General features: G+C 62.5%; 63 protein-coding genes, 4 tRNA genes and 1 riboswitch (1 of these 68 cut by a window edge). Of the genes, 42 read left to right on the top strand and 25 right to left on the bottom strand.

Going from position 1 to position 54,355, the window contains the following annotated elements; translation table 11 throughout:
* Positions 1 to 137, top strand: a 137-nt coding sequence (locus tag F6X40_RS19520) for an IS3 family transposase (RefSeq protein ID WP_187628899.1), incomplete at its 5' end; no start/stop codon positions are given.
* 1,148 nt (positions 138 to 1,285) lie between these two features.
* Here the strand turns inward: F6X40_RS19520 and F6X40_RS19525 are convergent.
* From F6X40_RS19525 to rph, 7 genes are all read right to left on the bottom strand, one after another.
* Positions 1,286 to 2,590, bottom strand: a complete 1,305-nt coding sequence (locus F6X40_RS19525) for a phage/plasmid primase, P4 family (protein ID WP_187628900.1) — start codon at positions 2,588 to 2,590, stop codon at positions 1,286 to 1,288.
* Positions 2,577 to 2,777, bottom strand: a complete 201-nt coding sequence (locus tag F6X40_RS19530) for a hypothetical protein (RefSeq protein WP_187628901.1) — start codon at positions 2,775 to 2,777, stop codon at positions 2,577 to 2,579. The genes F6X40_RS19525 and F6X40_RS19530 overlap by 14 nt, the downstream gene beginning before the upstream one ends.
* 576 nt (positions 2,778 to 3,353) lie before the next feature.
* On the bottom strand, positions 3,354 to 5,219 hold the full coding sequence (locus F6X40_RS19535) for a DUF6538 domain-containing protein (RefSeq protein WP_187628902.1): 1,866 nt from the start codon (positions 5,217 to 5,219) through the stop codon (positions 3,354 to 3,356).
* Between the two features lie 102 nt (positions 5,220 to 5,321).
* Positions 5,322 to 5,411: transfer RNA gene (locus tag F6X40_RS19540), tRNA-Ser, on the bottom strand.
* Between the two features lie 55 nt (positions 5,412 to 5,466).
* On the bottom strand, positions 5,467 to 6,696 hold the full coding sequence (gene hemW, locus F6X40_RS19545) for a radical SAM family heme chaperone HemW (protein WP_187628903.1): 1,230 nt from the start codon (positions 6,694 to 6,696) through the stop codon (positions 5,467 to 5,469).
* Complete coding sequence (gene rdgB / locus F6X40_RS19550) at positions 6,693 to 7,355, bottom strand: RdgB/HAM1 family non-canonical purine NTP pyrophosphatase (RefSeq protein ID WP_409340050.1); 663 nt, start codon at positions 7,353 to 7,355, stop codon at positions 6,693 to 6,695. The genes hemW and rdgB overlap by 4 nt, the downstream gene beginning before the upstream one ends.
* A complete protein-coding gene (gene rph, locus F6X40_RS19555) occupies positions 7,352 to 8,089 on the bottom strand; it encodes a ribonuclease PH (RefSeq protein ID WP_187628904.1) in 738 nt (245 codons plus the stop codon). Before rph ends, rdgB begins: the two co-directional genes overlap by 4 nt.
* Positions 8,090 to 8,289: 200 nt before the next feature.
* Between rph and F6X40_RS19560 the strand changes: the two genes are divergently transcribed.
* The 5 genes from F6X40_RS19560 (at position 8,290) to F6X40_RS19580 (ending at position 13,248) form a co-directional block, all read left to right on the top strand.
* On the top strand, positions 8,290 to 9,213 hold the full coding sequence (locus tag F6X40_RS19560; protein WP_184070839.1) for a YicC/YloC family endoribonuclease: 924 nt from the start codon (positions 8,290 to 8,292) through the stop codon (positions 9,211 to 9,213).
* 19 nt (positions 9,214 to 9,232) lie between these two features.
* Positions 9,233 to 9,916 carry a guanylate kinase gene (gmk, locus tag F6X40_RS19565; RefSeq protein WP_090801453.1) on the top strand — a complete coding sequence of 228 codons (684 nt, stop codon included), beginning with the start codon at positions 9,233 to 9,235 and terminating at the stop codon, positions 9,914 to 9,916.
* A gap of 60 nt (positions 9,917 to 9,976) precedes the next feature.
* Complete coding sequence (gene rpoZ / locus F6X40_RS19570; RefSeq protein ID WP_008921215.1) at positions 9,977 to 10,180, top strand: DNA-directed RNA polymerase subunit omega; 204 nt, start codon at positions 9,977 to 9,979, stop codon at positions 10,178 to 10,180.
* Positions 10,181 to 10,278: 98 nt separating this feature from the next.
* Entirely contained in the window at positions 10,279 to 12,639 is a 2,361-nt protein-coding gene (locus F6X40_RS19575) for a RelA/SpoT family protein (RefSeq protein WP_090801451.1), read from the top strand.
* Between the two features lie 123 nt (positions 12,640 to 12,762).
* Positions 12,763 to 13,248 (top strand): phage protein NinX family protein, encoded by a 486-nt coding sequence (locus F6X40_RS19580; protein WP_184070837.1) that lies wholly within the window; start codon positions 12,763 to 12,765, stop codon positions 13,246 to 13,248.
* Between the two features lie 74 nt (positions 13,249 to 13,322).
* Here F6X40_RS19580 and F6X40_RS19585 read toward each other — a convergent pair.
* Together F6X40_RS19585 and F6X40_RS19590 are read right to left on the bottom strand one after the other, a co-directional pair.
* Positions 13,323 to 13,399: transfer RNA gene (locus tag F6X40_RS19585), tRNA-Arg, on the bottom strand.
* A gap of 74 nt (positions 13,400 to 13,473) precedes the next feature.
* Positions 13,474 to 13,550 (bottom strand) — tRNA-Arg (locus F6X40_RS19590).
* A 123-nt stretch (positions 13,551 to 13,673) separates the two neighbouring features.
* Between F6X40_RS19590 and greB the strand changes: the two genes are divergently transcribed.
* The gene (greB, locus tag F6X40_RS19595; protein WP_184023299.1) at positions 13,674 to 14,243 is read left to right on the top strand and encodes a transcription elongation factor GreB; all 570 of its coding nucleotides are present in this window, start codon (positions 13,674 to 13,676) and stop codon (positions 14,241 to 14,243) included.
* A 134-nt stretch (positions 14,244 to 14,377) separates the two neighbouring features.
* On the opposite strand, the gene F6X40_RS19600 is transcribed toward greB, so the two are convergent.
* Positions 14,378 to 15,547 carry a porin gene (locus F6X40_RS19600; RefSeq protein ID WP_184070835.1) on the bottom strand — a complete coding sequence of 390 codons (1,170 nt, stop codon included), beginning with the start codon at positions 15,545 to 15,547 and terminating at the stop codon, positions 14,378 to 14,380.
* Positions 15,548 to 16,072: 525 nt separating this feature from the next.
* Positions 16,073 to 16,321: a hypothetical protein gene (locus F6X40_RS19605; RefSeq protein ID WP_187628905.1), complete on the bottom strand. Its 249-nt coding sequence runs from the start codon at positions 16,319 to 16,321 to the stop codon at positions 16,073 to 16,075.
* A 391-nt stretch (positions 16,322 to 16,712) separates the two neighbouring features.
* Here F6X40_RS19605 and F6X40_RS19610 point away from each other — a divergent pair, with 391 nt between their 5' ends.
* Positions 16,713 to 16,916: a cold-shock protein gene (locus F6X40_RS19610; RefSeq protein WP_008921209.1), complete on the top strand. Its 204-nt coding sequence runs from the start codon at positions 16,713 to 16,715 to the stop codon at positions 16,914 to 16,916.
* 330 nt (positions 16,917 to 17,246) lie between these two features.
* On the top strand, positions 17,247 to 18,395 hold the full coding sequence (locus F6X40_RS19615) for an exonuclease domain-containing protein (RefSeq protein ID WP_184070831.1): 1,149 nt from the start codon (positions 17,247 to 17,249) through the stop codon (positions 18,393 to 18,395).
* Between the two features lie 38 nt (positions 18,396 to 18,433).
* Here F6X40_RS19615 and F6X40_RS19620 read toward each other — a convergent pair whose 3' ends face one another.
* Both F6X40_RS19620 and F6X40_RS19625 read right to left on the bottom strand, forming a co-directional pair.
* Positions 18,434 to 19,030, bottom strand: coding sequence for a chorismate mutase (locus tag F6X40_RS19620; RefSeq protein WP_187628906.1), 597 nt, complete (start codon positions 19,028 to 19,030; stop codon positions 18,434 to 18,436).
* Between the two features lie 282 nt (positions 19,031 to 19,312).
* Positions 19,313 to 19,462: a hypothetical protein gene (locus F6X40_RS19625; RefSeq protein WP_018421453.1), complete on the bottom strand. Its 150-nt coding sequence runs from the start codon at positions 19,460 to 19,462 to the stop codon at positions 19,313 to 19,315.
* Positions 19,463 to 20,127: 665 nt separating this feature from the next.
* Here F6X40_RS19625 and F6X40_RS19630 point away from each other — a divergent pair.
* Together F6X40_RS19630 and F6X40_RS19635 are read left to right on the top strand one after the other, a co-directional pair.
* Positions 20,128 to 20,379, top strand: a complete 252-nt coding sequence (locus F6X40_RS19630; RefSeq protein WP_187628907.1) for a hypothetical protein — start codon at positions 20,128 to 20,130, stop codon at positions 20,377 to 20,379.
* A 663-nt stretch (positions 20,380 to 21,042) separates the two neighbouring features.
* On the top strand, positions 21,043 to 21,402 hold the full coding sequence (locus F6X40_RS19635) for a hypothetical protein (RefSeq protein ID WP_187628908.1): 360 nt from the start codon (positions 21,043 to 21,045) through the stop codon (positions 21,400 to 21,402).
* A gap of 710 nt (positions 21,403 to 22,112) precedes the next feature.
* Here the strand turns inward: F6X40_RS19635 and F6X40_RS19640 are convergent.
* The 3 genes from F6X40_RS19640 to F6X40_RS43545 form a co-directional block, all read right to left on the bottom strand.
* Positions 22,113 to 22,571, bottom strand: coding sequence for a hypothetical protein (locus tag F6X40_RS19640; RefSeq protein WP_187628909.1), 459 nt, complete (start codon positions 22,569 to 22,571; stop codon positions 22,113 to 22,115).
* A 144-nt stretch (positions 22,572 to 22,715) separates the two neighbouring features.
* Positions 22,716 to 23,057 (bottom strand): hypothetical protein, encoded by a 342-nt coding sequence (locus F6X40_RS19645; protein ID WP_187628910.1) that lies wholly within the window; start codon positions 23,055 to 23,057, stop codon positions 22,716 to 22,718.
* A 3-nt stretch (positions 23,058 to 23,060) separates the two neighbouring features.
* The gene (locus F6X40_RS43545; protein WP_410452421.1) at positions 23,061 to 23,336 is read right to left on the bottom strand and encodes a hypothetical protein; all 276 of its coding nucleotides are present in this window, start codon (positions 23,334 to 23,336) and stop codon (positions 23,061 to 23,063) included.
* 6 nt (positions 23,337 to 23,342) lie between these two features.
* Here F6X40_RS43545 and F6X40_RS19655 point away from each other — a divergent pair, with 6 nt between their 5' ends.
* Both F6X40_RS19655 and F6X40_RS19660 read left to right on the top strand, forming a co-directional pair.
* Positions 23,343 to 23,942, top strand: a complete 600-nt coding sequence (locus F6X40_RS19655; protein WP_262421485.1) for a DedA family protein — start codon at positions 23,343 to 23,345, stop codon at positions 23,940 to 23,942.
* 47 nt (positions 23,943 to 23,989) lie between these two features.
* Positions 23,990 to 25,021, top strand: coding sequence for an AI-2E family transporter (locus tag F6X40_RS19660; protein WP_184070819.1), 1,032 nt, complete (start codon positions 23,990 to 23,992; stop codon positions 25,019 to 25,021).
* Between the two features lie 142 nt (positions 25,022 to 25,163).
* Here F6X40_RS19660 and F6X40_RS19665 read toward each other — a convergent pair whose 3' ends face one another.
* A complete protein-coding gene (locus F6X40_RS19665; RefSeq protein WP_187628911.1) occupies positions 25,164 to 25,847 on the bottom strand; it encodes an ureidoglycolate lyase in 684 nt (227 codons plus the stop codon).
* Complete coding sequence (locus F6X40_RS43550; RefSeq protein ID WP_410452422.1) at positions 25,844 to 26,341, bottom strand: nucleotidyltransferase domain-containing protein; 498 nt, start codon at positions 26,339 to 26,341, stop codon at positions 25,844 to 25,846. Before F6X40_RS43550 ends, F6X40_RS19665 begins: the two co-directional genes overlap by 4 nt.
* 503 nt (positions 26,342 to 26,844) lie before the next feature.
* On the opposite strand from F6X40_RS43550, the gene F6X40_RS19675 reads away from it, so the two are divergent.
* The 20 genes from F6X40_RS19675 to F6X40_RS19765 all read left to right on the top strand — a co-directional run bounded on the left by F6X40_RS19675 (position 26,845) and on the right by F6X40_RS19765 (position 41,139).
* Positions 26,845 to 27,330, top strand: coding sequence for an SgcJ/EcaC family oxidoreductase (locus F6X40_RS19675; protein ID WP_187628913.1), 486 nt, complete (start codon positions 26,845 to 26,847; stop codon positions 27,328 to 27,330).
* A 271-nt stretch (positions 27,331 to 27,601) separates the two neighbouring features.
* A complete protein-coding gene (locus F6X40_RS43555; protein WP_143037115.1) occupies positions 27,602 to 27,727 on the top strand; it encodes a PliI family lysozyme inhibitor of I-type lysozyme in 126 nt (41 codons plus the stop codon).
* A gap of 82 nt (positions 27,728 to 27,809) precedes the next feature.
* Positions 27,810 to 29,069, top strand: a complete 1,260-nt coding sequence (locus tag F6X40_RS19685; RefSeq protein WP_184070919.1) for a putative Na+/H+ antiporter — start codon at positions 27,810 to 27,812, stop codon at positions 29,067 to 29,069.
* A 491-nt stretch (positions 29,070 to 29,560) separates the two neighbouring features.
* Positions 29,561 to 29,866: a DUF4148 domain-containing protein gene (locus F6X40_RS19690; RefSeq protein WP_187628914.1), complete on the top strand. Its 306-nt coding sequence runs from the start codon at positions 29,561 to 29,563 to the stop codon at positions 29,864 to 29,866.
* A gap of 386 nt (positions 29,867 to 30,252) precedes the next feature.
* Positions 30,253 to 30,609 (top strand): HPF/RaiA family ribosome-associated protein, encoded by a 357-nt coding sequence (locus tag F6X40_RS19695; RefSeq protein WP_184027342.1) that lies wholly within the window; start codon positions 30,253 to 30,255, stop codon positions 30,607 to 30,609.
* Between the two features lie 126 nt (positions 30,610 to 30,735).
* A complete protein-coding gene (locus F6X40_RS19700) occupies positions 30,736 to 31,707 on the top strand; it encodes a Tim44 domain-containing protein (RefSeq protein WP_184070809.1) in 972 nt (323 codons plus the stop codon).
* A gap of 104 nt (positions 31,708 to 31,811) precedes the next feature.
* On the top strand, positions 31,812 to 32,075 hold the full coding sequence (locus F6X40_RS42370; RefSeq protein WP_262421486.1) for a hypothetical protein: 264 nt from the start codon (positions 31,812 to 31,814) through the stop codon (positions 32,073 to 32,075).
* A gap of 601 nt (positions 32,076 to 32,676) precedes the next feature.
* Entirely contained in the window at positions 32,677 to 34,026 is a 1,350-nt protein-coding gene (locus F6X40_RS19705; RefSeq protein ID WP_187628973.1) for an integrase family protein, read from the top strand.
* Positions 34,027 to 34,079: 53 nt separating this feature from the next.
* A complete protein-coding gene (locus tag F6X40_RS19710) occupies positions 34,080 to 34,358 on the top strand; it encodes a type II toxin-antitoxin system RelE/ParE family toxin (RefSeq protein ID WP_187628915.1) in 279 nt (92 codons plus the stop codon).
* A 9-nt stretch (positions 34,359 to 34,367) separates the two neighbouring features.
* On the top strand, positions 34,368 to 34,679 hold the full coding sequence (locus F6X40_RS19715; RefSeq protein WP_187628916.1) for a HigA family addiction module antitoxin: 312 nt from the start codon (positions 34,368 to 34,370) through the stop codon (positions 34,677 to 34,679).
* 96 nt (positions 34,680 to 34,775) lie between these two features.
* A complete protein-coding gene (locus F6X40_RS19720) occupies positions 34,776 to 35,471 on the top strand; it encodes a hypothetical protein (protein WP_187628917.1) in 696 nt (231 codons plus the stop codon).
* Between the two features lie 78 nt (positions 35,472 to 35,549).
* Positions 35,550 to 36,263 (top strand): hypothetical protein, encoded by a 714-nt coding sequence (locus tag F6X40_RS19725; RefSeq protein ID WP_187628918.1) that lies wholly within the window; start codon positions 35,550 to 35,552, stop codon positions 36,261 to 36,263.
* 186 nt (positions 36,264 to 36,449) lie between these two features.
* Positions 36,450 to 36,830, top strand: coding sequence for a hypothetical protein (locus F6X40_RS19730; RefSeq protein WP_187628977.1), 381 nt, complete (start codon positions 36,450 to 36,452; stop codon positions 36,828 to 36,830).
* On the top strand, positions 36,779 to 37,195 hold the full coding sequence (locus F6X40_RS19735) for a hypothetical protein (protein WP_316251819.1): 417 nt from the start codon (positions 36,779 to 36,781) through the stop codon (positions 37,193 to 37,195). The genes F6X40_RS19730 and F6X40_RS19735 overlap by 52 nt, the downstream gene beginning before the upstream one ends.
* Entirely contained in the window at positions 37,192 to 37,380 is a 189-nt protein-coding gene (locus tag F6X40_RS19740) for a hypothetical protein (RefSeq protein WP_187628919.1), read from the top strand. Before F6X40_RS19735 ends, F6X40_RS19740 begins: the two co-directional genes overlap by 4 nt.
* Entirely contained in the window at positions 37,377 to 39,371 is a 1,995-nt protein-coding gene (locus F6X40_RS19745; protein WP_187628920.1) for an AAA family ATPase, read from the top strand. Before F6X40_RS19740 ends, F6X40_RS19745 begins: the two co-directional genes overlap by 4 nt.
* Positions 39,372 to 39,537: 166 nt before the next feature.
* A complete protein-coding gene (locus F6X40_RS19750; protein ID WP_187628921.1) occupies positions 39,538 to 39,951 on the top strand; it encodes a hypothetical protein in 414 nt (137 codons plus the stop codon).
* Positions 39,948 to 40,355 (top strand): single-stranded DNA-binding protein, encoded by a 408-nt coding sequence (locus F6X40_RS19755; RefSeq protein ID WP_187628922.1) that lies wholly within the window; start codon positions 39,948 to 39,950, stop codon positions 40,353 to 40,355. Before F6X40_RS19750 ends, F6X40_RS19755 begins: the two co-directional genes overlap by 4 nt.
* Positions 40,336 to 40,713: a hypothetical protein gene (locus F6X40_RS19760; protein WP_187628923.1), complete on the top strand. Its 378-nt coding sequence runs from the start codon at positions 40,336 to 40,338 to the stop codon at positions 40,711 to 40,713. Before F6X40_RS19755 ends, F6X40_RS19760 begins: the two co-directional genes overlap by 20 nt.
* 195 nt (positions 40,714 to 40,908) lie before the next feature.
* The gene (locus F6X40_RS19765) at positions 40,909 to 41,139 is read left to right on the top strand and encodes a hypothetical protein (RefSeq protein WP_187628924.1); all 231 of its coding nucleotides are present in this window, start codon (positions 40,909 to 40,911) and stop codon (positions 41,137 to 41,139) included.
* A 256-nt stretch (positions 41,140 to 41,395) separates the two neighbouring features.
* Here F6X40_RS19765 and F6X40_RS19770 read toward each other — a convergent pair whose 3' ends face one another.
* Complete coding sequence (locus F6X40_RS19770) at positions 41,396 to 42,295, bottom strand: LysR family transcriptional regulator (RefSeq protein ID WP_187628925.1); 900 nt, start codon at positions 42,293 to 42,295, stop codon at positions 41,396 to 41,398.
* 103 nt (positions 42,296 to 42,398) lie between these two features.
* On the opposite strand from F6X40_RS19770, the gene F6X40_RS19775 reads away from it, so the two are divergent.
* Entirely contained in the window at positions 42,399 to 43,379 is a 981-nt protein-coding gene (locus tag F6X40_RS19775; RefSeq protein WP_187628926.1) for an NmrA/HSCARG family protein, read from the top strand.
* 525 nt (positions 43,380 to 43,904) lie between these two features.
* Positions 43,905 to 44,339, top strand: a complete 435-nt coding sequence (locus tag F6X40_RS19780) for a hypothetical protein (protein WP_187628927.1) — start codon at positions 43,905 to 43,907, stop codon at positions 44,337 to 44,339.
* An 82-nt stretch (positions 44,340 to 44,421) separates the two neighbouring features.
* Here F6X40_RS19780 and F6X40_RS19785 read toward each other — a convergent pair.
* The 5 genes from F6X40_RS19785 to pepN form a co-directional block, all read right to left on the bottom strand.
* Positions 44,422 to 44,497, bottom strand: a tRNA-Thr gene (locus tag F6X40_RS19785).
* 74 nt (positions 44,498 to 44,571) lie between these two features.
* Entirely contained in the window at positions 44,572 to 45,588 is a 1,017-nt protein-coding gene (locus F6X40_RS19790; RefSeq protein WP_184027398.1) for a class 1 fructose-bisphosphatase, read from the bottom strand.
* 85 nt (positions 45,589 to 45,673) lie between these two features.
* Complete coding sequence (locus F6X40_RS19795; RefSeq protein WP_090801406.1) at positions 45,674 to 46,126, bottom strand: HigA family addiction module antitoxin; 453 nt, start codon at positions 46,124 to 46,126, stop codon at positions 45,674 to 45,676.
* Positions 46,127 to 46,142: 16 nt separating this feature from the next.
* Complete coding sequence (locus F6X40_RS19800; RefSeq protein ID WP_187628928.1) at positions 46,143 to 46,424, bottom strand: type II toxin-antitoxin system RelE/ParE family toxin; 282 nt, start codon at positions 46,422 to 46,424, stop codon at positions 46,143 to 46,145.
* A 197-nt stretch (positions 46,425 to 46,621) separates the two neighbouring features.
* Positions 46,622 to 49,318 (bottom strand): aminopeptidase N, encoded by a 2,697-nt coding sequence (gene pepN, locus F6X40_RS19805; protein ID WP_187628929.1) that lies wholly within the window; start codon positions 49,316 to 49,318, stop codon positions 46,622 to 46,624.
* Positions 49,319 to 49,641: 323 nt separating this feature from the next.
* Between pepN and F6X40_RS19810 the strand changes: the two genes are divergently transcribed.
* A complete protein-coding gene (locus F6X40_RS19810; RefSeq protein ID WP_187628930.1) occupies positions 49,642 to 50,337 on the top strand; it encodes a DUF4136 domain-containing protein in 696 nt (231 codons plus the stop codon).
* 1 nt (position 50,338) lies between these two features.
* Here F6X40_RS19810 and F6X40_RS19815 read toward each other — a convergent pair whose 3' ends face one another.
* Positions 50,339 to 50,911, bottom strand: coding sequence for a TMEM165/GDT1 family protein (locus F6X40_RS19815; protein ID WP_187628931.1), 573 nt, complete (start codon positions 50,909 to 50,911; stop codon positions 50,339 to 50,341).
* Positions 50,912 to 50,922: 11 nt separating this feature from the next.
* A riboswitch (yybP-ykoY riboswitch) is annotated at positions 50,923 to 51,135 on the bottom strand.
* 494 nt (positions 51,136 to 51,629) lie between these two features.
* Here F6X40_RS19815 and F6X40_RS19820 point away from each other — a divergent pair.
* The 6 genes in view from F6X40_RS19820 to F6X40_RS19845 are tightly spaced (at most 26 nt apart) and all read left to right on the top strand, a layout consistent with a single transcriptional unit that may run on beyond the window.
* A complete protein-coding gene (locus F6X40_RS19820; RefSeq protein WP_187628932.1) occupies positions 51,630 to 52,355 on the top strand; it encodes a beta-ketoacyl synthase chain length factor in 726 nt (241 codons plus the stop codon).
* Positions 52,339 to 53,133: a lysophospholipid acyltransferase family protein gene (locus F6X40_RS19825; RefSeq protein WP_187628933.1), complete on the top strand. Its 795-nt coding sequence runs from the start codon at positions 52,339 to 52,341 to the stop codon at positions 53,131 to 53,133. Before F6X40_RS19820 ends, F6X40_RS19825 begins: the two co-directional genes overlap by 17 nt.
* Positions 53,108 to 53,407, top strand: coding sequence for a phosphopantetheine-binding protein (locus F6X40_RS19830; protein ID WP_090801395.1), 300 nt, complete (start codon positions 53,108 to 53,110; stop codon positions 53,405 to 53,407). The genes F6X40_RS19825 and F6X40_RS19830 overlap by 26 nt, the downstream gene beginning before the upstream one ends.
* Before the next feature lie 2 nt (positions 53,408 to 53,409).
* Complete coding sequence (locus tag F6X40_RS19835) at positions 53,410 to 53,661, top strand: acyl carrier protein (protein ID WP_013090186.1); 252 nt, start codon at positions 53,410 to 53,412, stop codon at positions 53,659 to 53,661.
* Positions 53,662 to 53,687: 26 nt separating this feature from the next.
* Positions 53,688 to 54,329, top strand: coding sequence for a hypothetical protein (locus F6X40_RS19840; RefSeq protein WP_262421487.1), 642 nt, complete (start codon positions 53,688 to 53,690; stop codon positions 54,327 to 54,329).
* On the top strand, positions 54,329 to 54,355 hold the 5' portion of the coding sequence (locus tag F6X40_RS19845; RefSeq protein WP_187628975.1) for an AMP-binding protein. 1,683 nt of this gene lie beyond the right edge of the window; only the first 27 of its 1,710 coding nucleotides appear in the window; the start codon lies at positions 54,329 to 54,331; the stop codon falls past the right edge of the window. The genes F6X40_RS19840 and F6X40_RS19845 overlap by 1 nt, the downstream gene beginning before the upstream one ends.

The following is a 54,355-nucleotide window of genomic DNA, read 5'->3' on the forward strand; positions in this document are numbered from 1 at the left end:
GTCGCGAAGCGATGGACGAGGTAATCGACTGGTTGAGCTTCTACAATCATTCGCGCTTGCACTCGACGTTGGGCTACGTCAGCCCGATGCAATTCGAGCAGGACTGGCACGCCGCCCAGAACCAACGGGTGGCATAATCTCCGCTCAGTTAAGGGATCCGAAATTCGCGGGCAACGTCATTCAGCTTTGCCGACTGGGACATCAGGTACGAGGACTGCCTGCGGACGGACAAGGGGTGAGCCCTGCATGAGACAGCAGCGACCGTTACTGCAGCGTGAGTCGGGCGTTGCCGGGCGACCGACTGCACATGGCTCGTCACCATCGCAGGTTGGACGAGGCGCACGAACGGGCGTGACGGGTGTGCCAGGTGAACGGGGCAACTTTCTGTCGCATCGGTACCTGCATTCGCAAAAGTTTCTGCAGCCTCCTGGCACACCCGGCTCTCCTTTGAATCGCGAATTTTTCCCAGCAATTTTCCGAGCCGGGCCCGTTGGCAAACGCGGTTCGGACCTGGCTCGTTGCGGCGCTTATTGCACATATGGCGATGCTGACGCGGGCGATACGCCGACGCTGGCATGCCAATTCCTGGCTTGATGCCTACGCAGCCGGAGGCGGGGGCACGGCACGTTTCCCCGCCATGTCCAGGTCGGCGACGCATGGCGGTATGGCGCCGGGTTGCCTGGACGGCGGGCGACGCCGCCCGCCGTCCGGTGAATTTGCGATGACGCAGGCCCCCCGCCAGACGTCGCGTGCCCAGGCTACCGGTCGGCCATCGGGCGCGCCTAGGCGGGTTCATGGGGGGGCGGGCGCACAGCGGCGCAGCAGCAGCCCAGACATGGTGGCGGCGGAAGCAAACTCGCCGGACAGCGGCGGTGGTCACTGCGACGACCGGCACCCTTGACGGGCATGTGCCGGCGCGACGCGTGTGGCTCGTCACCGCAATGCCACGCGTGATGCCTCCTGGCGAAGCAGACACAACGGACAGGCTTCGCACCAGCCTTTTGCGGCGGATACTGCGGCGCGTGAGTCGGGTCTTGCCGGGGGCAGGTCGGGTGACGAATCTCGCCCGGCTCAGCGCAACCGAAGACCCGACGGGGCACTCGAACCGGTGTGACGGATGTGCTAGGTTCGTTGGCCAACTTTTTACCGCATGGGCACCAGGAGTAGGGAGGTTTGTGCAACCTCCTGGCACGGCCGGCTCGCCTTCAAATCGCGAGCCTATTCCACAGGTTTTTCAAGTCGGGCTCATTGGCAACCGTGGCTGGGGCCTGACTTGCCACCGCGCTTAGCGCACCAGTCGCGGTGTGGATGCAGGCGACGCACCTGAGCTGATGTCGGCCAGGTCGGGCACATGAAGATTGCACGCGCGCACCTGCCGGCCCGCAATGCGCGGGCGCCCCTCTTCGTAAGGCAACGCGTCCTTCACGCGTGGCCAGAATCGCGGTGAGGCGACGGGCGACAGACCGTTGCGCCCGCACCAGTCGCGGTAATGCTGATAGATGTCGTCCTTTGATGCGACGCTTCCGGTGACGACGGTGACGGCGCAGTCTTCAGTCCAGCCGACCACCGAATTCGTTTCCGCCTTGGCTTCGTGCAGCATGGCCTGCATCGCAAGAGGCTGCACGGGGTCAAACATCCCGCGTCGCATGAGCCGCCCCAGGCCTTCCAGCGCCCAATTCAGCACGGCCGACAGCTCATGCGCCACGATGTCCGCGACAAGCTCCGGATTGCGTCCTTGCTCCGGGATGGTGACGTTGAACGGCACAATGTCCCAGCGGCGCCAGAAGCCGGCTGAATGGTCTGACACGGCCGGCAGCTGATTGCCGCACACAAGCCATTTGCCACGCACGTGAATGCTCAACGGTTCTTTGTACTTCCGGTCAATCTGGACGCGCTCTCCGGCAATCAGCGATTTCAGCAGTTGTTCGTTGATTTTCTGTCGTGGGACCTCATCCGCGTAAATCAGATTGGCGCCCACCAGCACCGACAGCCTGAATCCCTCCAGCGCGTCCAGATTCACTGCCGCCGTGTTGCCGTGTAGGGCCTGCACAATGTTGGCGAGCGCGCCCTTCCCATTCGCGCCGGGTCCCAGCCAAAGTTGCGCGCGTTGATAGCGCGCGTCGCCGGTGAGCGTGTAACCGACGTATTCCTGTACCCGCGCCCGCACGGCTTCGTCGGGTAGTATCTGGCGCAGGAACTGGTCAAAGCGCTGACCCGTACTGTGTTCCGGGCGGAAGGCACAACGCAGCACATGCTGCAAGCCGAGCGCCTTATCCGCCGGCTCCAGCGCCGCGCCGCCCGGCGTCGCTCTCACATAACCGTTCGAACATGGAATGACGACGTCTGTCGTTGGCCGGGGCAGCGCGCGTGCCCATAAAATCGCCGACTGGTGTGCCTTGCGCGCGTTGTCCGGTGACGTGTTCTCCCTGTCATGTTCGACGAGCCAGTGATATGCGGATGTCCATCCGGTTTCGTCGTCCAGCACCGCCCAGTGCGTACCGGTCCACTCGTACAGCAACTGGCGGTCCGATGCGACGGCGTCGCTTTCGACGCGCGCGACGGCGTAGCGGTGCGGGTCAAACTTCGCCATCGTTACCTCCGGTGACGTACCCGGCCAGCCAGTCGCTAACGTCCTGCTCGCGCCAGCGCAGCAGTCGGGTTCCCGGAATATGGAGCCGGGGTGGAACGGCAAGTGGATTGCGGTGTAAATCCCGTTTGATGGTGTCCGGCGCGCGTTTCAGGAGCGCCGCCAGGTCGTTCAAATCGAGCAACTGCATGATGTTTTCCTACCCCAATGGTCGCTGGCCCTGTGACCGTGTCGGGGCTCAGGACGACGGTACAAGGCGGAACGAGGCGAGACGCGTCATTCTGGTAGCGTGTAGACGATGGTTTTATTCGTTGGCAAGGGGCCGGTCAACCTCAACCCAGGAAGCCTTCGGTGGGCGAAGGCGAGCCTGTCTGGGCGCGGCGGACTCGCCGTCGCCCGGGATTTCCATGAACGTACATAGGCGTAGGGCACTTCTACCTGGTGGCGGTCGCCCATGGAGTAACGCGCTGCAGGGAACCACAGAATGGCGCCCAGCATTACCGTATTCCTTACGATTTCAAATCGTGACCCTGGAGGGTTCGCGAGGCCATGCGGACACTTGCAAGACATGAGTCGTGTGAGCGATTCTCTGGAAACTGAAGGACGGTGCCCCGGACGCTAGTCTGGGGACCGGGAGGTCACGTAATGCTCCGCTAGCACGGGGTGACGCAAAGCCGTCCATGTGAGAGGGATGCCCGACGTGGCCGTTCCGGTTCAGTCGTTGTGGACGCTGTCGGGCCTGTCGGCAGGGGGCGGCCCCCGGGGCTTACGATGCTCTGCCGGCCAGCAACTCCGCGTAGGGCAGCGGGAAAACGACGCCCTCGAAGTCAATCTGTCCCACGAATCGCTGGACATGCTGCGCAATAAAGCCGTCGCCGTAGTCAATGGCGCTGCTCTGCTGGCGGAAGATATTGCGGTCAGCCTCGCGCGGGACCCGCCGGCCGCTGATGAATTCCCCCAGACCAGCAGGCCACGTACCGTTGATGAGCTGCGCATCGCGCAGGCGCTCCTCGAACAGATGCCGGAAAGAGTGGTTGCCGTAGCCGTGACCGAATCCCAGCGTGTCCCGGACGAATCTCAAGAAAGCTTGTTCGTAGGCACGATTCCACAGCGGGTCTTCGCCGTCTTCTTCCGGTATCGCCGACGGGAACAGCGGGGTGCCAGGCGGATGCTGCGCCTGGTTTTCCCGCACGAAGTCGGCAAATCCCAACGCAAGGAGCTGGGGGTGGACGGGGAGGGTCCGGAGCGCCGACTCATTCTTCAGTTTTCGCGCGGGAAGCTGCAGCGTGGAGTCTGACGAAGGGGCATCGGCGTCCTCCAGCTTCACTTGGATGGTCACGAGCAGGATGCCGTCACAGAACGCAAAGTCGGAATTCACGAGCTGCGTCATCTCCCGGACACGAAAGCCGTGGCACTGGGAGATGGTGGGTCCCCAGTAGCGCATGCCCAGGTCGGTGGCCATGCCGCCGGTCCAGTGTTCGGCATTCGGGTCGTACCAGCCCGACGCAAAGACCGTGTTGACCTGCGCGACCGTGAACGGCTTCCGGGGCTTCATCCGCGCCTTCTCCTCCTCCTTCGAGATTTTCGGCGTCGTTTCCAGGTGATTCATGGGATTGTCCGCGTGCATGTGACCCTGTGTGCGCGCGAGCGCAAAAAATTCGCGCAGGGCCTGTCGCACAAATCCATTGGCGTACGACTGTGACCAGGGCTTGACCTTGGCGTGAAGGCGGTCTTCGAGAAAGCGGTAGATATCGTGCGCGGTCACGTCGCCGACCGGCACGTCGCCCGCGAATGCAATGAGGCGTTTCCAGACCGACACGCTTTTCGAGATTGATTTTTTTTCGATGGAGCCACGCTTGTGGGCTTCATACTCAGGGATGACGGCCGACAGCAGCGCCCCCGACGCCTCAGGGACCTCAAACTGCGCAGCCTGGCCGCTGAGTATCTTCGAGATGGTGCGTTGAGCCGCGAGCTCCGTTTCTGCGAATGCCAGAACGAGGTCGGGCAACAGCGGGTCGTCGGGCGCGACAAGATACCCGACGTCTTCGGCATAGTCGCGCGCCTGTTCCTCAAGCCTGGCCCAGGCGCGGGCCGCCTGACCACGGGCAATCACCGTTTGTGCCATGCGCGTGATTCGCCGACTGAACGACTTTGCCTCGCGCGCCAGCTCTTTGGCTGCGAGCCGGTCTTTCTTCTCGTCCCCGGTCTTGATAGCCCGGTCAGTGCGATGGGTATGTTCCCAGTCCGCGTGGCGCATCGCGCAGATTCGCTGGATGACGGAACGCGAGAGCGCGGTAGGCTTGCCGGGGGAGTCGTATTCCTGCGGGGGCTGCAGGTCGACGAGGCGCGACCCCTCGGGCCGGGGCGGTCGGGCGGGCGCTTGCGCGGCGCTCCCGGCGGTCGGGCCCGCTGCGGCGGCCGCTTCTTGCGCGGCTATCTTCGCCAGCCATTCGGCGCGGAGTTCCGCTTCGATGCGCGCCCCTTCAGCGAGCGCCTTTACGCGGTCGGCGGTACCCGTCGAGCGGCGGGTTCGCGCCTTGCCCACGACAGCCTGCAGCGCGGCCGGGACAGAAATGTCGACGTACCAGTTGCGGCTGCGGCCGGCGGGATGGGGAATCAGCTGGACGGACACGGCGTCCTCTCGTACGTCACTGGCACACATTTCTGGCACACCAGACCTGCTAACTCATTGAAAGCGCAGGATTACACGAGAAATCAACGCCTTGTAGCGAGGTGGCGGAGGCGGTGAGATTCGAACTCACGGAAGGATTGCTCCTTCGCCGGTTTTCAAGACCGGTGCCTTAAACCACTCGGCCACACCTCCAAGCCGCAAATTGTAACCTGAAAAGACTTCGCTGCCGAGTCTAGGTGACCCGCCATCACTGCGGATCTTTCAGGAACAGCGCCTGCAAGTCGTTCAGGAACGCCTGGCCGAGCGGCGTCGGCGCGATCCGTTCGTGGTCGCGTGTGATCAGCTTGCGCTGTTCCGCTTCCTGCAACGCCGGCTCGATCGTCGTGATCGACAGGCCCGTGCGCTCGATGAACCGATGCACCGGAAATCCTTCTACCAGGCGCAGCGCGTTCAGCATGAACTCGAACGGCAGATCGCGCGGCCCGACCTCATGCTCTTCCTGCACGCTTGCACCAGCCCTGGCCTGCTCGATGAACGTGGTCGGATGCTTGTAGCGCGCCTGGCGCACGATGCGATTAGGAAACGACAGCTTCGTATGCGCGCCCGCGCCGATGCCGAGATAGTCGCCGAAGCGCCAGTAGTTCAGATTGTGTTTGCTCTGCCGATGCGGCTGCGCATACGCGGACACCTCGTAGCGCCCGTAGCCGGCCTCGGCGGTGCGTTGATAAATCCAGTCCTGCATGTCTGCGGACGCGTCATCGTCGGGCAACGCGGGCGGAAACCTGGCGAATAGCGTGTTCGGTTCGAGCGTCAGGTGATACAGCGACAGATGCGGCGGGGCAAACGACAACGCCGTTTCCACGTCGGCCTGACATTCGGCGAGCGTTTGCTTGGGCAGCGCGAACATCAGGTCGAGGTTGAAGTTGTCGAACGTGGTCGCGGCGACTTCGACCGCGTGGCGTGCCTGCGCCGCGTCGTGAATGCGGCCGAGCGCCTTCAGATGCGTTTCGTTGAAGCTCTGGATGCCCACCGACAGCCGGTTCACGCCGCTCGCGTGAAACTGCGCGAACTTGTCGGCTTCGAACGTGCCGGGGTTCGCTTCGAGCGTGATTTCCGCGTCGGCGTCGAGCGGCAGCAGCGCGCGAATATCCGACAGCATGCGATCAAGCCCCGCCGCCGACAGCAAACTAGGCGTGCCCCCGCCGATGAACACCGTATGCACCTGGCGGCCCCAGATCAGTGGCAAGGCCATTTCCAGGTCGGCGCGCAACGCGTCGAGGTAGTCGTTCTCCGGGAACGTCTCGCCTTTCCACTCGTGCGAATTGAAGTCGCAGTAGGGGCACTTGCGCACGCACCACGGGAAATGCACGTACAGCGCAAGTGGCGGCAGCGACGTCAAACGGATGCTGCCCGGCGACGTGAACGCACTGACGACACCCTTGCCGATGTCCGCCGGCGTCGATCGGATCGGAATCACGCTTCCTCCGACAGACGCGCGAGCAGTTGCCGCAGCGCGATCGCGCGATGGCTGCTCGCGTTCTTGAGCGCCGGCTCGAGTTCGGCGGCGCTCGCGTTCAGCGACGGCAGATAGAAGTACGGGTCGTAACCGAAGCCATGCTCGCCGCGCGGCGCGTCCAGGATTTCGCCATGCCAGCGGCCTTCGGCGATCAGCGGTTCGGGATCGTCCGCGTGACGCACGAGTGCGAGCACGCAGTAGTAATAGCCGCGGCGGTCGCTCACGTCCCGCAGTTCGTCGACGAGGCGCGCGTTGTTCGCCGCGTCGCTTTTCTCGCCGCCGGCGAGTTGCGCGAAGCGGGCCGAGTAGACGCCCGGCGCGCCGCGCAGCGCGCGCACGCAAAGGCCCGAGTCGTCGGCGAGCGCGGGCAGGCCGGTGAGCCGCGCAGCGTGACGGGCCTTCGTCAGCGCGTTTTCGACGAAGGTGGGATGCGGTTCTTCCGCTTCCGGCACGTTGAGCTCGCCTTGCGCGATCAACTCGATGCCGGCCGCGCCGAGCAGCGCCGCAAATTCGCGCAGCTTGCCCGCGTTGTTCGACGCGAGCACAACCTTTTTCAGCGGCATTCCCGACGTTACGCCGTGAGCATTGTTCCCGCCACCGTCCTGACGAACCTCATTCACTGCTGCACTCCCAGCGCCTCTTTCTGCTTCGCGATCAGCGTGCTGATGCCGTCGCTCGCGAGATCGAGCAGCGCATTCATTTCTTCGCGCGAGAACGGCACGCCTTCCGCGGTGCCCTGAATTTCGACGAAGCCGCCCGCCCCCGTCATTACGACGTTCATGTCGGTGTCGCACTGCGAGTCTTCGTCGTAGTCGAGGTCGAGCACCGGCACGCCGTCGTACACGCCGACCGAAATCGCGGCGACGTAATCCAGGATCGGCGAGCTTTCGATGCGGCCCGTGGCAAGCAATCTGGCGACCGCATCATGCGCGGCGACGAACGCGCCGGTAATGCTCGCGGTGCGTGTGCCGCCATCGGCCTGGATCACGTCGCAGTCGAGATTGAGCGTGCGCGCGCCGAGCTTCTCGAGATCGAACACCGAGCGCAGCGCGCGGCCGATCAGCCGCTGGATTTCCTGCGTGCGGCCGGTTTGTTTGCCGCGCGCGGCTTCGCGGTCGCTGCGGGTATGCGTGGCGCGCGGCAGCATGCCGTATTCGGCGGTGAGCCAGCCCTGGCCGCGATCGCGCAGAAACGGCGGTACGCTCTCGCTGACGCTCGCGGTGCAGATCACCTTGGTGTCGCCGAATTCGACCAGCACCGAGCCCTCCGCATGCTTCGTGTAGTGACGCGTGATGCGCACGTCGCGCAACTGGTGGGGCTGGCGGCCGCTGGGGCGTTGGGTGTCGTAGCTCATGTCGGAATGGGTCGGGATGGGCTGGAGGAGGGCGGAGGAAAAACGCTAATTTTACCGCCGATCGGATAGGGCGGTTGCCCATACGGATGGCTGCAACAAAAATGGGATAATGCCGATTCCCCGCCCCGCGTCTCGTACACGCCGGGCGATCCGCTTCTCAGGCCATCGTCTACCGCATGGCCGCAATCGCGAGAAATACGATGATCTACAGCATGACTGGCTATGCGAGCGCCACGCGCGAACTCGTGGCAGCCTCGGGCACGGGTGGCGTCAGCGTGTCGGTCGAATTGCGCACGGTGAACTCGCGCTTTCTCGATCTGAACTTCCGCATGCCGGAAGACGTGCGCGTCGTCGAACCGACGCTGCGCGAGATGCTGATGAACAAGCTGTCGCGCGGCAAGGTCGACATTCGCGTGAATCTGCAGCGCAGCGAGCAGTCGGCGAACGCGGGCGCGATCAACCGCGACGCGCTCGCGCAACTCGCGCAGCTGGAACGCACGGTGCTCGGCACGTTTCCTGAAGCCGGCCGTCTGCGCACCGGCGAAATTCTGCGCTGGCCGGGCGTGCTCGCCGAAAGCGGCATCGCGCCCGAGACGCTGCGCGAAGCGGTGCTCGGATGCGGCAAGCAGGCGATCGCGGACCTGATCGACGTGCGCGCGCGGGAAGGCGCGCAACTCGCGACGATGCTGCTCGCCAACGTCACCGAAATGGAGACGATCGTCGTGAAGATCACCCCGCTCGTGCCCGAGCTGATTGCGCGACATCAGCAGAAAATCGTCGAGCGTCTGCAGGAGGCGCTCGGCATCGCCGCGCCGGATGCGGCCGCGACGATCGTGTCGCGCGAAGAGATCAACGAGCGGATTCGCCAGGAAGTGACGATGTACGGCATTCGCATCGACATCGCCGAAGAGCTGTCGCGCCTCACCGCGCACCTGAACGAAACGCGTCACGTGATCGAGAAGGGCGGCAAGGTCGGCAAGCGGCTCGACTTCATGATGCAGGAGCTGAACCGCGAAGCGAACACGCTCGGTTCGAAGGCGGCGGCGAAGGAACTCGCGGATTCGTCGATGACGCTGAAGCTCTTGATCGAACAGATGCGCGAGCAGGTACAGAATCTCGAATAAGGCTGGAGCACCACACATCATGACCGACCACCATCCACGCGAAACCGGCGCGGCGCGCCATTCGTACGCCGGCGCTTATCCCGGCAACCTGTTCATGGTCGTCGCGCCGTCGGGCGCGGGCAAGTCGACGCTCGTGAACGCGCTGCTCGCGAGCGACGACGCGATCCGTCTGTCGATCTCCTACACGACGCGCCCGCCGCGTCCGAAGGAGCAGGACGGCGAGCACTATCACTTCACGAGCGTCGAAGATTTCATGCAGCGTCACGACGCGGGCGAGTTTCTCGAAAGCGCGGAAGTGCACGGCAACTATTACGGCACGTCGCGCGTGTGGATCGAGGAGCAGATGAAAAACGGCCATGACGTGCTGCTCGAAATCGACTGGCAGGGTGCGCAGCAGGTGAAGAAGCAATTCAACAACGCGGTGGAGATTTTCATTCTGCCGCCGTCGCTCGAAGCGCTCGAAGAGCGTCTGAAAAAGCGCGGCCAGGACGAGCCGAACGTAATCACGCGACGCTTGCTCGCGGCGGGCGGCGAGATCGCGCACGCGGCCGAAGCGGAGTACGTCGTGATCAACGAGAACTTCGATCGCGCGCTGGCGGAGTTGCAGTGCCTCGTCGGCGCGACGCGCTCGCGCTTCGCGTCGCAGTACGCGCGTCACACGCAGCTTTTCATGCAGCTCGGCATCCACCTGCCGCACGCGTGAGCGCGGCGTGGTGTCAAGCACATAAGGTAGAATAAGCAACATACTGAGAAGGAACCCAACATGGCCCGCATTACCGTCGAAGACTGCCTCAAACAGATCCCGAACCGTTTCGAACTCGCGCTTGCCGCAACCTATCGCGCGCGTCAGCTCGCTCAAGGCCACACGCCGAAAATCGAAAGCCGCGACAAGCCCACCGTCCTCGCCCTGCGTGAAATCGCATCGGGTCAGGTCGGCGTCGAAATGCTGAAGAAGGTGCCGGTCTAAGGCCCACGGATTTTCGTTTTCGACTTGCCGGTATTCGCCACACCGGATTGCTCAACGTGCAGAACTGCGTCCAACCCTGACCGCTACCGGAGGCGACCATGAGTGCTACCCCGCCCACCGCCACGGAAGCGGAGCACGACACCGACTCGCCGTCCTCTGCACGCAAGTACATCGACGCGGTCCTCGAGCAATCGTTTCGCCATCTGTTCGGGCCGACCGCCACGCCGGAGCAGCCGCGCCGGCATGACGTCGTCTCCATCGCCAATCTGACGTCTGCGCTGTCCGGCTATCTGCAGCCGGAAGAGATCAAGGACATCAAGGCGGCGTTCCACTTCAGCGACGAAGCCCACCTCGGCCAGTATCGCCAGAGCGGCGAGCCCTACATCACGCATCCGGTAGCCGTCGCGGAAATCTGCGCGGGCTGGAATCTCGACGCCCAGGCGATCATGGCGGCGCTGCTGCACGACGTGATGGAAGACCAGGGCGTGACCAAGGCGGAGCTCGCCGAGCGCTTCGGCGCGAAGGTCGCGGAGCTGGTCGACGGGTTGTCCAAGCTGGACAAGATGGAGTTTCGCAATCGCGAGGAAGCGCAAGCGGAGAACTTCCGCAAGATGCTGCTCGCGATGGCGCGCGACGTGCGCGTGATCCTCGTGAAGCTCGCCGACCGGCTGCACAACATGCGCACGCTCGGCGCGGTGCCGTCGGAGAAACGTCGCCGTGTCGCGCGCGAAACGCTAGACATTTACGCGCCGATCGCTCACCGGCTCGGCCTGAATAATACCTATCGCGAGCTGCAGGACCTGAGTTTCGCGAACTTTAACCCGCACCGTTACGCGACACTCGAAAAAGCCGTGAAGGCGGCGCGCGGCAATCGTCGCGAGGTGGTCGGCAAGATTCTCGAATCGGTGCAGCGCGCGATTGCGGACGCGAAGCTCGACGCCGAAGTCACCGGTCGCGAGAAAACCATCTTCAGCATTTACAAGAAGATGCGCGACAAGCAGCTGTCGTTTTCGCAGGTGCTCGACGTGTATGGTTTTCGCGTGGTCGTCGAGAGCGCGCTCGAGTGTTATACCTGCATCGGCGCGTTGCATGCGCTTTTCAAGCCTGTTCCGGGCAAGTTCAAGGATTACATCGCGATCCCGAAGGTGAACGGCTATCAGTCGCTGCACACCACGCTCGTCGGCCCGTTCGGCGCACCGATCGAGTTTCAGGTGCGCACGCGCAAGATGCACGAGATCGCCGAGGCGGGCGTTGCCGCGCACTGGCTGTACAAGAACGGCAGCGCGGATCTGAACGACGTGCAGAAGCGTGCGCACCAGTGGCTGAAGTCGCTGCTCGACATTCAGAGCGAAGCGGGCGATTCGAGCGAATTCCTCGAGCACGTGAAGATCGACCTGTTCCCGGATGCGGTCTACGTGTTCACGCCGAAGTCGAAGATCATGGCGCTGCCGCGCGGCGCCACCGCGCTCGACTTCGCGTACTCGATCCACAGCGACCTCGGCAACCAGTGCGTCGCGGTGAAGATCAACAACGAGCTGTTGCCGTTGCGTACCGAGCTGAAGAGCGGCGACATCGTCGAAGTCATCACGGCGCCGTATTCGAAGCCGAACCCCGCATGGCTCGGCTTCGTGCGCAGCGGCAAGGCGCGCTCGGCGATCCGTCATTATCTGAAGACGATGCGTCTGAACGAGTCGGTGCAGCTCGGCGAGCGTCTCGTCGATCAGGCGTTGAAGGGCTATGGCCTTGCGCTATCGGATGTGACGCCGGAGGCGTGGGAAAAGCTCGTGCAGTGGACGGGCAACAAGAACCGTCAGGAAATTTTCGCGGACATCGGTCTCGGCCGGCGGGTCGCCGCGGTGATGGCCAAGCGCATCGAAGTGCTGATGAGCGGGCGCGACGCCGACGACGACGGCTCGCGCTCCGAGTCCGGTTCGACGCCGCACGCGCCGCCGGTCGTCATCACCGGTACCGAGGGCATGTCGGTGCAGCTGTCCGCGTGTTGCCGTCCGATTCCGGGCGACGACATCATGGGCTATATCGGCATCGGTCTCGGCATGGCGATTCATACCACCGACTGCCGCGTCGCGCAGCGTATCCACCGGCGCGATCCGGGCCGCTGGATCGACGTCGCGTGGGCACCGCAGCCGGGGCGGCTGTTCGATGTCGCGGTCAAGGTACTGGTCAAGAACACCAAGGGCGTGTTCGCCCGCGTAGCGGCCGACATCACATCGGCGGACGCGAACATCGTCCATATCGCGATGGACGAAGATCTGTCGCAGGAATCCACGATCCTGCGCTTCGTGATCCAGGTCAGCGATCGGGTGCATCTGGCCAATGTGATGCGGCGCGTGCGCACGAATCCCGATGTGATGCGCATCACGCGTGAGCGGCCGAGCGAAGAGGGGCATCACCGCCACGACGGCGGCATGCGCATCGACCGCGAGCGCGCGGACTACTGAACGGCTTCCGGCTGGGCGTCGGCGCGGCTTGGACTGGCGCTTCTCGCCAGTCAGGCATCTTTCGTGCGGCGGCTCAGGATACAACTCAAGGCAGGTCTCACCTGAACTCCAGGGGGAACGCAGATGAACGTGTCCGACCTCGCTGACGTTGCGCTCGATTACTGGGTGGCGCGCAGCCTGCACGACTTCGTGCGCGAAATCTACTTTACCGATAGCGGCGAGACTGTTGCGATCCGCGGCAACGATCGTGGTCGTCCGTGGGACGGGCGTTTCACGCCTTCCGCGTCATGGGAGGCGGCTGCCGTTGTGCTCGAGCGCGCGATGCGGCTCGACGTGCGCGAGCAGAGCGATAAAGGCGCGGTATGCGTCGCTGAGTTCAAGGGCGGGCAGCGAGCCTCGGAGGGAATGGGCGACTCGCTGCGCATTGCTTTGCTGCGGGCGTTTGTCGTGAGCCATTTTGGCGATACCGTCGACGACGTGCTGCTCGAGCGCCAGGCACTGACCGGCATGCGGACCGAGACGATCAGCGAGCAAACGGTGGGCGAGGTCGTCGAGGACTTGCCGCACCCGGATGGACAAATTGGGGATATCCAGTCGCCGCCGCGATGAGTTGCTGGCGCACGGGCACGGCATGGTGCGCCAGAAAAAACAAAGGGCCTTCCGGTTGGAAGGCCCTTCATAGGTGGTGCGGCTGGCAGGATTCGAACCCACGACCCCTTGGTTCGTAGCCAAGTACTCTATCCAACTGAGCTACAGCCGCACGCAAAACGGTGATGCTTACTGTAAAAACTGATGAAACCTGAGAGCTCCCTGTAAGGGCGCTCTCGAATAAGGTGGCGCGGCTGGCAGGATTCGAACCCACGACCCCTTGGTTCGTAGCCAAGTACTCTATCCAACTGAGCTACAGCCGCACACAGAAACGAGATTATAGCCAACAGATTTGAAAAACGGAAGCCCATCACGGCGATTTGTGTTGCCGGCCCGATCGTGTAACCTTTTATGAGATTGTTGCTAGTTGCTGTTAATGGATGATTATGAACAAGGCCTTTGTCAAAGAGTCGAGCGAAGACAACGATGACGATCTCGACATCGCCCAGCCCGACGTGCCCGCCGGCACCAAAAACTACATGACTCCCGCCGGTCATCGGCGTATGCGTGATGAATTGCTGCATCTGATCGATGTCGAGCGGCCCGAGGTTGTCAAGCTCGTGTCGTGGGCGGCGTCGAACGGCGACCGCTCGGAGAATGGCGACTACATCTACGGCAAACGCCGTCTGCGGGAAATCGACCGGCGCATCCGTTTTCTGACCAAGCGGCTCGATCTAGCCGAGGTCGTCGATAGCAGCCGGCAGGAAAACGTCGACCAGGTGTTTTTCGGCGCGACGGTCGACTATGCGACCGAGGACGGCGAAGAGCATCAGGTGACGATCGTCGGTGTCGACGAGGTGGACCTGGACATCGGGCACGTGAGTTGGATTTCGCCCATTGCGCGTGCGCTGCTGAAGGCTAAAGTCGGCGATACGGTCACGCTGTTCACGCCGGCCGGTCCGCAGCCGATCGATATTCTCGACGTCAAGTATCCGCTGCCTGATAGCGGCCGCTAGGCCTCTGGCGAGGACGTGGGCTCACGTGCACGCACGCAGGCCTGCGCACAAAGCGGCAAAAACCCACGTCGGCACGGACATAAAAAAAGGCGCCGCGAACGGCGCCTTCTCTACTGCCAGTCCTTGCGCAGTGCTTAGAAGCGGTGACGCAGACCTGCGGTCACAGCGACTTGCTTGTTGTTGCCCGAAGCACCGCCCACGCCATTGATGTAGGCGTTAACGATCGAGTCTTCGTTTGCTGCCTGATACACGCCTTGCAGATACACGTCGGTACGCTTGGACAATGCGTACGCGGTTTGCAGGTTGACCTGGTTCCAGTGCACGTGCGAGCTCGACAGGTTCGCGCGCGTGTACGTGTACGCGCCAGCGATGCTGATTGCCGGCGTCAGCGCGTAACGGGCGTTGGCTTCAAAGTTCTGGAACTGAGCGCTGTTGGTCGGGAAGCCGATGCCGCCCGTTATGCCCGAATTGGCCGCGCTGATACCTGCCAAGCCATGCAGGTTCGTCTGCGAGTACACGAGGCCGACGGTTGCCGGGCCGAACGCGTAGTTGGCGCCAGCGCCCCACGTTTGCTGACGCTGAGCGAAGAACGTGTTGTCGCCCGACACCGCGCCACCCGAGTTGAACGCAGCGGCTGCGCTGTTCGCGCCATTGCTGTTCAGTTGCATGTACGCAGCGGCAACGTTCAGGCCGCCCCAGTTATACGACGCGCCCGCACTGTAAGCGCGGTTGTTCGCGAAGCCGGCAGCCTGGTTCGAGAAGCCGTACAAGCCGCCAAACTTGAAGCCGCCGTAGTTCGCGCTCTGGAATTTGGCCGAATTGTTGATACGGAACGAGTTGTTCAAGTTGTCGTTGTCGAACGGGTGCGCGAACTGCGTGCCGCCGTACTGCGTGCCGGTCAGTGCCAGCGGGCCGACGTAGTCGACCATGCTGTCGTATTGACGGCCGAGGGTCACGGCACCGAACTGGTCGCTCGACAGACCGACGAAGGCCTGACGGCCGAACAGACGGCTGTTCTGCTTGAGCGTGCCGTCATTGATGCCGAAGCCGTTCTCCAACGTGAAGATGGCCTTCAGACCGCCGCCCAGATCTTCAGCGCCACGCAGGCCGAAACGGCTGCCGTTCACCGAGCCGCTCGTCATCGCCACGTTGGCGCCGTGCTGGTTACTACTCGGATTCGGATGCTGGTTGTTCGTATAAGTGATACCGGCGTCGATCAGGCCATATAGGGTGACGCTACTTTGCGCGTGCGCTGCCGTTACGAAAACGCCCGACAGGGCAGCGACCATGAGTGTCTTCTTCATTGATATAACTCCAAGAGCGAGAGAGGTATAAAACCCTGGCTTGGGAGACCTTCACGCGAGCGCTGCGAGAAGCGGAATCCGCGTGAGAAGCGCGTTGACCAGATCCGCGCCGGTTTCCGATTAGGCAGAGTGTAGAGAGACACTTCCGGGAGTTGGCGTTCCGATTCTCGCAATAAAGTATTACGCGAGGAGAAACGATCGTTAATCGCCATTCAAGCCTTATGGATAAAGGCTTTGCGGCGACTGGGCGGATTCGGCGTCTGAATTTTCCTAAAGCGCGTTGCTGATTCGCGACACCGAATGATGCGGAAAAACAACGGGCAGAAATGCGGGAAAACGATTGTTGTTGTTGCGGCAATAGACGATTGTTAATCGTGTGAATAATCGAACTTGCATATGACCGCTATACTGTAATTTCTGCTTTCCGAAGCAGACTTTTTCGTTGACGAAAAAGATCTCCAAACCTTTGTCAGCGCGACCTTCCAGTCGCGCTTTTTTTATGGCGGACGAGTTTCGCGAATGTCTCTAATGAGCGGGCGCAGTACCTTCCGCGTCGTCCCAGTCCGCCTGCGCGGGCACGCTCCAGTCTTCCATCACATAACGGCGCGCATCCATTGGCGAGGAGAGCAGGTTCTGCCAGTGGTCTCCGTGCCACATCGGATCGAAGTCGAAAACGGCGCATGAATCCCCAGTCTGTGCGGGCTGGTCTGATATGACCTTTGCGTGCGAATGAGTGAGCCAGGTGAAAAGACGGTGAATTTCCTTGGACAGCATAGCAACCTCCTGAAGCGCATCGCTACAACTGACTTGCATCATGCGAGTGAGGCGGCGCCGCAACAAGTCGGACAAACACTTACGCAAAGATAGACTTTGTTACATTCGTGTTGCATATTTTCGCAAATTTTTCCGTTTGCGGACTCGGATTATTTTCGTTCAGGTAAATTCGACGCGCCGACCTATATCCGTGTAGTTTGAAGTCTTATCTTTTTATACGCTAAACGCATATGAAAAGTTTACTTGACGGTCATTCTCTGTTCCCCGTATAACGGCAAAGCCGAATTTGATTGGCTGTTTCTGTCCTGATCAGATATAGGCAACTGAATCGGGGTTAGATCGATTCGAGGGCAACGCCCGCTTTGGATTAATCACAGAGGGAAAACAGGAAATGGAAACTGGTGTCGTCAAATGGTTCAACGATGCTAAGGGTTTTGGCTTCATCACGTCGGACGCGGGTGGCGAGGATCTGTTCGCGCACTTTTCGGAGATCCGCAGCGAGGGCTTCAAGTCGTTGAAGGAAAATCAGCGCGTGTCTTTTGAAATCAAGACCAGCCCGAAGGGCAAGCAGGCGGCCAACATTCAGCCGCTGTAAATGCGCTGGGCTGGGCGCGCCGCCCACCCAGTCGGGAGCGAAAAACCCTCGCCGTCGCGCGAGGGTTTTTATTTTTATCTAGATGTCTCCCAGGTCGGATCTTCGGTAACTGCGTGGTTCAACAATACGCATTATTGTCGGAAGATAATCCATCGAAACGAATTGACTACGTCTGGATTAATGGTCTGGTTTAAGCGTCTGCGGGATTTCAGCGCAAAATCGACGGCCCATGCCGACGCAGTTTCAGCTGCGCACGCGGCGCTGTCTGGATGCGCAACGTCCAACTGGTGCATACTTGCCGCAAATTCATGCGCCCGAATCCCTTGTCCCATGTCTGAACTGCTTTCGCCGGAACCGGCACTCGATGCACCCATCGTTTTCGTAGATCTCGAAACGACCGGCGGCTCCACGAGCGAGCACCGCATTACTGAGGTTGGCGTCGTCGAAGTCGGGCTGGCTGGCGTCTCGCGCTGGAGCAGCCTGATCGACCCGCAGCAGCCGATTCCGTCGTTCATCCAACAGCTGACCGGCATCACGAACGACATGGTGCGCGGCGCACCGACGTTCGAGTCGATCGCGCCCGCGTTGTTCGAGCGTTTGAACGGCAAGCTGTTCGTCGCGCACAACGCGAGTTTCGATCGCGGATTTTTACGCAGCGAATTTCGTCGCGCGGGAATCGCGTTCGATCCGGACGTGCTGTGCACGGTGCGGCTGTCGCGCGCGCTGTTTCCCGGCGAAAAGCGCCACGGTCTCGATGCGCTGGTCGAACGCCATGCGCTGGTGCCGTCCGACCGCCACCGCGCGCTCGCCGACGCCGATCTGATCTGGCAGTTCTGGCAGTGTCTGCCGACGCTCGTGCCGCTGGAAGCGCTGCGCGCGCAGATCGAGCGCACGACGCGTCGCTACCGGCTCGCCGGCGACATCACCGAGGATTTGCTCGACACCGCGCCGGCTGGCTGTGGCGTGTATGCGTTTTATGGCGAAGACGATGCGCCGCTGTATGTCGGTCGCAGCGTGCGCGTGCGTCAGCGGCTGCGCTCGCATCTGACTGGCGAGCGGCGTTCGTCGAAGGATATGCGGCTAGCGCAGCTCGTGCGACGCGTCGAATGGCACGCGACTGGCGGCGAACTCGGCGCGATGCTCGCGGAGGCGCAGTGGATCGCAACGCTGCGGCCGGGCCACAACCGCTTGCCGCGCGTGACGAAGAGCGATCCCGCGAACGCGCCGTGGCCGTTCGAGGGGCCCATCGTGTTCGAGGAGCGTGAGGACGCGCAGGGTATCTTCCACGTGGTCGATCGCTGGCGCTACCTCGGACACGCGCCGTCGCTCGTCGCGGCGGCGCAACTGCATGCGTCGACGCTGGCTGGGTCGTTCGAACTCTCGACGTACCGTATCCTGCAAAGCCATCTGGCGCGAGGCCTGCGCGTGACGCCGTTGAGCGTGTCGCGTGACAGCCCTGAGTCGAGCATCGTCGCGTGACGCTTATGCGACGTGCGCGCGCCGTGGCGTTACCGGAATCAGCCGGTGGCGCCGACTCCGCCCGTCTCGCATACGTGACCTAGTGCGTGCGTCAACGCGCTCGAATGCGCAGAGTCATAGCGCGTCAGCGCCTTCCAGTTAGCCAGCGATTGCGCGACCCGCGACGGGCAATCGTCCGCCGCGCGCAGCGGCTGCACGCGCGCCAGACTCGCCATCAACGACTGTGTCAGCTTGTCGAGCTGCGGTCGGGTGCTGGTTGCGAGATCGGGTGCGGGACCTTGCGGTGGCGGGGTGCGACGCCAGTTCGCGAAGAGCGCGTTCTGCACGTCTTTGCTCGCATCGATCTGATCCTGGAAGAACGCGCGGGCGAACGCCGGGTCGACGTTTGCCGCCGCGGCGCGCTTTTCCACCTCGGCGAGCAGCGCGTTTTCACGCGGCGTATCGGTGATCGGCCGGTGGTTCGCCCACTTCCAGCGTGCGACCGGTTCCGCGAGTGCAAGGCGCTGCGAAACCAGCGCGATCAGGCTCGTGAGCGCGGTGTCGTCACCGTCGGCGAGGGCGGGGGCGGGCGAGAAGGCGAAGGCGGCGGCGATGACGAGCGCGCATGACGCGCCGAGGCGATGCAAATGATTCATGAGGTGGACGTGGCCGGGCGGCCGTTGACGGAAAAACCAGAAGAATAAATGATGCGCCGCAACCTGCGAGCACCGGGTCGATTCACACGGATCGTCGGGGCGAAGTGGGCGAGAGAAGGACGCGCGTATGAAGGCGCTCGAGCCGCGTGGCCCCGTGCAACTGCTGTGCTCAGGCGAGCTGATCCAACGTCATGACGGAGATGTCGGACGCGTAATGAGGGCGCGAGCATTCGCCGCACGTGAAATCAGCGAGCGCGAATGCTGCACCGCGCCAAGGGTCCGTTACTTCGGATCGCACGACTTGCGTTGTTCGTCAAAGAAAGCGCGAACATGCTCGGGCAGCTCGGCTCCCAAAAACTCGACGGCCACAGGTTCCGGATCCGGGTAAAGAACTTTGTCCGGGGTCGGAATCTTCGGTGGTTTGGCATCCATGATCTTTCTCCTTTGCGAATCGATTATCGGCCTCGTTCCCTGCATCGCACCAGTGTCCGATGCGAGTCATACACACTCTGTTGCTTTAACGGCACAAGCCGACACACCAGCGGAGGGATTGAATAAAATTTATCGTCTGACTATTGCCTGCGTTTCGCGGTCTGCTTGATCCGCTTAATTGCCAGCGCGAAATCATCTCCTTCCCGCTCCTTCTGCCAGTCCCTCTGAGCCTTGCCCAGCGTAGGCTTCAGCACGACCGATCGATATTGTCCCCGCGCTGCATCTAACGTTGTTGCATGACTAAAACGTGACAAACTTGTGCATTGCCGCATCGACAGGTTTTTCGCTTTTCCTGAACTGAACGGACGCAATTTGCCGATTGCATAACTCGCAGTCTAATTCTTGGTAAACGACCCATTCCCCATCGCGTTGACCGCGCAAAACACTATTTAAAGATTTGGTCGTTAATCAACTGACTGACCGGAGTTGGCAAACTCATTGCCGCATTGCTGTGACAAAAGGACCTCATTTGGTGACAAGTCATGCGCAGCGCACCGGGCCACCTATGATTGAAGCGACTACTGATGGCTCGACGTGCGCTGGCAGACGGACACGCGAGGCGCAGCGCGGATGATGACGTTCTTCATGTTCGGGGAGAGGTCGCGATGGAAAACGCTGTCTACTGGAACGGACGTCAGGTTGGCATCGAATGCGCCGGCAGGATCTTGTGGTTCGCGTCGGCACCCGCGCAAGCGATAGCCGCATACGGCGCGCCACGCCAGCAGCCGAGCGCACAGGCCGATACCGTCGTTGCGCGCAACCTCGCGATGCCACGGTCGTACGACCCGCTCCACGTTCCCGACCAGGCTGGCCATGCGTTGCGCCGCGACATCGCGCCGGACGCGGCGCAACGCTGACCGCAAACGGCTGTATCAGGCCCGAAGCGACTCGTCGGCGCACCCTCGAGACCTTACCGATCAAGTGGGGTGTTAGCGCACACACCGCGTTGCGGCGAACTTATACGATGCAATTGCCGTGCTGCCGTCGGCCTCTCACCCGTTGTCGGGCGAACCGGCAACCACACCCGCATCAGTCTGCAAACAGCCGATACCGAAGGCCGGCTGCGCGAGGCGGGTAGGTCTGTCTCGCAACATCGTTGCATCAACACTATTTGCCGCTGGGAGCCGCGCATCGCGTGGCCGCACCTCTTTTACCTGGCGCTGCGTCGTGCTCACTTGCGTGATCGCCGGGCAATTCAATGCGAAAGATCTACGGCCTGACTGGGCTGCGTGCGTTCGCGGCGTTGCTCGCCGTCGTTCATCACTTTGCCGACAACGAAGGGGGCTGCCACGGGGCATTGTGCAACTCATCGATAACCGGGTCTGGGGTGTTGACATCTTTTTCATGCTGCGCGGCTTCATCCTTGCCTATACGTATCTTCCTTCGCGAGCGATCGCGTTCGGCTGGGTCGACTATCGATCGTTTATCGTCAAGCGGTTTGCGCGCGTGTATCCGCTGTATCTGGTGACGTTTCTGGTGTTCGTCGGCCGATGTTTCGTCGCGAAGCGAGCTGGAACTTCGTGTGGTGGTCGATCAGCGCCGAATGGTTTGCCTTTCTGTTTCTGTTTTCGCGGTGCGCGAGAGTGCTGAGCCGGCTGTCGCGCGTGACTTTCGGTGTGCTACGGATCGTGTTGCAGGCGTGGCGCGGGACATCTGGGATGACTTTGCCCGACGAAATGGCGCTCCCAGTGTGCGATGCGAAACTACCCACCGAGGCTGGTGAACCGGCGAATCGGGATAACTGGCAAACGGCGGCGCAGCGGATAGCGGATGAGTTGTTCGAGCGCGATACCGCAAATGGTTGTCGTGACTCGCTCGCTGGCTATTCGCAACGGGTGGTAGAGGAAATGAAGGAGCGCTGGCGGTGTTTCAACGCGTAACGCGTATTTGCGCACGAACTGGCCACTGCGCTCCGCGATGCCAATGCGGTGGTTTCGGCAAATCTCGTACGTGGGTCGCATATGCGTGCATTGATGCGTCGGACAGCGAAGCGCAGGGCGGGGCGCGATGAGGCGCCTGAAATCTATTTCCACGTCACGCATACCATGCACTAGTACTTGCGTGGCCTCGCGCGAGCAGGGAGAGGAACTTCTGGTTTCGGCCCAGTTTGGGTCGTTCAACAAACAAGAGTTGAGTCCTGAGCTCATTGTCAACGAGCGAATCCAACATCCATCAGCGGCTCTTTTAGCGGTCTCGGTTTAAGCGCGTACAGCACCGCATCTACAGCTCGTTCCCAGATGACCAGCGCGTTCCTCCTTGCCCGTCCGCTCAGGCGACGAAGTGTAGTTGAACGAGCCAGTTTCAGCGCTACGCGGGTTGAGCACCTTTCCTTACCGGCTTCACCTGAGTGGAGCGAAAGGCCTAGCCGCGAGTGGCGCGCTGGATTGCGCCATACCTATCAATGCGCGGATCTTTGCGGCAGGCCCACGACCGTAGATCCGCGCGACAACCTGGTGCTGTACGGCGTGCATGCCGTGCAGAAAGCGATTCAGCTTTCGGTGCGCTCAAGAATCGGTATAAGCGGATACCGCACCACTCCGAATACTCCACCAAATAAGTTGTGACTGGCTTGAATTCAACCGGCCTTAACTCACGATGCACCACTGGCAGCGAGCTTGACAAATAGTCTGGCTGCTTCGTTGCCATGGGACAAAGCGCGCAGTGCAAGGGAGAGCGCTAGCTGTGCGTCGTGGGAGGCCGCGCTACGATCCTGATCGAAGAGCTTGACGGCGTGGCGCATATGCTGCGCCGCCTGCGTGTGAAGCTCCACGGCCGCCGCATGATGTTTTGCCACGTCCGCGGCACTTGCGCCTGAGCCGGTCGATGGAGGCGTTATTGATGGCGTATTGGCGCTGTGCGCGCCAGCGTCGTGTGCCTGATCGATCGCATGCAACGTATGGCCATGGGCCATCATCGCCTGATGTGCGGCGTGGGCAAAGTCTTGACCGTCATCGAAATGCCGCGACGCCTCGCGGTGATGTCGCGCGGCCTGCTCGTGGTGTGACGCCGCGGCTTCGAGATGAGCTTTCTTGCTGTGCTTCGTGTTCATGCCGGCTCCTGTGCAACTTCAGGACTGGTTCGGATGGCGACCGATTCGAAGACACAGTGGCGGGTCGCAACAAGATCCTAATCTACACGCCCTTGCGCCTTCTGTGGCATTTGCGTCTCGCGGAGAATCGTCGCGCTGTGGCGATCACCGCGCGGTCAGCATCCGGAGGATTTTCTGCACGATGCGCTCATGCTGCTCCAGCGCCTCATCGAGCATACGTGCTCCGTAGCTCGTGTTGTCTCGCGCTTCCATTCCGGCGATGCGCGTCACGAATAGCGAAACCTCGCCGGTTTTCGGTTCGGACACACCGCGGAAGCGGGTCGTGACCGTCACGCCGGATTCGTCCAGCAGCGTGCGGCGGAAGATCAGTTCGTTCTCAGTCATCCAGCGCGACCACTTGCCGCGGTCGAACACCTCGACAGGCCTGCTCTTCGCATCGAGGACATAGAAGCGTTTCCAGCTCGACGGGACGGAGCGTGCTTTCATATTTCAATGCGAAGGCGTGAGCAGGAAGCCGATCGCCTCCCGCCACCAGGTTTCGTCGACGCGGCCCATCCAGTCGTTATGTTCAGCCGACTTCACCACCATCAGTTGTCTCGGTTCGGCCAGCGAGTTGTAGAGCGCTTCGCCGAAGCGCGGGACTGCTGCGCGCTTGCCGCTATACTTCCCCCTCCACCAACGGACACGTAGCCGGCACACATGGCCACGTTCGTGCAATTCGTCTTGCAACTGGACCAGGACCTCGAAGCGCTGCTGGTCCAGCATGGGCCGTTGGCCTACGCAATCCTCGGGGCGATCGTCTTCTGCAGTGTCGGCGTACTGCCGCTCGTCATTCTGCCCGCGGACATGCTCCTGTTCCTGTCCGGCGCGCTCGCTGCCGTCGGCGTGCTGCAGCCTGTGTGGCTCGCGCCGTTGCTGGTCGCGGCCGCGGTTGCAGGAAAAGTGTTCAACTATGCGCTGGCACGTGCCGTCGCGTCGGTATGGAACCCGAAGCGCAGCGGCTGGATCGACAAGGTGACTGCGCGAACGCGCGCGCTCTACGTACGTCACGGCGCCGCGCTGCTGCTGTACTCTCCGTTCATCGCAATCGTCCGGGCGGTCGCGCCCGCGCTCGCCGGCGCGACGAAGATGCCGTTTCGCCGCTTCGTGCGCTTCGCGACCGGCGGCGCGGTGATCTGGATATGCTCACTTGCGGGTCCCGGGTATTTTTTCGGCAACGTGCCGTGGGTCCGCTCGCACCTGCCGGCTGCGATGGCGATCGTGATCGGCGCGGGTGTCGTCGCGCTCGTCGTCAGCCTGCTGTGGCGAGGACGGCGCAAGCGCCGCACCACCGACCCGACGCTACCCGACGAAAAGTCCCGCTGCGACTGACGCGGCGGCCCACAACCCGCCAGGCAGCGCTGCTCGCGAGGAAACGCATGAACCCGGGTCTGCTGAAATGCACATGTGCGGCCGTGCTCGCCACACTGCTCGGGTGGGGACTGTATGTCGGCCGCCCCGTGCTGGTGCCAATTGCGTTCGGCATCATCGCGACGTACGTGGTCTTCGGTCTCGCCAACCTGCTGCGCCGCATTCCCTACCTCGGTGCACGCCTGCGGGACGGCCTGCGCCACGCGATCGCTGCGACGCTGATGCTCTTCACGGTCTACCTGTCGGTCGACCTGCTGCTGTCCGACAGGGACCGGCTGATGGCCGTCGCGCCGAAGTACGAGGCGACGCTGCTCGTACTGTTTACGAAGTTCGCCGCGCTGCTGCACATCGAAACGGAGGCCAACTGGGCTGCGATCCGCCGCGACCTGTTAGCGAGCGTCAACGTGCAGGCGATCATAACCGCCACGCTGTCGTCGGTGTCGTCGCTGCTCGCGGCGATCATCGTCGTGCTGCTTTATGCGACGTTCTTTCTCATCGAGCACGCGAAATACCGCCGCAAGCTTGTGAACTTCGCGGGCGACTCGACGCGGATCGTGTCGGTAATCGACGAGATCAACTCGAAGATCGGCGTCTATCTCGCAATGAAGACCCTGCTCGGCGCGATCCTTGGCATCGCGAGCTGGATCTGCATGCGGCTCGTCGGACTCGAATTCGCGGAGCTGTGGGCGGTGCTGGCCGGCCTACTGAACTTCATCCCGTATGCGGGCTCGTGGATCTCGGTCGCGGTGCCGACGCTGCTCGTCGCGCTGCAGTTCGGCCAGTGGAACGCGGCGATCGTGCTGTTTATCTCGCTCACGCTCGCGAACTTCGTGGTCGGCCATCTCCTCGACCCGTGGCTGATGGGCGGCTCACTGAATCTGAGCCCCGCGGTGATCCTGATCAGTCTGGCGGTGTGGTCGTCGATCTGGGGCATCGCGGGCGCCTTCCTCGCAGTGCCGATCACCGTCGGCCTGGTCATTGCGTTTTCCACGTTCGAATCGACACGTCGTTTCGCAGTTTTCCTGACGAACGATGACTAACGTTGTTCGCCTGTCGGTGACGTCCGTTAATTTCAGGGATACTTCGTGCGCGTGGCGCGCGCCTCATCACTCTCATAAAGGGATGCGATACTGGCGAACCGAGGACGTATGTCCGCCGTCGGGCGCGGGTGTTCCCTTCGCGCTACAGCTGTAGGCCGCCGCCTCGAAGGGGTTGGGCGTCGCGGGCAATCGGTGCCTCGAGGAGACAACCAAACTCGCGGGCAAAGTCGACAGAGACGCGCGCGTGGACGGCGCCCTGCTTGTCAAAGAACCGCTGGGTTCCTTCGAGAGTGAACACACCTTCATGCCAGATGTTTGGATGGATGTAGAGGCCCTGCTGTCCATCAAAGCGAAAGCACACGAACTTCTCTGGCGCTATGTCGTCCCCCGGGAGCGCCAGGGGAACGTAGAACGGGCGATGGTCGAGAGGAAAGAACAGTTGTCCACCGTCTGGGTGGTAGTTCGCGTGCCAAAGCAACATGCGCTCCGGTACATTGGTGTTGTCGTCACGGGCTGCTTCAGGCTCCACTGCGTACGCAAGGATGTAGTTGCCGCCCACAGCCTCGTTTCGACCGTACAGAATGTCCCCGCGCCATTCGCTCACAAATGTGCCTTCGGTCGTGCCTGCCTCATCACCGGTTCCAGGGTCAACGGGCCTTGCACCCACTGCCGGCCACTGCACAATCTCGATCGAACACTCGCTCGGGTCTGCTACAAGCCTGCCGAATCCATCAAGCGTTGTGGGGGTCGCATCGACCACGGGCATTGACACGCGCCGAAGGCCAGAAGGAAGGCTGGGATTGAGGTAATCGATTTCTTGGGTCATTGCGGCAGTCTACAGGAGTAGAACGTACCGACCGCCGATGGTCGAACAAAGAGTTTGACCGCCGCTTGTCCACGTGGAAACGGCCACTGGCGCAACGCCGGACCTGACGTCGGAAGTGGGTCGGCTACGGAAGTTGGCGGCGATGCTGCGGCGCAACCGCAGCAACACAGGTCGACCGTCCGGGCCCGGCCCTTTCGGTCGTTCGACACAGCGGGCTGGATTGTCAACAATGCGTTCTGGAACGCATTAGCGAGGCGATCTATCACTCTGTCCAAATCGTGCATGCCGTCGAACGTGAAGAGAATTTTCGACGGCGCGAATTGCTTGATTATCGTTTGAAGTAACGAATGTCCTGCGCCTTCCAGACAAAAGACTACCAGGTCGATATCAGAGAGACGGTCTGCGCTGTCCTTTGCAAACGACCCCACAACCACCGCACCGGCGCATTCAGGCGATTCTCGAAGAGCAGCGGCGATCCGAATGAGAAGCGCGATCTGTCATGTCGTAGAGGGCTTGTTTCGCGACCTTTCGAGGAATGCGGCCTGTCACGTCAGCCGCGTCCGGCCATCAAGAGACATTCGATTTGCACGATCGAATGGCGGAAGTCCGGCGTGGATTTGACGCTGAATATCTGTCCACTTCTATAAAGAAATCCGCTCAACCTCTTCAAACTGGATCGCGCTCGAATGTTGGTCGTAGCGTTGCGTCGTGCGCGTCGACGCGTGAGTTTCCGCGCTTGCAACGTCATCAGGCGTCTGTTCGCGCGAAGCGTTTGCGAACAACGAGGCTAAAACTTTCCTCTAACGTCATAGTTGACGAATGCATCAATTTTGGGTGTAATATCACAATACGTCCCGGACAGGTCGACTGACGACATAGCTGGCTGGCCGTTGGCAGGCGGCGATACCTGAAAGGTTCCCTTGTAGCCTAAGGCGCCTGGTGGCTGTAGTTTCCCGACTCCTCGTTGGTTCTCATTTAAATGGATTGAACGCAAAAAATGAAGAAGATTTTGATCGCCGCCGCAGTTGTTTTCAGCACTAGCGTGTTTGCAGGCGAAGCCCTCGTACCGCAGGTCTATCGCGAAATCGCCGTGGCGCCGACGAATCAGCGCGAAGCTGAAATCGCGTCGCTGTTCGATCGGTGGAATGAGGCGCTCGCAACGGGCGACGCCGACTCCGTTGCCAGGCTGTACGCACCCGATGCCGTACTGGAGCCAACGGTTTCCAATGAAGTCCGCACGACCCCCGCCAGCATCAAGGACTATTTCGTGAAGTTTCTGAAGCTGAAACCGCACGGTACGATCAACCTCCGCGAGATCCGCTTGCTGAGCGACGATTCGGCGCTGGACACGGGCGTCTATACGTTCGACCTGGTGAAGAACGGCAAGCATCAGAAGGTGCATGCGCGCTATACATTCGTGTACAAGAAGGTTGATGGGGAGTGGAAGATCCTCAATCACCATTCGTCGGCGATGCCGGAGTAACACTCCATTGAACAACGGGTCCGTGCCAGGCGATCAGATGTGAATGGCTGAGCGCGTTAGACGCCTCACGCCAATTGCTGCCGCGCATGCTTCACCCGCAGAATCGAGGGGAATTTCGGCCGCCAACCCTCATAGATCAAATGAAACTGTCAACTGGCGATCGAGTCCGGCTAGCCCCTCGATAAGAATTTGAGTTCAACGAATTCCAGGCGCCGCTCGGCCCTGTCGCCAGAATTCTCGATTGACACAATTAATTTGCACTACAAACCTCATGGCGGCCTCCGGAAACTTTCTCGAAGTCGACGCGCTCAGGATCGGCCTCCACACGGTCAGGCTGCTTGCCCGCGTCGATACCGATACGCGGCACGATGTCGTGGCTACGCTGAGAGCTGCCTAAAAGCGAGGCCAGCGATCCGGCCGGCGGCAACACCAACCGCGTGCGTTCCAGAGTCCGTTCCATCGCCATTCAAAGCGAACACATGCCACATTCAGTTGAAATCGCCGGCACAGTCATCTTCGGACTGGCCCTGCTCCATACGCTCCTTGCGAAACGCTTCGAGGTTCTGGCCCACCGGCACCCGCACCACGCGGGCCTGTTTCACTTTCTCGGCGAAGTGGAAGTCGTCTTCGGCCTCTGGGCCCTGATCCTGTGTCTGGCTATCGTCGCGCTGGCCGGTTCTGCGCAGGCCGTGGCCTATGCTGAATCGCGCTCCTTCACCGAAGCCCTGTTTGTCTTCGTGATCATGGTGATCGCCGCGAGCCGGCCCATTCTCGACGCGGTCACGACGCTCGTGTCGCACATCGCGCGTGTCCTTCCCGTCAAGACGGAAACAGGCGTCATCTGGCTTTCCCTGACCCTCGTTCCGTTGCTCGGCTCGTTCATCACGGAGCCGGCCGCAATGACGCTGGCAGCGCTGATCCTGCGAGACCGGCTTTTCAGGTCGCCGATCGCCGAACACTGGAAATATCTCACGCTCGCGGTGCTGTTTGTCAACGTGTCGGTCGGCGGCATGCTGACCGCCTATGCCGCGCCTCCGGTGCTGATGGTTGCCGCCGCCTGGGGATGGGACAGCGCGTTCATGGCGGCGCAGTTTGGCTGGAAGGCCGCCATCGCCGTGCTGGTCAACGCAACAGGCTTGCTGCTATTCATGCACCGCAAGCTCCCGAAGCACGCAGAGCGCAACGACGCGCCCGCCGCCGCGGTTCCCGTTCCGACGGGCGTCACGCTGATACACACCGGCTTTCTCGTCGCGGTGGTGCTGTCGGCCCATCACCCGGTTATCTTCATCGGCCTCCTGCTTTTCTTTTTGGGCTTCACGCAGGCATACGAGCAGTACCAGTCGCCGCTGATGTTGCGCGAGAGCCTGCTGGTAGCATTCTTTCTCGGAGGCCTGGTCGTGCTCGGGGGTTTGCAGCGATGGTGGCTGCAGCCGGTCGTCGCATCGCTCGATGCTTACGCACTTTATGCGGGCGCGCTTGGCCTGACGGCGATCATGGACAACGCGGCGATTACCTATCTCGGCTCGCTGATCGCGGGCCTTCCGGACCAGGCGAAGTACATGCTGCTGGCCGGCGCAGTGGCTGGAGGCGGTCTCACAGTGATCGCCAACGCGCCGAATCCCGCAGGACTCGCCATCGTGCACAAGGGATTCCATGATGAGTCAGTCAGCCTGCTCGGCCTGTTGCTCGCTGCCATCGTGCCGACGTGCGTCGTCTCGGCAACGCTGCTTTTGCTGTAGGCTGCCGCACCGCTGTCCGGCAGTGCGCCCAACTGAGTGCGATTCGATGGCGCGTAGTTGCAGGACGCCGGGCCACGATGAATAACGTCTTGCGGCGATAACCAACACCGGCCTGGATTTTGCACGAGACCACCACGACTGCGCAGGTCGCGGCCAGCGGCCTGACGAACGCGCGTGACGGCAGCCTGCACTTAGCCGCGCAGACCGGCATTCCATCCCCTTCCAGTATTAGCGACAGTTTCATTGCATTCTTGCGCCGGCGCGAATTCGTTTCGCTCCGGCGTTTCGTCGTTTGTAATTGCTTTGCGCCGCGAGGTACCCCGATGACGTTGCAGATGCGGAAAGTATCTGTTGGGTGAAAGGTGATTGTAATGATGCGTTAAACCGATAAACTGGCTTCAACGACTAAGCACACAGGCTTCCGCCCCGGCGGTCGTTGTTTCGCTAACCCAGTATTTTCTGTTTCTGAAATTTAAATTGGAGAATTAACCATGTCTAAAACATTCATTCCGGTTATCGCACTCGTTTCGGTCCTCGCTCTGCCCACGATGGCATCCGCTAGCAGCAACGGCCCCCTCACCCGCGAGCAGGTGCGCGCGGAACTGGTCCAGTTGCAGCAGGCGGGCTACGACCGCAACCACAGTGACGCGCACTACCCGGCGCACCTCCAGGGCGCGCTGAAAAGCGTGGCGGCTCAGCAGGCACTCAGTGGCCACGGTGGCGTGAAATCGGGCTCGGCCGCTTCCGGCGCACCGACCCAGGTGGCCTCGGATCATTCGATCTACAAAGGAAGTTGATGGGCTATCAGCCGGATGGCCGGGCGCTTTCAACTGCCCGGCCCGGTGAGCTCCGGCGAGCGGCATCGTCGCCGCTTCATCGTCTGCAAAACCGGGCCTGCATTCAGCCGCGCAGACCGGCATTCCATCCCCTTCCAGTATTAGCGTTTCATTGCATTTTTGCGCCGGCGCGAATTCGTCATTCGCTCCGGCGTTTTGTCGTTTGTAATTGCTTTGCGCCCACTGGGGTGACGTTGCAGACGCGACAAGTATTTATTGGGTGAAAGGGGATTGTAATGGCGCGTTAAACCGATAAACTGGTTTCAACGACTAAGCACACAGGCTTCCGCCCCGGCGGTCGTTGTTTCGCTAACCCGTCTTTTCTTTCTGTTTCTGATGGAGGTCTCATGCAAGTCCTGTTCAAGTCCTGCGACATTGAAGCTGCACGCTTGCGCAGCTTCGCGCGCCAACGCACCCAGTTTGTGTTCCGCCGGATGGCCTGGCTGGTTTCCCGGGCCACCGTCAATCTCTCCGACGTCAACGGCCCGCGCCGCGGACTCGATAAGCGTTGCCAGGTGCAGGTGCAGGTGCCCGGTGCGAATCCGGTCGTGGTGACGTCGATTGCGAAAGACTGGCGCGGCGCCCTCGATCTCGCGCTTGCCCGTGCCGTTTCTTCGATCGTCCGCAGGCGCCAGGCGCGCCTCGCGAAGCGCCGCGCGAGTCAACGCGAGTGCACCTGGAGCGCTGAGCCTGATGCCGTCTAAGCAAGCCATGCATGCACGGCTACGGTGGCATCGTACGAGCGGTATTGCTCGCTATTTGCGGTCCGCGATGGAAAGACGCGTTCGGGCGACCTTCGCGAGTTTCTGTCCTACACGAAAGAGATTCTTATGTATTCGCACACAATCAATCAGTTGCGACGCCTTGCGCGTGTCGTGACGCGCGGTACCGCTGTACTGGCCATGGCGCTAGTGCTCGTCGCGGGCACTGTCGCATCCAACCATGCCGAAGCGAAGCGTATTGGCGGTGGTAGTAGTGTCGGCCGCCAGTCGCAGACGGCGTCGCCCTCCGGGCAAGGCCAACGGAGCCAGCAAGCTCAACCGGCGCAGCAGGCCGCGCCGGCGGCCGCTGCCGCGAAGCCAGCCAACCGCTGGATGGGCCCGCTCGCCGGCCTGGCCGCAGGACTCGGCATTGCCGCGCTGATGTCGTCGTTGGGGCTGGGTGAAGGGCTGGCCCAGATGCTGTCGAACGTAGTGGTGATCGGCCTCGTGATTGTCGCCGGCATCATGCTGTTCCGCTTCATTGCCAACCGGCGCCGTCCGGATCTCGCTTATGGGCACGACGCGGCGAACGGGCAGCGCATGAACGGCTCCTGGCTCATGAATCAGAGCGGGCAGGCGGCGCCTGAGACGAATTTCGGTGCCTGGCCGCGCACAGCGATGAATTCCGCCGCAGCGGCACAAACAACGACAGGGCCGGGGCTGCCTGTCGGGCTTGATCAGGCGGTCTTGCTGGCATCGGCCAGGACCTTGTTCCTGCGTCTGCAACGCGCCTGGGACCAGAACGAACAAGGCGACCTTTTCGAACTGACAACCCCGGAAATGTTCGCGGTGATCAAGCGGGACCTGGAAGATCGGGGCAACCAGCCGAGCCATACGGAAATCACGCAGCTGGACGTGGAATTGTTGAGCACGGAACACAATGGCAGCGAAACACTGGTTAGCCTTCGCTTTCACGGCCAGATGCGGGAAGACGAGGACGCGCAGACGGCGCAGCCGTTCGAGGAGGTCTGGAACATCGTGGGCCACGGACATGGCGACCCGGCCTGGCGACTGGCGGGGATACAGCAGATTGGCCGTTAGCATCGAGCGCGGTCGGAACCGGCAGCGGCTCGCTGCCGGTTAGCCCACAAGCGAAACGGCAAAAAGACCAAAATCCGACGTCACACAAATCTGGGACTCATTTTATGCGCCGAGACTACTTTTCTCTTTGCTGGGCCACTGTCACGCTGACATGCTTGCTAAGCGCTTGCGCGGCCTCGCCGCCCAGCAGCCCGTCACCCGTTGTCGGTGCAGATCGCGATGCACATGGTTGTATTGGATCGGCTGGGTATTCCTGGTGTGAATCCACGCACCAATGCGAACGTCCTTGGGAACTCGCCAGGCAGAAGGGTTTCGCGCTCTCCGCAGAAAAGTTTGCTCACTACTGCACGACTGGATCAGCCGATTAATCAATGACTTCAATGCACGGACGCGTCAACGATGGCCTCGGGCGAGCAGCGTGCATGCTCGATAGAAATCGGCTTGGCCCCACTTGTCGGCACTGGCAGATTTCCCGATCCTGCCGGCAGGACGCCGTGTCGCATCCCCATCTCAAGGCGGCCATTCAGCCGACGGACAAGCAAACGGCAGAGCAGGGTCAAACTCGGCCAGATGCACCAGGCTAGGCTCGACCGACAGTTCGTGAAATATTCGAGAACCTGGCCGTCCGAAAACACATCTAGTTGACGTGAAATGCCTACACAGCGCCTACACAGACGCCAGAAAACAAAAAGCCCAGTCGCGAGGACTGGGCTTTTTGCTTGAAACTTGATGGTGCCGGAAAGAGGAATCGAACCCCCGACCTTCGCATTACGAATGCGCAAAAGATGGGGTGGAGCGGGGTGGCAAGGTATGGTGGAAAAGCGATAAAAAACCATTAAAAACAATGGAGTAGCTGAATTCGTCGCAAACCTTGGCATGGCGTCAGATGGCGTGACATTGCTATAATCTACTTACACCCACACTTACATGGCCGATGGGCGGCCCGTTGTAAGTGCGGCGGGAGCGGATATGGCACGAATCAAACTGACGGCGGCGCGGGTACGGGAATTCGCCTGCGAGCCGGGCAAGGCCCAGGCGTTCTTATGGGATTCCGAGGTTCCGGGGCTGGCGCTGCGCGCGACCGCGCAGGGAGCTCAGTCCTACGTGTTCCAGGCGAGCTTGCGTGACGGTCGCGAATTTCGTCTGACCATCGGCAAGCCGCGAGATTGGGATATTTCCCAGGCGCGCGAGGAAGCGCGCCGCCTGCAACGCCTGATTGATGCAGGCCACGACCCGCGCGTCGAAAAGGCTGCGACGAAGCAGGCCGCGCGCGAAACCTACGAAGCGGGGCGGGCTGCCGCACAGCGTGACGGCGCGATGGTGTGCGAGGCGTGGGCCGCCTATCTGGAGCATTTGCGAACGGCGATTTCCCCAAAGACCAAAAAGCCGCGCAGCGCGCGCTATCTGGCTGACCATGAGGCGCTGGCGTCGCCCGGTGGCGAGCCGCGCAAGCGGGCCAAGAAAGGCACGAAAACGACCGCAGGCCCGCTCGCATCGCTGATGGATTTGCGGCTGGCGGACCTGACGGCGGCGCGCGTGGCGGCCTGGCTCGAAATGGAGACGGCGCAACGCCCGACGAACGCGGCGCACGCGTATCGCTTGCTGAAAGCGTTCATTCGCTGGAGTGCAGGGCACGACGATTACACGGGCATCGTTGGCGCGGACGCGTGGCAGTCCCCCAAAGTGACGGGGCTGGTGCCGCAGAGCAAGGCGAAGGCGGGCGGTTCGCTGCAACGCGAACAGTTGCGCGCATGGTTCAAAGCCGTCCGCGAACTTGATAACCCCGTGGCGAGCGCCTACCTGCAAGCGACGCTGATTTGTGGCGCGCGCCGCGAGGAAATGGCCTCCTTAAAGTGGGTGGACGTGGATTTCGCCTGGAATTCGCTGCACCTTGCGGACAAGGTGGAAACGCAAACCGGGCGCGATATCCCGCTGACGCCATACCTTGCCAGCGTGCTTGCCGCGCTGCCCCGTCGCAACGAATGGGTGTTTTCATCGCCCACGGCAGAGGATGGCAAGATTGCCGAGCCGCGCTTTTCGCATAATCGCGCACTGGTGGCGGCGGGCCTGCCGCACCTGACAATTCACGACCTGCGCCGCAGTTTCGGCACGTTGAGCGAATGGGTGGAATGCCCCGTTGGCGTTGTGGCGCAGATTCAGGGGCACAAGCCGAGTGCGCTTGCTGAAAAGCACTACCGCCGCCGCCCGCTAGACCTGCTGCGCGTATGGCACACGAAAATTGAGGCGTGGACGCTGGAGCAGGCCGGAATCGAATTCGACGGAGCCGCGCAGCAAACGGGGCTGCGGGTTGTCCAGTAACCGAAACAGTAACCGAAACTTGCCGTGTGTAACGCCACGCGATACAATCATTCATGATAAAGAGCTTCGCCCATAAGGGTCTGGAGAAATTCTTTGCCATCGGCAGCAAGGCCGGTATCCGGGCAGACCACGCAGCGAAGCTGGGGCGGCAACTGTCGCGGCTGGACGTGGCGACGGCACCGCAGGACATGAATGTGCCGGGCTGGAAACTGCACCCGCTGTCGGGAAATATGGCGGGCCACTGGTCGGTCTGGGTAAGTGGCAACTGGCGGCTGACGTTCCGTTTTGAGGGCGAACACGCAATCCTGGTCGATTACCGGGACTACCACTGAGGAAGCAGCATGACGCGAATGCATAACCCGCCGCATCCGGGCGCGACGCTGCGCGAAGACGTGTTGCCCGCGCTGGGGCTGTCGGTGACGGACGCAGCCCGCCAGCTTGGCGTGAGCCGGGTTGCACTTTCGCGCGTACTCAACGAGCGCGCCGCAATCTCGCCTGAAATGGCGTTGCGCATTGAGGCGTGGCTGGGTGTTGAGCGCGGCGGGAAGGCGGACGTATGGCTGGCAGGGCAAGCGGCCTATGACCTGTGGCAGGCCCGCCAGAGCGGCGTATCGCATGTTGAGCGCGCACCGGAGGAAGCAGAAGCGGCGTGAGAACTGGCAGGCGGCGCGTCAGCGTTTGTTTTTGTTAGTTAGGATTGCTGCACAATGCTAGCAAAACGCTAGCATCGTTGAACTAGGAGGGGATGAATGTCCGACTTCACAAAGGCGACGCGGCGTGCTGTCTGCGTGCATGAAGCTGCACACGCGGTAATCCACGCCTTAGGCGGCGCGTTTATTTACCGTGTCGCTGTCGCTCCAGAAGGCTGCGAAGAGTGGAGTATCGAATCCCGCAAAGGTGGCGTGATACAGACCGACCTATGGGGCGTGTGCCAGGCTTCGGATCCTCCCGGTCTCCACTACCTGGACTGGTACGAACCGGATGAGTTTGGCGGAACGTATCGCTCCCGCCTGGAGGAATGGCGGTTTATCCGGTCGCAGCTTTCGCTGTGCAGTCGGCGCTTTATGAATCGCAACACTCGCGTGCACGTCTGTGGGCTGCTCGCCGGGCCGATAGCCAGTCAGATATGGCACGGGTGCGATATTGATGTTTATCCGGGGCCGCTGGCGGATGGCTGGGGGCCGGGCAGCGATATCGCTAAGGCAGCGGGCCTGGCGACGCTGCTTGAGCGACCCGAGTACGACTATCTGGCCGAACTGACCGAGGCCACGTTACGCCGCCCGGACGTGTGGGCGATGGTCTTGCGTCTCGCCGACGAACTGGAGCAGGTAGGCGATATCGAAGAATTCCCTGGATTGCTGCCCGAGGAAGTACCCGGCTGGCCGCCCTCGTCACGGGCAAAGCGAGTGCAGGTTTTCGCGCTTGCGCCGTGCGACCGGTATTGACGGCGGAGAGCGGCGACGCGTTGCGATGGGCGCAGCGCGCCGCCTGACCAATAACCCTGTCTTGTGGGAGACACGGCGATGGCCGATACCGATAATAGCGCGCCGCGTGACGCGGCAGAAAGTGAGCGCGCAGAGCCGCGCGAGAAGCCGACGACAATCCTAGTCCCGCACGGCTGTACCAATGTGCGCTTGCATGACGCCATTGAAGTCGTGATAGCCGTTGCCGCCGCGCGGGACGCATTCCCGCCGACCGTCGATTTCTACGCGACGGGCCTATCCGATGACGGCGAGCCCGTAGGCGAATCCATGATGGCAATGAGCAATGGCGGCGGGCTTGCGCTCTACCGTGCAAAAGCCTGTTTGGCTGCTATTTGCCGAAAGCTGGGCATTACTCCCCGTGACCCCTACAACCCGCTGGCCGACGATTACGAGGCCACGGAAGCGCAAAACCTGACCTACCGGATAACGGTCGATGAATGGGCGCATTTAGCTGCTGCATACGATGTGCCGTTTGAAATCGGGCCTAAGCCCGATATCGCGCAGGCCAGCGGCGGCGAAGCCCCAGCGAAACATGCAAGCTGGGAGGATGTGGCGCGAGCCATCGCTGATGAATGTTACGACCGAGATACCGCTTGCGGAGTGAGGAACAGCGTGAACGGTTATGCACAGAAGGTAGCAGAGAAAATGCAACAGCGCGGCATTCGCGGACCGCACGGATTTTTCCTCAGTCCGGCGACGGTGCGGCGCGAGGCGTTGCAGAGCAAAGACTGGTGGGCAAAAAAGCAGAAGTGACATAACGGGAAACGCGGGAACTGCGGGAAATGCTTTCCCGCCATTTCCCCGCGCATTGGTAAATCAGTCGAAAAGCCAGTATCCGTAAGGGTTTGCTGGCTTTTTTTGTTTTGCTTGGCGGGGAAATTTCCCGCCACCTAAATGCATTGTGACTCAACCATGCCGCAGATGCGGAAAGGTGACACGATGCAAGCCCTCATCGGCAATGCCCCTAATATGCACGAGTTCACGGCGACCCTGCGCGATGCAAAGAAAGCCGCAGAGGAGACGAACCTGCGACTGCAACAGGCACTGGAACTGGTGCGCAGTGTGCCAGGCAATGCAACGGAAGTTCGCGAGGCAGAGCCAGCCAAAACACCGCCCGCGCGCGGGCCGCCCGTTGAACCGGGGCCGCTGACCACTGCCGAACTGGCTGCTGCCATGGGCATCACGCAAGGCACGATTCGCCGTCGCCTGTGCGAAACGGGGAGCTATTTTGGCGTCGTGCCAATAAAGCTGGCAAGCGGGCGTCTGTTGTGGCCTGCCGATTCGCTGGAGCGGTTGACCCGCAGCGGGGGCGCGAAGTGAAAAAAGAACCCGACTCCCATAACGGCAAGCCGAGCGCGATTCCACACGGCAACTCTATAGGATTGCAAATCAAATCGCGCACCGACTTCGCCGGTACGTCTAACGTTCGCCATTTGCGCGTGCTCCACGCGGTGCGTGTACGCGCCCGCACACGTGAGGCAATCGACGGCATCGCGGGCGCGAGCAACGGCCCGGCCCTGATTGCCGACCTTCGGGCACTGGCGCTCGACATTCCCTGCACGCGCATTCCCGCTTTCGACCGCGACGGGCGCGAAGTGCTGCGCGGCGTCTATTTTCTGTCTGGCCCCGACCGCCGCAAACTGGCGCGCTGGGTCACCCGCATCGCCAAGCGGAGTACGGCATGAAGGCCGCCGCCGATGATGTGCTGACGCCCGAGCGCGTGCAGCAGTACCGCGCCGAACTCGCCCGCATGGGCTGGCCACTGGAAGTGCCGCGCGCGCCCGTGCCGTTCCATCACGTCCTGCATTTCGCGTTGCCGGTGGGCGTGGCGCTACTGGCGGCACGCGATTCGTGGAGGGTCAACACATGATTCCCGACGAAATGCGCGCCCGCCATGCGCTGATGTGGCTCGATGCTGGCTGCTCCCGCGATGACTGGGTTTGCATCGGTATGGCCGCGCAGGCTGCGGGCCTGGGCGAGGATGATTTCGTGGAATGGTCCGCCACGGGCGCGAACTATGGTGGCGAGCGCTCTACCCGTACCGTGTGGCGTTCCATCAAGCCGAATGGCGGCATCGGTGAGGGCACGCTGTTCAAGCTAGCGACCGCCGCAGGCTGGCGCGACCCGAACAAGGCGAACGGCCACGCGCCGCCACGCCCGCCAGCGGCGAACGGCGTCACACGACCCGCCAGCAAGCCGACTAAGCCCGACAGGCCGCGTACGGACGCACAGGCGTTGTGGGATGGCTATGCGCCTGCCCCCGAGTCGCACCCCTACATACGCGCCAAAGGCGGCGTGGCCGAAGGGCTGCGCGTGGTGCCCGACGATGACCCGCTGACGATAAGCGGCCTGCGTGTGGCGGGGTGGCTGGTGGTGCCGTTCCATAGCATCGCGAATGGTACGTTGCGCACGCTCCAGTTTGTACCGCGACCCGATGCGCAGGCGCGCAAGCTGAACCTGCATGGCGCGCCATTCGAGGATGGTGCGTTCATCACGGGCAGCATTGCACCCGATGGCCGCCTGTATGTGTGCGAGGGGCTGGGGACGGCGTGGGCCTGCGCGCGTGCCGACTATCACGCGGCGGCAGTGGTGACGGCAGGCATAGGCCGTTTCCCGAAGGTCGCAGCAGCGCTGCGTGAGAAATATCCCGCCGCGCAAGTCATTTGCGTGCCCGACCGTGGCAAAGAGGCTGACGCCGAACGTGTGGCGCGTGAGGTTGGCGGCGGGTGGGTGCAAATGTCCGACGATGCGCCACCGAACTACGATGCGTGCGACTACGCAAACGAACACGGCGACGAAGCACTGGCCGACCTGCTGGTGAGGCCGCGCCGCCCCGAAATGCGCTTTCACCTGCTATCGGCGCACGACTTGCTGACCGCGCCGCCCATGTCGTGGCTGGTGCACGGCGTGCTGCCGCGCGAGGGGCTGGCGACGCTGTACGGGCCGCCGGGCAGTGGCAAGAGCTTTCTTGTGCTCGACCTGTGCTGCGCTATTGCCGAGGGCAGCGCCGAGTGGTTTGGCTATCGCGTCAGTGGCGCGCCCGTGGTCTATGTGGTGCTGGAGGGGCGCGCCGGTTTGGGCCAGCGGCTGCAAGCCTGGCAGGCAGGCCACAGCGGCGAGGTGCCCGAGCGGCTGCGTTTCGTGGCGCAGGAAGTTGACCTGCGCACCGATACGCCCGACCTGGCCGAAGCCATTGTGGACGCTGGCGGCGGGGGCGGGTTGACGGTGATTGACACATTGATGCGCTCGATGACGGCGTTCGATGAAAACTCGCCGGAGGATATGGGCGCACTGGTGGCGGCCTGCGGCGAACTGCAACGCCTGACGGGTGGCGCGGTGATGTTGGTTCATCACTCCGGCAAAGACCCGGCGAAGGGCGAGCGCGGCCATAGCGCCCTGCGCGGTGCGCTCGACTGTTCGCTAGAAGTCAAGCGCGAGGGTGGCACGCGCCGCTGGCTGGTGAGCAAGGCGAAAGACGGCGTGGACGGCAGCGAGGCGTATTTCGACCTGCGCGAGGTGGTATTCGGCATGGATGATTTCGGCGACGAGCTTTCCAGTTGCACTGTGGTGCCCGCAAGCGGCGGCGATGCTCCGCCAGCCGCCATCCGAGCGCCCACGACCGCTCGGCAGCAGGTTGTGTATGAAACGGTCGGCTCGCTACTGAAAGCGTCGCCCGACTTCGGCAAGGGCGGCGCGCCTGTGACGAGGCCGTGTGTACGCCATGAGAACGCCGTTGAGGCCGTCGCGCCGAAGCTGACGCAGTACAGGCCAGACCAGCGGCGCTGGGCGGCCAGGCAGGCCATTTTCGCGATGCAGGGCAAGTGGTACGACACGGACGGCGACTGGTTGTGGCATCGCTGATGGGGCCACTCACAAACTCAAAACTCTCACAAAGTTAGGCGTCTTGAGCGGGTTGATTCTCACATCACTCACACACCCCTTTAGGGGTGTGAGTGTTGTGAGACCCCGCCGCCTGGGACAAACGTAATTTTCAGCGTGGAGCGATACCACGTGCGGAGCGCAGAGCATGGGATTGGCAAGCAGAACGAAGGGCGGCAGTGGCGAACGCGAATTGGCACACCTGCTGGCGGATGAACTCGGCGCGGACGTTCGGCGGCGAGTCCGCCAGCATCCGAACGATTCCGACTTGCTGGGAATTAGCGAATGGGCAATCGAATGCAAACGGGTCAAGAGCGCGCCGCGCGGAGACGTTGCGATGTGGTGGCGGCAATGTGTGGCGCAGGCGCAGGCAAGCGGCGACCTGCCCGCACTGTTTGTGCGCGCCGACCGCAGCCCGTGGCGCGCCATCTGGCCCGCGCTGGTGCTGGTGGGTGGTGCGCGCACGGCTGAATGGCTCGTGTTCGAATGGACGTGCGAATCCTCGATTGGTGTCTGGTGCGCCGTGGTCCGCGAGCGTGGAACGGTGGAGGTGGCCGAATGATTGACGCCTTGGTTTCTGGCCGCTTGCACGGCAAGCCGCAGCAGCGTACCGCGAGCAACGGCAGCGGCAAAACGTTCGTGACGGCGACGCTGCGTTGTGGTACGGGCGACGGCGAAGCGCAGTTCGTGAATGTGATTTGCTTTGCCGATACCGCGAAGGTCGCATTGCTGGCGCTGGGCGACGGCGACAGCATCGCGCTATGCGGTTCGCTGTCCGTTGGCGTCTGGACGCCCGCGCAGGGAGAGCCACGGGCGCAGGTGCGGTTGACGGCAACGGCGGTGCTGTCTCCCTACCATGTCACGAAGCGCCGCGCCGCCGTGCAGCAGGGCCGCCGACCGTCTCAGGACAGACGGCAGCCCGCAGACGTTACCGGAGGGCTGACAGATGACGAACTCGACTTTTGACGAACGGATGAAGCGGCATCGCCAAATGCTCAAGACGGCGGGTTTCTCGCGTGTTTCGCTCTACGTGAGCGGCGAGGCGCGCGCGGCACTGGCGGCGCAGCGGGAGCGCGGCGAGTCGATGAGCAAGGCATTCAACCGATTGGTTTCGCGGGCGTGCGGCGTTGCGCGCGACGAGACCCCGGACGAAGCCCGTGATTTTGAGCGTCGCGTGCGGCACGCGCGGAATGAAATCCTGCACTCGCTGCGGCCTGGCAACAAGAATGGCCCCTACACGGTTGCAATCAAGGTCTATCGCCTGAACGGGACTGGCATTAGGGTTACCCGAGACTCACTTGAGCCTTTCGACAAAGAGTCGTAAGGTTTGCAGTCATCTCACGCGTGCGCGCGCGCAAGTGCGCACCGTGTCGGACGCGACCGGCTGAAACCGTCGTTCGTGGTCTGGTAGGCTGGATAGTGGGCCGCTGATTCTGGCACGACGGCGGCGGCCCGCCTTTTGACGCCTGCGCGTTTACCGATTGTGGGCGCGCGGGTATTTTTCATTGACGAGGATTAGATGACTGACGAATTCAACCAGGTTGCAACGCTTGTAAAAGTGGGCCTACCCATTGAAGGCGCGGCGGCCATCGTGCGCGCGAGCGCCGATGCGTTCCGTTTGCAGCGTGAGGGCAAGGCCGGGCAGTTCGATGCCATCGGCAACGCCAAGGCGATTGCATCGGGTGGCCTGACAGACGCTCAGGCCGTCGCCGTTATCGAAGTGCTGCGCGGAGCCATCGCGCCAAGGTGAGCCGCGAGGGCGCGCCGTAGCCCACTCGCATCGCGCGCCCAGGAAGGCCCTGAAGATTTGGACTTTTACGAACGTCAGGCGCTTTGGCGGGCGGTTCGAATGTCGCGGATCGACCCGTTACAGACATTGTTCCCCTCAGTCTGATCGCTGAAAAGGGGTCATTCAAATTAACCAGATTGCCTGTCAACTCAGTCGTTGCGCGCGTGCTTAGACCGCCGTGAGACGGCCGTTCCGCCCCGCCCTTTGCAGACCCGCCTCACCCGGCGACCAACGCCCTAAGGATCTCGCGCACCCAGCGATGGCCGGTGTGTCCGTGACTGCGCTCATGCCACAGCATGCCCACCTCGAAGCCCGGAACGGAAATCGGGCATTCTACGATCCGCAATGCATCGGTGTGATCGCGCACAAGCCGTTGCGGCACTAGAGCAACGAGGTCGGAGCGGGACACGATATCCAGCACAAACAGGAAGGAGGCCGCGGACAGCACCACGTTGCGCCGAAGGCCTAGGGCCGCCAACGCGTCGTCCACGGGCGTGACGAAGTCGCCGCCGCGTAGCGACACGATGACATGCTCAAGCTGCGCGAACTGCAAAACCGTGAGCTTTCGTCGCAGCTTGGGATGGTCGCGGCGGCCTATCATCACGTAGCGTTCGTTAAACAGGTGGCGGCTGCGCAGGCCAGTCGGGGCGTCACTGGGCGTCATAAACGCGAGGTCGACCTCGCCGTGAGCCATTTGCGTTGGCAGTTGCGGAACGTCCAGCATACGCAACGCTATCCGCACACCAGGCGCCTGTTGTCGAAGCTCCAGGAGTAGCGGCTGCACAAGCGCAGCCTGTAGATAGTCGGTGCAGGCGATAGCCATAGTTAGTTGCGCCCGCGCGGGATCGAAATGGCCATGCTGGATCACCGTTGCACGCAATTGATCAAGCGCATTGCACAAGGGCGCCAGCAGTTCGTCGGCTTTCGCCGTGGGAGTCATGCCGCGTTGCGCCGGGATCAGCAACGGGTCACCAAACAGGTCGCGCAAGCGTGCGAGCTGCGCACTTACCGCTGGTTGGCTAAGGTGTAGGCGGCGGGCAGCGCGCGTCACGTTTTGCTCTGCGAGCAAGGCTTCGAGGGTGACCAACAGGTTCAGGTCTATGCGTTTGGTATCCATGGCATGGATAGTAGAGCAAGAGATTGACGATTTCACTCTATAGCATTTTTTGTCCAGACTGCACATGTCGGCGCGCGTGTTGCGTGCCTGTATGGAGAGTCTCATGACGCCTTTTGCACCATTGCCCTTGATCACCGTCGCTGGCGCCTCCAGCAAGCAAGGCCGCAGCGTGGCCTGCGCCCTGCTGGATAGCGGTCGCTACCGCGTGCGCGCTCTCGCACGAAGTGCAGATAGCGCACCCATGCGCGAACTGGCCCAGCGCGGCGCCGAGATCGTCATCGCGCCGTTGGAGGCGGGTCGCCAAGCCGAGCTTGCCGCGGCTATGCGCGGCTCGTACGGTGCCTTCCTGATGACACCGCCAATAGCGCCCGTGCCGCCGCCGGGCCGCCCCGAATTGGCGCTGGGGCTCGAGTTGGCTGATGCGGCGCTCGCCGCGGGCGTGGAGCATATTGTCTGGAGCAGCCTCGAAAACGTTGAGGCTCGCACGGGGGGCACCCTGTGGGCGCCACACTTCACCGAAAAGGCCTTGGTGGAGGCATACTTGCGCACGCTGCCGCTGCGCAGCTCCTTCATCCAGCTCGCTTTTTTCTACAGCAACTTCCTTGAGTACTACGTACCACGGCCGGAAACCGACGACAGCCTCAGCTTCGCCGTCTATCTGCCGCCAGATACGCCCGTGCCATTTGTCGATCCGCTGACCGCAACCGGTCCCGCGGTTCTGGCGCAATTTGACGAGCCGGAGTCTTATTCCGGCCAAACCCTGCCGGTGATCGGTGAGGTCCTGACCGCGCGCGAGATTGTGGACACCTTCGTCCGCGTAACAGGCCGGCGTGCGCACTACGCCTCAGCGTATACGCGCGAGGAATTACTACGTCACTTTCCCGCGTTCGGTGCCGATGAGTGGCTGGTGCGCGAACTTGTGGGAATGGTTACCTATGCGGTCGAATACGGGTACTACGCGCCAGAACGAGACTTGACGTGGAGCCGGCGAAACGATCCCGACGCACTGACATGGGAAGGTTTTCTGCGGCGCAGTGGTTGGCGTGGAGAACTCACCAGCTTCCGGGTTGCAACGGGTTTATAGACGATTACGCACGCGGTCGACTAAAAGGCCGTCTGGCTCGGAGGGCTTATCAACATACGCCCTTCCGAGGTAAAGCTCGACCAGTATTTCTTATCGCAAAAAAATGCTCCACGGCTCCGGCGGCGAAATGGGCCGCGGTGCAGGAAGTTGACATCTGGCCGGCGTCCTTCCGGGTTCCTGTAAAGCGAGCAGGAACCCCGAAAGCGGTCAACTATGACCGACCGCTGTTGGCCGATAGTGTTGAAAAAGTCGCTGCGCGGATTTTTCAGTTTTCCTGCGCGAAAATCGACCTCTCAGATCGGCCTACAAACCGCTCGCGCAGCCCGGCCAAGGGTAAGAAGACACCCGAAAACCTCCCGATAGAGACGGCCAGCGACTTTTTCAACAGTATCGGCCGATCCCCGCCTTTCGACAAACGCAGAGCTGTCCCCAAGTCGAAAGCCCGAAAGCCTGTCAGGCTGAGGTGTACGTTAGTCTGACGTCAGGCTGAATCGCATAACGCGTCGCGAACGAGGGGGAACGGTCATGCGGGAAAACTTGAACGACAACGACTTGCACGAGCTCTGTTTGCGCTGGGCGGCATGGTGCCGCTCGCGACGCTATCTTGGTGCTCCACGGGTGCCCCCCGGCATCCTTGCCCGGATGCAGCCCGGCCCGGTACGCGACGTGCCAGACGCGCAGATGAGTCCCCAGCTTTCGCTATTCAACACGGCGGTTTCGGCGCAGCCCGACAGCCCGGCCAAAATCTCATTTCTGATTTTCTACCTGCACCCCGCGCGCTGCGTCAAAGAGGCTGCGGCGGCACAGGAAGTCAGCCGCGACGGGTTTTACAGGCGCGTGCGGCGATTCCGGCGCAAGGCGTACCGCGCGATGGTGGCACTCGAAACGGCGAACGCTGGGACGTGGGTGCGACATTCCGTCACGTGGGGGGAGCCGTCGCGGGCTGCCGTCCATTGCTGAAAAAGACTTACACCCGCACTTACACGGATTCAGGAAACAAAAAGCCCAGCCGGTAAGGGCTGGGCTAACTGCTTGAATTCATTGGTGCCGGAAAGAGGAATCGAACCCCCGACCTTCGCATTACGAATGCGCTGCTCTACCGTCTGAGCTATTCCGGCATCAGGAGAAACGAAATTATAGGGACTACTTTAGTGCCTTGACAAGCCCCTTGAGGCATTTTTTTCTTTCGAGATCACTTCTTCGCTTCGAGGTGATAGCGGGTCACGCGATCGACCTCGTTCTTCGAGCCGAGGAACACCGCGACGCGCTCGTGCAGGCTCTTCGGCTGGATGTCGAGAATGCGCTTCTCGCCGTTGGTTGCGGCGCCGCCCGCCTGCTCGACGATGAACGCCATCGGATTCGCTTCGTACATCAGACGCAGCTTGCCCGGCTTGTCCGGCGTGCGCTTGTCGGCCGGGTACATGAAGATGCCGCCGCGACTCAGGATGCGATGCACGTCGGAGACCATCGACGCGATCCAGCGCATGTTGAAGTCGGCCTGACGCGAACCTTCCTTGCCCGCTTTCAGCTCGCCGATGTATTGCTGAACCGGCGGATACCAGTGGCGTTCGTTCGACGCGTTGATCGCGTACTCGCGCGTTTCGACGGGAATGCGCATGTCGCTTTGCGTGAGCACCCACGAGCCGAGCTCGCGATCGAGCGTGAAGCAGTTCACGCCGTTACCGGTGGTCAGCACGAGCACCGTTTGCGGGCCGTACACCGCATAGCCCGCGGCGACCTGCTGCGTGCCCGGCTGCAGGAACGATTGCTCGGTGGCCTGATGGCCGTCCGGGCAGCGCAGCACCGAGAAGATCGTACCGATCGACACGTTCACGTCGATGTTCGACGAGCCGTCGAGCGGATCGAACACGAGCAGATATTCGCCCTTCGGATAGTTGGCCGGAATCGGGAAGAATTGTTCCATTTCCTCGGAGGCCATGCCCGCGAGGTTGCCGCCCCATTCGTTCGCCTCGAGCAGAATTTCGTTCGAGAGGATGTCGAGCTTCTTCTGCACTTCTCCCTGGACGTTTTCGCTGCCCGCCGAGCCGAGCGCATCGCCGAGCGCGCCCTTGCTGACGTGGTAGCTGATCGCCTTGCACGCGCGCGCGACGACTTCGATCAGCAGGCGCAGGTCGGCGGGCAGGTTGTTGGTTTCGCGCTGCTGCTCGATCAGGTACTTCGTGAGAGTGGTACGACGTTGCAAAGACATTGCTGTACTCCGGAAGGCTAGAAGAATGATGGGATTTTAACCGCTCGTTTGTGTCGGCTCCGTGCTTTTGGTTGCACGGCCGGCTTCAGGTCTTGCGGCGCGCCTTGGCCGAGACGGTGCCGCTGACGCTGGCCGCGAGGGCCGCGGCCCGGGCGTGTCCGGCCGGCACGCGGGGCAGTTTCGGGCGCTCGGCGCGCGGCATCGGTTCGATTTCCCGTTCGATCTGCTCGCCGGCGGCGGCGGTGGCGACGCGCAGGTCGTAGGCGATTTGCAGATTGAGCCAGAACTGCGCGCTGGCGCCGAAGTAGCGCTCGAGCCGCAGCGCGGTATCGGCGGAGATTGCGCGGCGGCCGCGCACGACGTCGTTGATGCGCGGCGCCGGCACCCGCAGCGCGAGCGCGAGCGCGTTGACGGACATGCCGAGCGGCTCGAGGAACTCGCTGCGCAGAATTTCGCCCGGATGGATCTCGGCAATGGCCGCGCCCGTATCGATGTCGGAGAAATCGATGCTGTTGAGCGCGGAGCGTTTGATGACCATGTCGGTCTCCCAGTAGTCAGTGATAGTCGATGATCTCGACATTCAGCGCGTCCTCGCCGACGAAGTGAAAACAGATGCGCCACTGCGCATTGATGCGGATGCTCCATTGCCCGCTGCGCTGGCCTTGCAAGGCTTCGAGCCGGTTTCCGGGCGGCGCGTGCAAATTCGAGTCGGAGCTCGCGGCGTCGATCATCAGCCACTTGCGATGCGCTAGCGCCTGGATCGAGCGTGGCAACGAATGCACGAACCTGCCCTGGAAAATTCTTGCGGTGGCCTTGTCTGCGAATGTCGTGATCATCGAATCGTATAACGTGTTGCGTTAAATGTAAACCATCAAACCTGTACGTATACTTTCTGCCCGGCGAGGTCCGATGAACAGTCGGCCAAACGGCTAACGGCGCGACACGAGCGCGTGAACGCAGCTGAAAACAGCGCGAAAAAAAAGCCGGCAACGCGTGCCGGCTTTCCGATGTGACCCGGGAACTCAGAGAGGCATCACGCCAACGCCTTCTCGACGATCTCGCGCACGTCGCGCGACTTGACCTGTGCGGCCACTTTCTCGAGCGCCGCGCGCATGCTGTCGCGCAGCGCCGGCGTGAAGCGTCGCCACAGTTCGAGCGAGCGCGCGAGGCGCGCGGCCACCTGCGGATTGAGCGCGTCGAGCGCGATCACCTGCTCGGCCCAGAATGCGTAGCCGGAGCCATCTGCCGCGTGGAACTGTGCGGGGTTGGCCGCGCAGAAGCTGAAAATCAGCGAACGCGCCCGGTTCGGGTTCTTCAGGTTGAAGGCCGGATGCGTCATCAGCTTGCGCACCGTATCGATCACCGGATGTCGTGCGCCGCCGCGCTGGGTGGCCTGCAACGCGAACCATTTGTCGATGACGAGCGGCTCCTTCTCGAAGCGTCGATAGAAGTCGTCGAGCGCGTGCTGCGCCTCGGGGCTGCCGCCTTGCGGCGCGGCCGCGTTGAGCAGTGCCGACAGCGCGGCCGCGCGGTCGGTCATGTTGTTCGCGGTTTCATATTGCGCGGCCGCGAGACGCACGGCGTCCGCGGAGTCGTCGAGTTCGGTCAGATACGACAGCGCCAGATTCTTCAGCGCGCGATGACCGGCGGCCTCGGGCGTCGTTTCATAGGCGCCCGGCGTGCGATGCTGCTCGTAGACCTTCAGCCAGTCGTCACGCAGCGCATTCGCGAGGCGCTTGCGCACGAACTGCCGTGCCGCGTACACCGCGGCCGGATTCGATTCGGCCATCTGCTCGGCGAGATACGCTTCGGACGGCAGCATCAGTGCGAGCTCGCGGAACACCGGCGAGAGCGTCTCGTCGGTCAAAACGCGCGCGAACGCGGCGACCACCGAGTCGTCGAACTGCAGCGCCGCGCCCGTGGCCGCGCGCGCGGCCAGCGCGAGCAACTCGCGCGTGGCAAGCCGCTGGCCGGCTTCCCAGCGGTTGAACGGATCGCTGTCGTGCGCGAGCAGGAACGCGAGCTGTTCGCCCGTGTAGTCGTATTCGACGATCACCGGCGCCGAGAAATTGCGTAGCAGCGACGGCAGCGGTTCCTGCCCGACGTTGACGAACGTGAAGGTCTGCTCGGTCTGCGTGAATTCGAGCACGCGCGTGGTCGACGCCGACGCCTTCGCCTCGCCGTCGAGCTGCAGCGGCAGATCGCGGCCGTCCTTGCCGATCAGACCGATCGCGAACGGAATCAGCAGCGGCCCCTTCTGCGTTTCGCGCGCGGCCGGCACGGCATCGCCGTAGCCCTGGCGCAGTGTCACGCTGTAGCGCTGCTGCGCGGCGTCGTAGCGCGTGCGCACCGACACGCGCGGCGTGCCGGCCTGGCTATACCAGCGCTCGAACTGCGCGAGGTCGCGGCCGTTCGCGTCGGCGAGCGCGTGACGGAAGTCGTCGCAGGTCACGGCCTGGCCGTCGTGACGCTTGAAGTACAGGTCCATGCCGTGGCGAAAGCCGTCGCGGCCGAACAGCGTCTGATACATCCGCACGACTTCCGAGCCTTTCTCGTAGACGGTCATCGTGTAGAAGTTGTTGATCTCGACGTAGCTTTCCGGGCGCACCGGATGCGCCATCGGGCCCGCGTCCTCGGCGAACTGCATCTGGCGCAGCACCCGCACGTCCTCGATGCGCTTGGTCGCGCGCGCGGCTTCGTCGGTGGCGCCGCCCGCCATGTCGGCCGAGAACTCCTGGTCGCGGAACACCGTCAGGCCTTCCTTCAGGCTCAGCTGGAACCAGTCGCGGCAGGTCACGCGATTGCCGGTCCAGTTGTGGAAGTACTCGTGGCCGACCACCGCCTCGATGTTCGAGAAGTCGGTGTCGGTGGCCGTTTCGGGGTTCGCGAGCACGTACTTCGTGTTGAAGATGTTGAGCCCCTTGTTTTCCATCGCGCCCATGTTGAAGTCGCTGACCGCGACGATCATGAAGCGGTCCAGATCGAGCTCGAGCCCGAAGCGCTGTTCGTCCCAGCGGATCGAGTGGATCAGCGAATCCATCGCGTGACGGGTCTTGTCGAGATCGTGCGGCTCGACCCAGACCTGCAGCAGCTTTTCCTTGCCTGAGCCGGTCTTCACGCGTTCTTCGAGCGCGACGAGCTTGCCCGCGACGAGCGCGAACAGATAGCTCGGCTTCCTGAACGGGTCTTCCCAGCGCGCGAAATGGCGGCCGTCGGGCAACTCGCCTTGTTCCAGAAGATTGCCGTTCGACAGCAGCACCGGATAGTCGGCCTTGCTCGCGCGCAGCGTGACCGTGAAGCTCGCCATCACGTCGGGGCGGTCGAGGAAATAGGTGATGCGGCGAAAGCCCTCGGCCTCGCACTGCGTGAAGAAGTTGCCGCTCGACACATACAGCCCCGACAGCGTGGTGTTTTCCGCGGGATTGCAGATGCTGGTGAGGGTCAGCTCGAAGCTGTCCGGCACCTCGTCGAGCAGCAGGCCGTGCTCGTGGGGGTGCGCGTTCGGGAATGGCTTGCCGTCGATCGCGGCGCTGACGAACTCCAGTTGCTCGCCCATCAGTTCGAGATGAGCGGCGCGCAACGCATCCGGGTTGCGGCGAACACGCATCGTGTTCCTGACGACCGTGCGTTCGGGGACCAGATCGAACTCCAGTGCGACGGTGTCGATCAGGAAGGCGGGCGGCGCGTAATCGGCGCGGCGGATCACATTGGGCGTTGCGGTATCGGCCATGGCGTTCTGTGGTGGTGTACTCGAGCGGTCGGGCGCGCAAACGGCGCGCGAGCCGGGGTTGGTCGACTCATTGTACAAAGCCTCGGGCAATCGTGCGGAAGGGAAGGGGGCCGAGTCTCGGCGCCGGGTAGCGCTGCCGCTTTCGACGGACCGGGGAAGAACCTTTTACCGGCTGGCGAGGTCAGCGTATTATCGGGCGCCACGCGTGGCGGAGCGCCGGCATCGTCCGCCGGGCAGCGGATCGCGCGACGGAATAATCTCGACTGAAGCAGAGTTTTAACTGAAGCAGAATAGATGCAATCAGAGGCATCACGAGGCAGACCATGAACATCGATCGATGGACCCGCCGCGTCGCGCTGCTGTTCGTCGCGCTGACGGCGCTGCTGTCCGGCTGCACGACCTACGTGACCACGCAGGTCACGGCGTTCTCGGACTGGAGCGGAAGCGACGCGACGCGCACCTATGCGTTCACGCGGCACGAGGATCAGAAGAACAATCTCGAGCTGAGCGCGTACGAGCGGATCGTCGCGAACGAGCTCGCCTTGCACGCGTTCCGCGAAGTCTCGCACGACGACGCGCGCTATCTGGTCGAGCTCGCCTATGGCATGCGCTCGGACATCGTGACCGTCGCGCAGCCGGTCTACTACAACCCGTGGCCCGGTCCTTACTGGGGCCGGCCGTTCGATCCGTGGGGACCGTGGGGACCTTTCCCGGCGACGTACGTGAACCAGAGCTACCCGGTGTTCACGCATCTGCTCGGCATCCGGATCACCGAGCGCGCGAGCGGCCGGGAGGTCTACAACGTCACGGCGCGCAATGTCGGCGAGGAGTCGTCGCTGGTGCGGGCAATGCCATATCTGGCGCGTAGCGCGCTGGCTGATTTCCCGCTGGCCAACGGCGCGGTGCGCACCGTGAAGATTCCGCTCGGCGGCGGTGGCGGCGCGGACGCCAACGAAGTGTCGCTGCCGGCGGCCACGCCCCCCGCGGGCGCGGCGTCGGCGCCGAAGGCCGCGCAGTAGCTCAGACCCCGACCCCGTACAACGCCATCGCGCCGAGCACGACGAACATCACCGCGGCGATGCCGTGCACGAGCCTGGTCGGCAGACGATGCGCGAAGCGGTCGCCGAGCAGGATCGCCGGCACGTTCGCGATCATCATGCCGAGCGTCGTGCCGGCCACCACGCCGAAGAAATCGTGAAAGCGCGCGGCGAGGGCGACCGTCGCAATCTGCGTCTTGTCGCCCATTTCCGCGAGGAAGAACGTGACGACCGTCGCGCCGAACACCCCGAAGTGCGTGCGGTTCGTGTTGGCTTCCTCGTCGTCGAGCTTGTCGGGCACGAGAATCCACAGCCCCATGCCGATAAACGACACCGCCAGCGCCCAGCGCATGATGGTCGGCGTCAGCATCGAGCCGAGCCACGCGCCGAGCGCGCCGGCTCCTGCGTGATTGATCAGCGTCGCCGTGAGCACGCCGAGAATGATCGGCACGGGCTTGCGATAGCGCGCGGCCAGCACGAGCGACAGCAGTTGCGTCTTGTCGCCGATCTCGGCGAGCGCGACCGCTCCAGTCGAAATCAGAAAAGCTTGATTCACGTTGAATGGATTCCTCGGGCCGAAGATGAACGAGCGACGACCCACGACACGCCGGGCCCTGTTGCGGCGCGTGTGGATCATCGGTCTCGCCAGGCCAGAGGCTGCGACTGCCATGGCCGTGCAGGCCAAGTCTGTTGACAGGCGCCCCCGCGAACCACACGTGCGACGCACCGGCGAAGCGGTGCGGACGTGCCGCGGGGCGGCTACTCCCCAATGAGGGCCGGAGTATAGCAGGCGCGGACGCATCGTTGCCACGAATGTTGTTTGCACGGACGACGCGGCGTCGGTGTTTTCGCTCTGCGGTGCATTCGAAGAAAGACGAATGAAAGGTTTTTCGTCGGTTCCGGCGGCATTGTCGCGCCAGCGCCGACGCACGAGATCGCCTTCCGGTGCGTCGTCGCGGCCGGTCTTGTCAAATCGTCTAACAATGTGTTGCGTGACAGGCGCGGATACAGATGGATACGTCTTTCCTCGCCGATCTGATTCAAAATACCCGGTACTATTCGGCCACAAAAGGAGCCTGAGCCGCTATCCACTACACCGATTGTCAGGGGCGCCTGACAAATCGGGCCCGATCGCCGGTGCTGCATTCCCTGACAGGCAGACTGGTCGGTCCCGGGTTGGAACTTCCCGATCCGCGCGGCGGCGCTCGCCGTGACGGCTGTGTATTCCGTCAGGCGCTTGAGCCCCTTCCCCGTTTCCACGCGCGAACACCAATATGCCCGATCTGCACTGGACCATTCCGGTCGGTCGCTGGTCTAGCTGGCCGGCTACCTCGTCTGCCGCACCCGATATCGGCTTCATCGAGCCGATCGTGCGGCGGCGTCTCAGCACGCTGTCCAAGGTGGCGCTCAAGGTCGCGCACGACTGCGTCGCGCAGGCACCCGCGCGCGTGGTGTTCGCTTCGCGGCACGGGGAGTTGCGGCGTACCACCGACATCCTGCGCAGCATCAGCGCCGGCGAGCCGGTATCGCCGACCGCCTTCAGCCTGTCGGTGTTGAACGCGATGACCGGCGTGTTCGGGATTGCGCGCGGCGACCGCTCGGCCGCGAGCGCGGTATCGGCTGGCGCGCAGACGCTCGGCTATGCACTGCTCGAAGCGTATGCGCAATACGCGACGCAACCGGATGCGCCGGTGCTGCTCGTGTATGCCGACGAACCGGCCGATCTCGCGTACGGCACGATCGAAGACGAAGTGCACGGCGGTGCGATCGCGGTGTTGCTCGACAAAGATGCGTCGGCTGGGCACGTTGTTTGCTCTTTGACCCGCGCTGACGAGGAGGTAGTCGAGCAACGCGGCGACCCGCGATCCGCGTTGAGCGACGCCCCGAGCTTTCCGACCCAGAGCGAGGCGCTGCTGCACTGCCTCAAAACCGGCCAGCCCGCGCGCTGGCAGCGCGCCGGCGCGCTGTGGCACTGGAGGTGGGATGAGCGCGCGGCTTGATTACGCGTGGCGTTTTTGCGCGACTGGCCTCGCTTTCGTCGCGTTCGGCGTGTGCGGCGTGCTGTTTTCGGTGCTCGTGTTTCCGCTCGCGTGGCTGTGGCCGCATCGCGCCTCGCGGCAGCGCGCGGTGACCGTCGTGATTCAGCGGTTTTTCCGCGCGCTCGTCGCGATGCTGCGCGGTCTCGGCGTGATGGAACTCGAGGTGTCCGGCGCCGAGGCGTTGTGCACGGGCGGGCCGGCGATCGTCGTCGCGAATCACCCGACTTACCTCGACGTGATGGTTCTGCTGTCGTTGACGCCGCGCGCGTGCTGCGTCGTGAAGCACACGCACTGGCACAACCCGTGTTTCTGGGGCATCGTGCGCGCGGCCGAATACGTGAGCAACGCGGACGCGATCGCGCTCGTCGAGGCCGGCGCGAAGCAGCTCGCGGCCGGCTATACGATGATCATTTTTCCGGAAGGCACGCGCAGCCCGGCGCCGAACCGGCTGCACGCGTTCTCGCGCGGATTCGCGCACATGGCGCTGAAGGCCGGCGCGCCGATCGTGCCGGTATTGATGGATTGCGATCCGCCCGCGTTCACGCGGCAGATGCGCTGGTACGACGTGCCGGCGCGCGCTTTCCGGATGCGCGTGAACGTGCTCGCGCCGCTTGGCGTCGACGAGCTGGCCGCGCACGACACCACCGCGGCCATCGCGGCGCGCAGCGTGACGAATGCCGTAGAAGCCCACATTACCCAGCACCTGTTCGACTATGGATTCTTTAAAACTGGAAATTAAAAAGCTTCTGATCGAAGCCCTCGATCTCGAAGACCTGAGCCCCGCCGATATCGACGACGACGCCCCGTTGTTCGGTTCCGACGGCATCGGTCTCGATTCGATCGACGCGCTCGAAATCGGCATCGTGCTGCGCAAACAATACCAATTGACCATCGTGGCGAACGACGAACGCACGCGCGAGCACTTTCGCTCGATCAACACGCTTGCCGCGTTGGTCGAGAGTCAGCGCGAAGCGGCGCACGCTGCGAACGAAACCGCAAGGAAGGGGGTTTGATCGTGACCGAGACTGAGATTCTTGAGCGCATCCGCGCGATCTTTCAGGAAAATTTCGCGATCGAGCCGCAGCGCGTGACGCCCGACGCTCACCTGTTCGAAGACCTCGATCTCGACAGCATCGACGCGGTCGATCTCGCGATCAAGCTGCAGGAGATGACCGGCCGCCGCATCAAGCCGGAGAACTTCAAATCTGTGCGCACGGTCGGCGACGTGATCGGCGCGGTCGAATCGCTGCTCGCGGCGCAAGGCTGATGCCGGTCGCGCACCCGCGCCCGCAGATGTCGCAGCCACGTCCCGCCGCAAGCGAATCCGGCGCGCGGCCTCACTGGAGCAGGACCGTCCTGCAGGTGCTGCTGAAACTCGCTTACCCCGCGCTGATCTTGTGCGCATGGCGCTGGGACGCGCCGCGTCTCGTCGGCGGCATGCTGCTGGTGACTTTATGGCTGCAGCGCTGGGCCGGCGGCGGCCCGGTTGCGATGTCGCTGCGGCAGCTTTCCACGCTCGACTGGAGCGTGGTGGCGATGCTGAGCTGCGCATCGGCGACGATCGTCGTCACCGATAGCGAGCTGCTGCTGCGCTTCTATCCGTCGCTCGTCAATCTCGGTTTGCTGATCGCGTTCGGCGCGACGCTCGTGCGCGGGCCGTCGATGATCGAAAAATTTGCGCGCCTCGGCAGTCCCGATCTGCCGCCGGATGCGGTGCGCTATACGCGGCGCGTGACCCAGGTCTGGTGCGTTTTCTTCGTGCTGAACGGCGCGTTTTCCGTCTACACCGCGCTCTATTGGAGCCGCGCGGCCTGGTCGCTGTACAACGGCGCGATCGCCTACGGACTGATCGGCGCGCTGCTGGCGGGCGAATACGCATGGCGACGTCTGTTCGTGCTGCCGCGCGCCGCGCGAGCGGATTCGGAGGCCGCCTGATGCTCGCGTTGCACGATCTGTTGTCG

The sequence above is a fragment of the Paraburkholderia sp. UCT31 genome, from assembly GCF_014397655.1.
In the GTDB taxonomy this organism is placed as follows: Bacteria; Pseudomonadota; Gammaproteobacteria; order Burkholderiales; family Burkholderiaceae; genus Paraburkholderia; species Paraburkholderia tuberum.

Bases quoted from the DNA above. Each gene is read 5' to 3' on its own strand.
- F6X40_RS19525 (WP_187628900.1), bottom strand. From the start codon at position 2,590: ATGGCGAAGTTTGACCCGCACCGCTACGCCGTCGCGCGCGTCGAAAGC.
- F6X40_RS19530 (WP_187628901.1), bottom strand. From the start codon at position 2,777: ATGCAGTTGCTCGATTTGAACGACCTGGCGGCGCTCCTGAAACGCGCG.
- rph (WP_187628904.1), bottom strand. From the start codon at position 8,089: ATGAGCTACGACACCCAACGCCCCAGCGGCCGCCAGCCCCACCAGTTG.
- F6X40_RS19560 (WP_184070839.1), top strand. From the start codon at position 8,290: ATGATCTACAGCATGACTGGCTATGCGAGCGCCACGCGCGAACTCGTG.
- gmk (WP_090801453.1), top strand. From the start codon at position 9,233: ATGACCGACCACCATCCACGCGAAACCGGCGCGGCGCGCCATTCGTAC.
- rpoZ (WP_008921215.1), top strand. From the start codon at position 9,977: ATGGCCCGCATTACCGTCGAAGACTGCCTCAAACAGATCCCGAACCGT.
- F6X40_RS19575 (WP_090801451.1), top strand. From the start codon at position 10,279: ATGAGTGCTACCCCGCCCACCGCCACGGAAGCGGAGCACGACACCGAC.
- F6X40_RS19580 (WP_184070837.1), top strand. From the start codon at position 12,763: ATGAACGTGTCCGACCTCGCTGACGTTGCGCTCGATTACTGGGTGGCG.
- greB (WP_184023299.1), top strand. From the start codon at position 13,674: ATGAACAAGGCCTTTGTCAAAGAGTCGAGCGAAGACAACGATGACGAT.
- F6X40_RS19600 (WP_184070835.1), bottom strand. From the start codon at position 15,547: ATGAAGAAGACACTCATGGTCGCTGCCCTGTCGGGCGTTTTCGTAACG.
- F6X40_RS19605 (WP_187628905.1), bottom strand. From the start codon at position 16,321: ATGCTGTCCAAGGAAATTCACCGTCTTTTCACCTGGCTCACTCATTCG.
- F6X40_RS19610 (WP_008921209.1), top strand. From the start codon at position 16,713: ATGGAAACTGGTGTCGTCAAATGGTTCAACGATGCTAAGGGTTTTGGC.
- F6X40_RS19615 (WP_184070831.1), top strand. From the start codon at position 17,247: ATGTCTGAACTGCTTTCGCCGGAACCGGCACTCGATGCACCCATCGTT.
- F6X40_RS19620 (WP_187628906.1), bottom strand. From the start codon at position 19,030: ATGAATCATTTGCATCGCCTCGGCGCGTCATGCGCGCTCGTCATCGCC.
- F6X40_RS19625 (WP_018421453.1), bottom strand. From the start codon at position 19,462: ATGGATGCCAAACCACCGAAGATTCCGACCCCGGACAAAGTTCTTTAC.
- F6X40_RS19630 (WP_187628907.1), top strand. From the start codon at position 20,128: ATGGAAAACGCTGTCTACTGGAACGGACGTCAGGTTGGCATCGAATGC.
- F6X40_RS19640 (WP_187628909.1), bottom strand. From the start codon at position 22,571: ATGAACACGAAGCACAGCAAGAAAGCTCATCTCGAAGCCGCGGCGTCA.
- F6X40_RS19645 (WP_187628910.1), bottom strand. From the start codon at position 23,057: ATGAAAGCACGCTCCGTCCCGTCGAGCTGGAAACGCTTCTATGTCCTC.
- F6X40_RS43545 (WP_410452421.1), bottom strand. From the start codon at position 23,336: ATGCTGGACCAGCAGCGCTTCGAGGTCCTGGTCCAGTTGCAAGACGAA.
- F6X40_RS19660 (WP_184070819.1), top strand. From the start codon at position 23,990: ATGAACCCGGGTCTGCTGAAATGCACATGTGCGGCCGTGCTCGCCACA.
- F6X40_RS19665 (WP_187628911.1), bottom strand. From the start codon at position 25,847: ATGACCCAAGAAATCGATTACCTCAATCCCAGCCTTCCTTCTGGCCTT.
- F6X40_RS19675 (WP_187628913.1), top strand. From the start codon at position 26,845: ATGAAGAAGATTTTGATCGCCGCCGCAGTTGTTTTCAGCACTAGCGTG.
- F6X40_RS43555 (WP_143037115.1), top strand. From the start codon at position 27,602: ATGGCGGCCTCCGGAAACTTTCTCGAAGTCGACGCGCTCAGGATCGGC.
- F6X40_RS19685 (WP_184070919.1), top strand. From the start codon at position 27,810: ATGCCACATTCAGTTGAAATCGCCGGCACAGTCATCTTCGGACTGGCC.
- F6X40_RS19690 (WP_187628914.1), top strand. From the start codon at position 29,561: ATGTCTAAAACATTCATTCCGGTTATCGCACTCGTTTCGGTCCTCGCT.
- F6X40_RS19695 (WP_184027342.1), top strand. From the start codon at position 30,253: ATGCAAGTCCTGTTCAAGTCCTGCGACATTGAAGCTGCACGCTTGCGC.
- F6X40_RS19700 (WP_184070809.1), top strand. From the start codon at position 30,736: ATGTATTCGCACACAATCAATCAGTTGCGACGCCTTGCGCGTGTCGTG.
- F6X40_RS42370 (WP_262421486.1), top strand. From the start codon at position 31,812: ATGCGCCGAGACTACTTTTCTCTTTGCTGGGCCACTGTCACGCTGACA.
- F6X40_RS19705 (WP_187628973.1), top strand. From the start codon at position 32,677: ATGGCACGAATCAAACTGACGGCGGCGCGGGTACGGGAATTCGCCTGC.
- F6X40_RS19710 (WP_187628915.1), top strand. From the start codon at position 34,080: ATGATAAAGAGCTTCGCCCATAAGGGTCTGGAGAAATTCTTTGCCATC.
- F6X40_RS19715 (WP_187628916.1), top strand. From the start codon at position 34,368: ATGACGCGAATGCATAACCCGCCGCATCCGGGCGCGACGCTGCGCGAA.
- F6X40_RS19720 (WP_187628917.1), top strand. From the start codon at position 34,776: ATGTCCGACTTCACAAAGGCGACGCGGCGTGCTGTCTGCGTGCATGAA.
- F6X40_RS19725 (WP_187628918.1), top strand. From the start codon at position 35,550: ATGGCCGATACCGATAATAGCGCGCCGCGTGACGCGGCAGAAAGTGAG.
- F6X40_RS19730 (WP_187628977.1), top strand. From the start codon at position 36,450: ATGCAAGCCCTCATCGGCAATGCCCCTAATATGCACGAGTTCACGGCG.
- F6X40_RS19740 (WP_187628919.1), top strand. From the start codon at position 37,192: ATGAAGGCCGCCGCCGATGATGTGCTGACGCCCGAGCGCGTGCAGCAG.
- F6X40_RS19745 (WP_187628920.1), top strand. From the start codon at position 37,377: ATGATTCCCGACGAAATGCGCGCCCGCCATGCGCTGATGTGGCTCGAT.
- F6X40_RS19750 (WP_187628921.1), top strand. From the start codon at position 39,538: ATGGGATTGGCAAGCAGAACGAAGGGCGGCAGTGGCGAACGCGAATTG.
- F6X40_RS19755 (WP_187628922.1), top strand. From the start codon at position 39,948: ATGATTGACGCCTTGGTTTCTGGCCGCTTGCACGGCAAGCCGCAGCAG.
- F6X40_RS19760 (WP_187628923.1), top strand. From the start codon at position 40,336: ATGACGAACTCGACTTTTGACGAACGGATGAAGCGGCATCGCCAAATG.
- F6X40_RS19765 (WP_187628924.1), top strand. From the start codon at position 40,909: ATGACTGACGAATTCAACCAGGTTGCAACGCTTGTAAAAGTGGGCCTA.
- F6X40_RS19770 (WP_187628925.1), bottom strand. From the start codon at position 42,295: ATGGATACCAAACGCATAGACCTGAACCTGTTGGTCACCCTCGAAGCC.
- F6X40_RS19775 (WP_187628926.1), top strand. From the start codon at position 42,399: ATGACGCCTTTTGCACCATTGCCCTTGATCACCGTCGCTGGCGCCTCC.
- F6X40_RS19780 (WP_187628927.1), top strand. From the start codon at position 43,905: ATGCGGGAAAACTTGAACGACAACGACTTGCACGAGCTCTGTTTGCGC.
- F6X40_RS19790 (WP_184027398.1), bottom strand. From the start codon at position 45,588: ATGTCTTTGCAACGTCGTACCACTCTCACGAAGTACCTGATCGAGCAG.
- F6X40_RS19795 (WP_090801406.1), bottom strand. From the start codon at position 46,126: ATGGTCATCAAACGCTCCGCGCTCAACAGCATCGATTTCTCCGACATC.
- F6X40_RS19800 (WP_187628928.1), bottom strand. From the start codon at position 46,424: ATGATCACGACATTCGCAGACAAGGCCACCGCAAGAATTTTCCAGGGC.
- pepN (WP_187628929.1), bottom strand. From the start codon at position 49,318: ATGGCCGATACCGCAACGCCCAATGTGATCCGCCGCGCCGATTACGCG.
- F6X40_RS19810 (WP_187628930.1), top strand. From the start codon at position 49,642: ATGAACATCGATCGATGGACCCGCCGCGTCGCGCTGCTGTTCGTCGCG.
- F6X40_RS19820 (WP_187628932.1), top strand. From the start codon at position 51,630: ATGCCCGATCTGCACTGGACCATTCCGGTCGGTCGCTGGTCTAGCTGG.
- F6X40_RS19825 (WP_187628933.1), top strand. From the start codon at position 52,339: ATGAGCGCGCGGCTTGATTACGCGTGGCGTTTTTGCGCGACTGGCCTC.
- F6X40_RS19830 (WP_090801395.1), top strand. From the start codon at position 53,108: ATGGATTCTTTAAAACTGGAAATTAAAAAGCTTCTGATCGAAGCCCTC.
- F6X40_RS19840 (WP_262421487.1), top strand. From the start codon at position 53,688: ATGTCGCAGCCACGTCCCGCCGCAAGCGAATCCGGCGCGCGGCCTCAC.